The sequence below is a fragment of the Bradyrhizobium sp. Y36 genome, assembly GCF_002531575.1.
Taxonomy (GTDB): domain Bacteria; phylum Pseudomonadota; class Alphaproteobacteria; order Rhizobiales; family Xanthobacteraceae; genus Bradyrhizobium.
Window position 1 is genome coordinate 1 of sequence record NZ_NWTI01000029.1, and the last position, 55,975, is coordinate 55,975.

Below are 55,975 nucleotides of genomic sequence, written 5' to 3' on the forward strand. Positions count from 1 at the left end.
GGCCAAGACGCTGTCGTCCGAAAGCACCCGCCTGCGCGCCGAGCTCGATCGCTTCATGGGCAATATCAGAGCGGCGTGAGGCGCCGCGCCTGACCCCGCTGTCGCCTCATCCTCCGCTGTCGTCCCGGACAAGCGCGCCCTTGAGGCGCGCGTAGATCCGAGACCCATAGCCACAGAATCGGGTTGGCGAAGACTCGGAGTTACCTGCGTCGCTCCACAACCACTCCCTGGGAGTATGGGTCCCGGATCGGCGCTCTACGCCTGACAGCGCTTCGCGCTGCCAGCCGCTACGCTTGTCCGGGACGACAGCGGAGCAGGGGATGCGATCCTCCTCCCTCTCACTCCCTTCCAAACGCCCGCTTCAACTCCACCTTCGCCTTCTCCAGCCGCGTGCGTTGCGTCTTCGGCAGCGTCTTGCCGGCGCGGTTGATGTAGAAGGTCAGCATCGACAGCGCCGAGCGATAGGCGCCGGCCTTGCGGCGTGAGCTGCGCTCGGCCGACCGCTTCAATGACGTCGCGATCTTCTTCGGGCTGTCCAGCTTGAACACACCCTGCTTGAGGTCGAGCGCGTCGCTCTGCCTGGTCACGCGCTGCGACCAGCGCTTCGGCGCGGCGCGCTTCGGGCTCTTGCGCGCAGGCTTACGTCTTGCGCTGGTCGTCTTGCGCGCTGGTTTGTGAGATTGTGTCCTCTTTCTGACATGAGCCATGCGTCAACTCCTTGCGGCACCAACGGAAACGGAGAGCCATAAGCGCCGTTCCCGGGGAACCCGGCCTTGCCGCAGACGTTGTCGCAGGTGGCAGGCGGAATGCCGCACCCCCATGATCGGAACGCCCCGTCCACATCATGTGAACCGGGGCTGCTTCCATTGATCGAACGCAACAGCCCGATGGAATTGCAGCAAAGCCCAGCGCTGAACTACGCATCTGGGGTCGCGGCGGACGCGACCGACCGCATCGTCGAGACCAGTATTCCCGCGCGGCTCGATGCGCTGCCCTGGAGCGGCTTTCACACCCGCGTCGTGCTCGCGCTCGGCATCACCTGGATCCTCGACGGCCTCGAGGTGACGCTGGCAGGCGCGCTCTCCGGCGCCCTGAAGCAGAGCCCGTCGCTGCATTTCTCCAATCTCGATCTCGGCATCGCCAATTCCGCCTATCTCGCCGGCGCCGTGCTCGGCGCGCTCGGCTTCGGCTGGCTCACCGACCGCATCGGCCGCAAGAAGCTGTTCTTCATCACGCTGGCGCTCTACCTCTCGGCGACGGCTGCGACCGCTCTGTCGTGGGATATCGCGAGCTACGCGATGTTCCGCTTCCTCACCGGCGCCGGCATCGGCGGCGAATACACCGCGATCAATTCGACCATCCAGGAACTGGTGCCGGCGCGCTATCGCGGCTGGACCGATCTCGTCATCAACGGCAGCTTCTGGATTGGCGCGGCGATGGGGGCGGTCGCGTCCATCGTGTTGCTGGATCCCGCCGTGATCAGCCCCGATCTCGGCTGGCGCCTCGCTTATTTCATCGGTGCCGCCATCGGTCTTGTCGTGCTCTTCATGCGGATGTGGATTCCGGAGAGTCCGCGCTGGCTGATGATCCATGGCCGTCCCGATCAGGCCCATGCGATCGTCGACGAGATCGAACGCTCCGTGATCGGACATGGTCAGGATACGAGCGAGGCGCGCTTCACCAAGATCCGGCTGAAGATGCGCGATCACACGCCGATTCGCGAGGTCGTCCACACGCTGTTCTCGGCGTACCGCCAGCGCGCGCTGGTCGGTCTCGCGCTGATGAGCGCACAGGCGTTCTTCTACAATGCGATCTTCTTCACCTTCGCGCTGGTGTTGACCGACTTCTACGGCATCAAGGCCGATCACGTCGGCTGGTACCTGCTGCCGTTTGCGGCCGGCAATTTCCTCGGACCTCTCCTGCTCGGCCGGCTGTTCGATACGCTGGGGCGCCGCGCCATGATCATGTTCACCTATGGCATGTCAGGCCTGTTGCTGGCGCTCTCGGGCTATCTGTTTTCCATCGGCGTCCTCACCGCGCAGGGCCAGACCATTGCCTGGATGGTGATCTTCTTCTTTGCCTCGCCGGCCGCGAGCGCAGCCTATCTCACCGTCAGCGAGACGTTTCCGCTCGAGGTTCGCGCGCTGGCGATCGCGGTGTTCTACGCGGTCGGCACCGGCGTCGGCGGCGTGATCGGACCGGCGCTGTTCGGCGTGCTGATCGACACGGGATCACGCACCAGCGTGTTCGCGGGCTATCTGCTGGGAGCATTCCTGATGATCGCGGCCGCGATCGTGGCGTGGCGCTACGCCGTCTCCGCGGAGCGCAAATCGCTCGAACAAATTGCGCGTCCGCTCGCCTTTATGGAGTAGACTGATGAAATCGGAACTTGCGGAAATGGCTTTGGATCAGCAGCTCACCGGACCCGAGGACGAGGCGCCCGACGCGGTGCCGGTGCCGCATGCGCTGGTGCCGCATCTCGACGAGACTGCGATCCTGCTCGACATCGACGGCACGCTGCTCGACCTGATGCCGACGCCGCGTGAGGTATGGGTGCCGCCGGGCCTGTCGGACACGCTCAATCGCCTGACCGAGCGGACCTCCGGCGCGCTGGCGCTGGTCAGCGGCCGCTCGCTCAACGACATCGACCTGATCTTCGCACCCGAGGTGTTTCGCGCCGTCGCCGGCCACGGCGCCGAGATGCGGCTGTCGGTGGACAGTGAAGCCGATGCCGTGCACGCGCCGCCGCTCGACAAGGAGCTGAAGCGGCGGCTTGCGGCCATCGCCAAGCTCAGCCCGGGCATTCTGCTCGAGGACAAGGGCTATTCGCTCGCGCTTCATTACCGCCTGGCGCCGCATGCGGAGAAGGCGATCTACGAAGCCGTCTCGGTGATCCGCGCCGATTTGCCCAATGCGCCGATCGAGGTGCTGCCGGGCAAGTTCGTCTGCGAGATCAAGCATTCCGGATTCACCAAGGCAACCGGTGTGCGGGAACTGATGAAGCGGGAGCCTTTCAAGGGACGGCGTCCGATCTTCATCGGCGACGACGTCACCGATGAAACCGTGTTTGCGATCATGCCCGACATGAACGGGCTCGCTTTCTCGGTCGGCCGCCGCGCCATGGGCGTAAACGGGCATTTCGACGCGCCGAGCGACGTGCGTGCGTTCCTCGCCCGCCTGCTCGATCCAAGGTGAAACGAAGGCAGCGCCACGCCGTCGACATGATGCCTTGGGAACGGCGCCGCCGCGTGCCGCACGGCTTGCTTCGCATCATCAGGACACAAACTGTTTTTGCAGCGAAATCGCCGGGTTCCGTAAGGGAAACCAGTTCCAACGCGCATGCCCGATTTTGGTTTCAATTGGTTGAAACCATGACAGGAACCATATTGATGAACGGCAGTTAAACGGGTGGAATGAAACAGGAGGGGACGACCTGTGAACTTAGTCGTCGTTTCAAATCGTGTCGCCCGCGGCAAACCCAATGAGCCCATGACGGGCGGTCTCGCGGCGGCCTTGCTGCCGGTGGTGGAACATTCTGGCGCGATTTGGGTGGGTTCCTCGGGCCGGGTCCGTGATGGCCAGCAGAAGGAACCGTTCGCGGAGATCGAAGCGCTAGGCTCTGGCGCAATTGCGACGCTGGATCTGCCGGCGGCGCATTACGGTGGCTATTACGAGGGCTTCGCCAATTCGGCGCTGTGGCCGGCGCTGCATTCGCGCAGCGATCTGATCCGCGTCTCCAGCGACGACTATGTCAGCTATCGCGAAGTCAACGCCTTCATGGCGCGCGCCCTGATGCGTTTCCGCAAGCCGAAGACGGCGTTCTGGGTGCAGGATTATCATTTCCTCGCGCTCGGGGCCGAGCTGCGCGATCTCGGCGTCGACGATCCCATCGGCTTCTTCCTGCATACGCCCTGGCCCGTCGCCGCGGTGATGCAGGGCGTGCCCAACCATCGCGAGCTGATCAATGCGATGCTCGCCTACGACCTGCTCGGCTTCCAGACCGAAGACGATCGGCAGAATTTCCTCTCCTATGTCGGCGGAGAGCTCGGCCTCGCCGTCGAGGACGGCGTTGCGCTGTCGCAGCACGGCCGCACCCGCTGTGAAGTCTTCCCGATCGGTATCGACGCGGAGAAGTTCGCGGCCTACGCCGCCAAGTCCGCCTCGCATCCCGACGTATCGCGGCTGCGCCGCAGCCTCAACGGCGAACGTCTCGCGATCGGTGTCGACCGGCTCGACTATTCCAAGGGTCTCGTCAACCGCATCAGCGCCTTCGACCGGCTCTGGACCGAGCAGCCGCAGTTTGCGCGCAGCATCTCTCTGCTTCAGATCGCCAATCCCTCGCGCGGCGCGATCGAGGCCTATGGCAACCTTCAGAACGAGGTCGCGCGCCTCGTCACCGACGTCAACGGCCGGCACGGCGAGGTCGACTGGACCCCGATCCGCTATTTGAACAAGGGCTTTAGCCAGGCCGTGCTCGCAGGGCTCTACCGCACCGCGCAGATCGGTGTGGTGACGCCGCTGCATGACGGCATGAACCTCGTCGCCAAGGAATATGTCGCAGCCCAGAATCCGGCCGATCCCGGCGTGCTGGTACTGTCGAAATTCGCGGGCGCCGCCAACGAGCTCGACGCCGCGCTCCTGGTCAATCCGCACGATATCGATGGCATGGCACGCGCGATCGCGATTGCCGCCGCGATGCCGCTCACCGAGCGCAAGATGCGCTGGGACGCGATGATGAAGAAGCTGCGCGGCCACACGATCCAGCAATGGTCGGCCGATTTCGTCGCGGAGCTCGAGAAGTGCCGGACGGAAAAGGCCGCCGTCGTCCCGCTCGCCACGCAACCGCCGCAGGCGCTGCGCTGGCTGAAGTCGGCGATCTCAGGCGTGCGGCTGATTTGATCAGGCCTGGTGCTCCTCCCTTCCTCTCCACAAGGGGAGAAGGGAGCGCGCACCTCAATAGCAATACGACACGCCTTCCAGGATCGCGCATTGGCGCTTGTTCGGCGCGTTCGGATCGTCCATCGGCACCACGCCCTTGCCCTGGCCGACGAACACGCCGGGCCCGACATGGATCGAACTCTTGTTGCCGATGATGACGCTTGGGTGCGGCGTCGAGCTCGAGCGCGTGCCGTCCGGCCAGAGGATGGCGTCCCCCGACAGCACCCCGCGCCGCCCGTCGTCGCAGCTGACGTCGACGCCCTGTCGGGTGCAGACCTGGGCAGAAGCGGGCGCTGCGGCGGCGGAGACGAGGGCCGGGATCAGGCTCAGTACGGCGATGGTCGTGCGGATGGTCATGGGGTCCCTGCGCGTGTTTGGCGGCTTCCCGTGAATCGTCGCGCCAAACCCGTCACGGGTTCAGCCGGGGTGGCGCGCCGGGGACGGGGCGTAACAGATATTACCCTGTAACTACAACAAGTTGCGGAAAATCGACCGGATTGACCTGCGATTACTTGCAAAATCATCAGCGCCCCTTCAAGAGAGGCGCTCCGGAGAGATGGCCGAGTGGCTTAAGGCGCACGCTTGGAAAGCGTGTGTGCGGGAAACCGTACCGTGGGTTCGAATCCCACTCTCTCCGCCATATCCATCTGAAATCAAATATGAATTTGGCTTTCCGCGGAACCTTTGAGGTTGTCCGCTCGACCGCGTTTGCGCGCCTCCGGGCCGTCGGGAATCGTTGCGGCCGCGCCTCGGTCGGGGCTTCGGCCCGGCCGCGCCAGACCTGCAGCAAGGTCGGGGTGTGACCCGTGAGCAGCAACGGACCGAGCACCACACCCGGCGCTTCGAGAAACACCAGCCCACCGACGACGGCGATGAACGACAGCATGGTGTGATTTCGAAGCTTGTTGCCGAACACCCTCGTGAAGATCGTGTCGATCATCCGGCGTACGGCTTGCGGAGAATTCAGGCTCCGACAGCGATCGCGCAAGAGGTAGAGGCGGTCGAACGTCAGCAGCAGGTTCGCGACTCCGGAAATCCACCCTGTCGTGAAGCCATTGCAGCGTCGGGGCAAGCCAGCGATGCTTGCCGTGAGCTGCGTCCAGTCCTCCGCGTCGAACATGGGCACGGCGCGACGTGCGGCGACGTCTCCCGACGATTGGTCGCATGGGCGGCTCTCGCCAGCGCGGCATGCAGAAACGCACCTATACAGGCCCGATCCGCCTCCGTAACCTCGCGCCGCAACTGAAGGAGTTACCAGGTGGCGAAGAAGGCGGCGGCCAAGAAGATTGCTTCCAAGAAATCGGCAGTGAAAGCATCGCGCAAGACATCTTCAGCCCGGAAGGGCGTTGTCGCGAAGTCGGGTGCGAAGAAGTCAGGTGCGAAGAAGGCCTCCCCGCGCAAGCCGACTGCACCTCCCCGCCCCAAGGGCGCGCCTTGGCAATGGTCGGCGGTGGAGACCGCAGCCGCCATCCGCTCCGGCGCCATCTCCGCGGTCGAGACGGTCGAAGCGCATCTCGAGCGGATGCGCGCGGTCAATCCGAAGCTGAACGCCGTCGTCGTCGATCTCTCGGAGGAGGCGCTTGCCGCCGCCCATGCGGCCGACAAGCAGCGCGCCAAGGGAGGTGCGCTCGGCCTTCTGCACGGGGTGCCGATCACGATCAAGGAAAACGTCGATTACCACGGCCGGCCGAATTTCAACGGCGTGCCAGCCAACAAGGGCCTGATCGCACCGTCGGATGCGCCTGTCGTGCGCAACCTGAAGAAATCCGGTGCGATCGTCATCGGGCTCACCAACACGCCGGAATTCTCCTTTCGCGGCTTCACCGACAATCCCCTGCACGGGCTGACGCTCAATCCATGGGGTCCCGATATCACCTGCGGCGGCTCGTCGGGCGGCGCAGGCTCGGCGGTCGCCGCCGGCATCGGCACCATCGCCCATGGCAACGACATCGGCGGCTCGCTGCGCTGGCCGGCGCATTGCAACGGCGTTGCCACCATCAAGCCGACCCAGGGGCGCATCCCCGCATTCAACGAGAGTGCCACGGCCGAGCGGCCGATGCTGGCGCACCTGATGTCGGCGCAGGGGCCGCTGGCGCGCCATGTCGCCGACGTTCGCCTTGGGCTGGAGGTGATGAGCCAGCGCGATCCGCGCGATCCCTGGTGGGCGCCGGCGCCGCTGGTCGGCGAGAAGCCGAAGGGGCCGATCAAGGTGGCGCTGGCCAAGATCCCCGAGGATATGGACGTCGATCCGTCAGTCACGGCGGCGCTACGCCAGGCCGCGGACCATCTCGAACGTTCCGGCTACCGCGTCAGCGAGGTCGAGGTGCCCGACATCAACGGCGTCTGGCAGACCTGGTGCGACATCATCACCAACGAGACGGTGGTGATGCAGGAGGCCGGCATGCTGAAGGTCACCTCCGAAGACTTCCACAAGGCGTGGAACGGCATGAAGACCAAGGCCAGTGTGCTCGATCTCAAGGCCTGGATGCAGGCGACCGCCGCGCGCAACGGCCACATTCGCGCCTGGCAATTGTTCTTCGAGGACTATCCGGTCGTGCTGGCGCCGACCACCGTGAAGCCGACGCCGGGCCCGCGCGACGACACCGTCAGCGCCGAGCGGGTGAAGGAGATCTTCTGGGGCGAGATCCGCTTCATCTCGGCGATCAACGTGCTCGGCCTGCCCGGCGCCGTGGTGCCGGTGGTGCTCCACGACGGCAAGCCGATCGGCGTGCAGCTCATTGCGGGGCGCTATCGCGAGGATCTCGCGCTCGATGCGGCGGCCGCAATCGAGAAGCGGGCCGGGGTGCTCGCCCACCGCCTCTGGGAGAGTATGGGCTGAGGCTGCGAGCTATCGCAGCGTTGACGGTGGCACCCTCGCCCCGTGTGAGAGAGGGTGGCTCGCCCGCAGCGGCGAGACGGGTGAGGGGTCTCTGTCCAAGAACGCAGGTTCAACCGCATGGGATGGAGACCCCTCATCCGGCGCTCCGCGCCACCTTCCACCACAACGGGAAGGATGGCGACCGTCACTGTCGCGGCACAGCGCGCAAATACATTAATCCGCTTTAACCCGAATCCCGGCCAATTCGCCAACAACGGTTAGGGTTACTTCCTCGATCTCTAAGCGAATTATTGTCCGCTTTACCACCCGCCTCTAACACGGGCGAGGCGGACAACGCACATGCCTCATTCCAGGCCAATAAGTGCGGCCCGCCCACGCGGAGGTGGCACGATGCGCAACGAGACGATCGCTATTCACGCCGGTTACGAACCCGAAGCCACCACGCACGCGGTTGCCGTGCCGATCTACCAGACCGCGGCTTACGCGTTCGACAGCGCCGATCACGGCGCCGCGCTCTTCAACCTCGAGGCCGAAGGCTTTCGCTATAGCCGCATTGCCAATCCGACCAGCGCGGTGCTGGAGAAGCGCATCGGCCAGCTCGAAGGCGGCGTCGGCGCGCTCGCGGTCGCGACCGGCCAGGCGGCGCTGCATTTCGCCTTCGTCAACGTCGCCGATCACGGCGGCAACATCGTTTCCGTGCCGCAGCTCTATGGCACCACGCACACGCTGCTTTCGCACATCCTGCCGCGGCAGGGCATCACCGGCCGCTTCGCCGAGAGCGACGGACCGGATGCGGTTGCGAAGCTGATCGACGAGAACACCCGCGCGGTGTTCGCCGAGACCATCGGCAATCCCGCCGGCAATGTCTGCGACATCGAGGCGCTGGCCAAGGTCGCGCATGCGCATGGCGTGCCGCTGATCGTCGACAACACGGTCGCAACCCCGATCCTGCTCAAGCCGTTCGACTACGGCGCCGACATCGCCGTGCATTCGCTGACCAAGTTCCTGGGCGGTCACGGCACCACGCTTGGCGGTGCCATCGTCGATTCCGGAAATTTCCCGTGGGCGAAGCATGCCGAGCGTTTCCCGGCCTACAACAAGCCGGATGCCTCCTATCACGGCCTCGTCTATGCCGAGCGCTTCGGCCGGACCGCCTATATCGAGCGCGCGCGCAGCGTCTATCAGCGCACCATGGGATCGGTGCTGTCGCCGTTCAACGCCTTCCTGCTGCTGCAGGGCATCGAGACCGTGGCGCTGCGCATGGAGCGTCACGTCGAGAACGCCCGCAAGGTCGCCGAATTTTTGCGCGCCGATCCCCGCGTCGCCTGGGTCAACTACACCGGTTTCCCCGACAGCCCGTATTACCCGCTGGTCCAGAAATATCTGGACGGCAATGCCTCCTCGCTGTTCACCTTCGGCATCAAGGGCGGCATGGAAGCCGGCAAGACCTTCTATGATGCGCTGAAGCTGATCACGCGTCTCGTCAATATCGGCGATGCCAAGTCGCTGGCCTGCCATCCGGCCTCGACCACCCACCGCCAGATGTCGGCCGAGCAGCAGCGCGTTGCGGGCGTGCTGCCGGAGACCATCCGCCTCTCGATCGGCATCGAGCATATCTCCGACATCATCGAGGACATCGACCAGGCGCTGGACAAGGCCTGCCGGTCGACGCGCCTCGAGGCCGCGGAGTAGGCGGCCTCGCCAATGACGATCTTGATCGACAGGGATCAAGTCATAACGAGCCCGGCGCTGGTGCCGACCGAGCGCGATCTCGCGCGGGATCACGGCACCGAGCTCACGATCGGGCTCGTCAACAACATGCCCGATCCGGCGCTGAAGGCGACCGAGCGGCAGTTCATGAAGCTGCTCCAGGCCGCAGCAGGCCCGTGCCGCATTCGCTTCCACTGCTTCTCGCTTCCCAGCGTGAAGCGTTCGCCGGAAGCGCGGTGGCATGTCGAGAGCGAATATTCCGATCTGTCCGATCTGAAGAATCAGAAATTCGACGGGCTGATCGTGACGGGTGCGGAGCCCGTCGCGCCCGAACTCGACCAGGAGCCGTACTGGCGTGACCTAACCGAGCTCATCGACTGGGCCAAGGCCAACACGCGCTCGACGATCTGGTCGTGTCTCGCCGCGCATGCGTCGGTGCTGCATCTCGACGGCATCGCGCGGCGGCGGCTGCCGGCCAAATGCCATGGCGTCTTCGATTGCGACGCCGTGACGAGCGATTCCCTGACGCGCGCAGCGCCCGCGCCGCTCAAGGTCTCGCATTCGCGCCTGAACGAGATCGCGGAGAGTGACCTGGTGCAGGCCGGCTATCAGGTGCTGACCCGCTCGGAGCAGGCCGGCGTCGACGTTTTCGTCCGGCAATATGCCAGCCGCTTCGTGTTCTTCCAGGGCCACCCGGAATACGACGCGTTGTCGCTCCAGCGCGAATATCTGCGCGACATCGGCCGCTATCTCGCGCGGGAGCGGGAGAATTATCCGCACCTGCCCGTGAGCTATTTTGACGCAGCGACCGAAGACAAACTGGCCCGCTTCGAGAGGAAGGCTGCGCATCAGCGCCACCCGGCGCTCACCAACGAGCTGCCTGGGCTGAATTTGCGCGCTGATATCGGCGCCGGCAGCGCGGCGGCGGTGCTTTTCCGCAACTGGCTGCAATATCTCACCGGGGAAGCCGAGGCGTCGGCTCCTGCGCGTCAATCCAAAGATGTTGGTTCCGCGTTAGGATTACCCAGGCGTTAAGCTTGCCTCGACCGGCATGTGAATGTTTCAGTACGGAAATACGTAATCACGGGAACGCGATCGTGTGGTCGGCACTCCAGGGACGCGTGAGCAATCGGCTGGCCCGGCATTTCCGCGCCGCGCCGCACCGGCTGCCTGCGCATGCGCCGATCGTGAGCTTCACCTTCGACGATGCCCCCGACAGCGCCGCGGGCGAGGGCGCCGCGCTTCTGGAAGAGCATGGTGGCCGGGGCACGTTCTATCTCGCCGGGAGCCTGATCGGTCAGCCGTCGGACCATTGGCACGGCCTGTCGGACGACGCGATCGTCCGGCTCCACCGCTCAGGTCACGAGATTGCCTGCCACACTTTCTCGCATCAGAGCTCGGCCAATCTCGACGAGGCGGCGATGGCGCGCGAGATCGACCAGAACCGCTCCTATTTCCGTGCGATCGATTCCTCGATCAATCTGGAGAACTTCGCCTATCCCTACGGCATCGCCTCGGTCTGGCGGAAGCCGCAGCTCGCCAAGGCTTTCCGTTCGGCGCGCGGCATTCTCCCCGGCGTCAACAGCGACGTCATCGATCTGCAGTTCCTGCGCGCTTCGCCTTTGGTCGATTGCGAGATCGACAAGGCGGGCGTCGATCGCTATTTCGACGAGGCCGTCGCGAGCGGTGGATGGCTCATCTTCTACGGCCATGACGTCGCCAACGCGCCGAGCCCCTATGGCTGCACGCCGGACCTGATGCGCCATGCGCTGGAATCGGCTGGACGGCGCAACATGCCGATCGTGACGGTTGCGGAAGCGCTGCGGAGGATCGGAGCGTAGCTGCGTCTTCACTGAGCGTGCTCTTGTCACCTCGCCCTGCTTGCGGGGGGAGCAATCGCATTCGAGCATTCCGAAGAGGTCGTCATGCCCGGGCTTGTCCCGGGCATCCACGTTCTTGGCGCTGCGTGGACAGGCGTGGATGGCCGGGACAAGCCCGGCCATGACGCTGTGGGGGCTGTCGGTGCCCCAGCTCCACCCTTATGCGTTTCCCCCACAGCAAGCAGGGAGAGGCAGAAGATGGCCTTGCCACGTCGACGCGAGCATGCGACTGGCCTTGTGACGAATCTCTTGGCCTTGTTCCCCGAACGCCCATGTCCGCTCCCTCCACCGCCCCGCTGCCTGCGCCGGCCAATGGCCGCGACGCGCTGTCGGTGCTGCATTCGGTGTTCGGCCTGCCGGGCTTTCGCGGCGCGCAGGGTGAGATCGTCCGGCACGTCACCGAGGGCGGCAATTGCCTGGTCTTGATGCCGACCGGCGGCGGCAAGTCGCTGTGCTATCAACTTCCCTCCCTGCTGCGCGAAGGTTGCGGCATCGTGGTCTCGCCGTTGATCGCACTGATGCGCGACCAGGTCGCGGGCCTGCTTGAGGCCGGCGTCAACGCCGCAGCGCTGAACTCGTCGCTGACGTTTCAGGAAGCCTCCGAGATCGAGCGGCGCCTGCTCGCGGGCGATCTCGATCTGCTCTATGTCGCTCCGGAACGCCTGGTCACGCCGCGCTGTCTGTCGCTGCTGGCGCAGGCGAAGGTGGCGCTGTTCGCGATCGACGAGGCGCATTGCGTCTCGCAATGGGGGCATGATTTCCGGCCCGAATATGTCGGACTCTCCATCATCGCGGAGCGCTTTCCCGACGTGCCGCGGATCGCGCTGACCGCAACCGCGGACGAGCTGACGCGCAAGGAGATCGTCGAGCGGTTGCAACTTGCAGATTCGCCGCAATTCGTCTCGAGCTTCGATCGGCCCAACATCCGGTACGAGATCGTCGACAAGCGCAGCGCCGTGTCGCAGCTCAAGGAATTCATCCGCGATCGTCACATGGGCGATGCCGGCGTGGTCTATTGCCTGTCGCGCAACCGGGTGGAGGAGGTCGCCGCCGCGCTTGCCGAGGCCGGTATTGCGGCGCTGCCCTATCATGCGGGGCTCGACAGTGGTGTGCGCTCGCGCAACCAGGACCGCTTCCTCAACGAGGACGGTATCGTCATCGTCGCGACCATCGCCTTCGGCATGGGCATCGACAAGCCCGATGTGCGCTTCGTCGCCCATCTCGATTTACCCAAGAGCATCGAGGCCTATTACCAGGAGACGGGCCGCGCCGGCCGCGACGGCAAGCCGTCGGCGGCGTGGATGGCCTATGGTCTCTCGGACATCGTTCAGCAGCGCCGCATGATCGACGAGTCCAGCGCCTCCGACGAATTCAAGCGGGTCTCGATCGGCAAGCTCGATGCGCTGGTCGGCCTGGCCGAAACGCCGCACTGCCGGCGCCGGCGGCTGCTCGCCTATTTCGGCGAGATCGTGATGGCCGAAAGCTGCGGCAATTGCGACAACTGCCTGACGCCGCCGAAGATGCGCGACGGAAAGGTGCTGGCGCAGAAGCTATTGTCCTGCATCTACCGCACCGGGCAACGTTTCGGTGCGATGCATCTGATCGACGTGCTGGTCGGGCGCCTGACCGAGAAGGTGACGCAGTTCGGCCACGACAAATTGTCCGTGTTCGGCATCGGCCGCGAGCTCAACGAGAAGCAGTGGCGCACCGTGCTGAGGCAATTGGTGGCGATGGGCCATTTGCAGAGCGACAGCGAAGCTTATGGCGCGCTGAAGCTGACCGACACCGCGCGCGGCGTGCTGCGCGGCGAAACGGAAGTCTGGCTGCGCGAGGAGGCGCCGCAGACCCGCGTTCGCGCCAGCCGCGCCAAGTCCCGGCGCGGAGATCTCGCGCCCGCGGCGGGTACGCCCCAAGGCGATGTCGATCCCGAACTGCGCGCGCGGCTGCGGTCCTGGCGGTCGGACATCGCGCGCGAGCGTGGCGTGCCGGCCTATGTCGTGCTGCACGACGCCACCATCGACGGTATCGTCCGGGCCTGGCCGACCACGTTGGACGAGCTTCGCAACGTCCCCGGCATCGGCGACAAGAAGCTCGAGCATTACGGCGACGAGTTGCTGCAGATCGTCAGGACGAGGTAGGGGTGCAGCTTCTTCACTCCGCCGTCATCCCGGACAAGCGCAGCGAAGCGGAGCGCAGATTCGGGATCCATAGCCACGGAACGAAGTTGCTGTGACGCGTTGGCAACTGCGAGTCTTCGCAAGACTATTGCTGCGGCGTATGGGTCCCGGGTCTGCGCTTACGCTTGCCCGGGACGACGGCGGTGTGTGAGGCGTGAGCGCTATGCCTCTCTCACCCGTTCCGGAACGCGTAGGCATAGCCGTTCAAGGCCGGCGCGCCGCCGAGATGGGCGTACAGGATCTTCGCGCCCTTCTCGAAATGGTTCTTCTGCACGAGGTCGATCAGGCCCTGCATCGACTTGCCCTCGTAGACGGGGTCGGTGATCATGCCTTCGAGACGCGCGGTGAGGCGGATCGCCTCCTTGGTCTCTTCCGACGGCACGCCATAGGCGGGATAGGCGTAGTCCTCGATCAGCACGACGTCATCGGAGACGAGCTCCTTGCCGAGCTCGACGAGTTCAGCGGTGTTCTTCGCGATTTCGAGCACCTGTGCTTTGGTCTGATCAGGCGTGAAAGACGCATCGATGCCGATCACTTTTCGCGCGCGGCCGTCGGCGGCGAAGCCGACCAGCATGCCGGCATGAGTGGACCCGGTGACGGTGCAGACGATGATGTAGTCGAACTTGAAGCCGAGCTCCTTCTCCTGCTTGCGCACTTCCTCGGCGAAGCCGACATAGCCGAGGCCGCCGAACTTGTGCACGGAGGCGCCGGCGGGAATCGCGTAGGGCTTGCCGCCGGCCGCCTTCACTTCATCGATCGCCTGCTCCCAGCTCTTGCGGATGCCGATGTCGAAGCCGTCGTCGACGAGGCGCACGTCGGCACCCATGATGCGCGAGAGCATGATGTTGCCGACGCGGTCATAGACCGCGTCCTCGTGCGGCACCCAGGCTTCCTGCACCAGGCGGCACTTCATGCCGATCTTGGCGGCGACGGCGGCGATCATGCGGGTGTGGTTGGACTGAACGCCGCCGATCGACACCAGCGTGTCGGCGTTGGAGGCGATCGCGTCGGGAATGATGTATTCGAGCTTGCGCAGCTTGTTGCCGCCATAGGCGAGGCCCGAATTGCAGTCCTCGCGCTTGGCATAGATCTCGACATTGCCGCCGAGGTGCTTCGACAGCCGCTCCAGCTTCTCGATGGGGGTCGGGCCGAAGGTCAGCGGATAGCGGGGAAATTTGTCGAGCTTCATGGGTCATCCCGATTGGCGGTGGTGTTGGCCGCTGCCTAGCATCGCCCCGGCAAAATGTGCTCTCGAATATTGCGCCTATATTGCGCATCTTCTTGCGTGCTAGGCGGCCTGTGCTAACAATTCTTCCAAATTATTGCGAACCTATGGAAGCTTCTTTCATGGCTGCCAGGCTTGACCGAACAGACCTTAAGATCTTGAGATTGCTGCAGAATAACGGTCGGCTGAGCAATGCCGAGCTGGCCGCATCGGTCGCCATCAGTCCCGCCACCTGCCATCGCCGCACCCAGCGCCTGTTCGAGGACGGATTCATCGCCGCTGTCCGCGCCATGGTCGCGCCGAAGAAGGTGGCCAAGGGCACGCTGGTGATGGTCGGGGTCGTGCTCGACCGCTCGACGCCGGAGAGCTTCGCGATCTTCGAGCAGGCGATCGCAAAGCTGAAATTCGTGCTCGACTGCCACCTCGTCGCCGGCGACTTCGACTATTTCCTCAAGATCCGGGTCGGCGACATGGAGGATTTCAACCGCATCCATGGCGAGCAGCTCATCGCGCTGCCGGGCGTGCGCCAGACCCGCACCTTCTTCGTGATGAAGGAGGTCGTCGACAACGCGCCGCTGGAGTTTTGAACCACCCTTGATGCGCGATGCGCATCATGAAAGATTCATCCGATGCAGACATTCCCTTTCCGCCACCCCAATCCAGCCGGGCCGACCTACCGGCGCGGCTGGGTGGACGAAGCCGTGGCCGCGATCGAAGCCGACCAGTGCCGCACCGCCGACACGCATCTGATCCGGCTGATCGTGCCGGCGCTGTCAGGCATCGACATCTATCTGAAGGATGAGTCGACCCATCCGACCGGCAGCCTGAAGCATCGCCTGGCGCGCTCGCTGTTCCTCTACGCGCTCTGCAACGGACATATCCGCGAGGGCACGCCCGTGGTCGAGGCCTCCTCGGGATCGACCGCGGTGTCGGAGGCCTATTTCGCCGAGATGATCGGGGTGCCTTTCTATGCCGTGATGCCGCGCACGACCTCGGCGGAGAAGATCGCCGCGATCGAGCATTATGGCGGCAATTGCCACCTGATCGACGACGGCCGTGCGCTGTATGCCGAAGCGGCCGCGCTCGCCACCCGGCTGAACGGCCATTACATGGACCAGTTCACCTTCGCCGAGCGCGCCACCGACTGGCGCGGCAACAACAACATCGCCGAATCGATCTTCAGCCAATTGCAGGGCGAGCCGCGTCCGCTGCCGGACTGGATCGTGATGGGCGCCGGTACCGGCGGCACGTCGGCCACCATCGGCCGCTATTTGCGCTATCGCCAGTATCCGACGCGGCTTTGCGTCGCCGATGTCGAGCATTCCGCCTTCTTCGATTGCTTCCGGACACAGGACCGCTTCCATGTGTGCGAGCGCCCATCGCTGATCGAGGGCGTCGGCCGTCCACGCTGCGAGCCGTCCTTCGTGCCGGGCGTGGTCGACCGCATGATGAAGATCCCGGATGCGGCGACGATCGCGGCAATGAACGTGCTGTCGCGCCGGCTGCGTCGGGCGGTCGGCGGCTCCACCGGCACCAATTTCCTGGCGCTGTGCCGGCTCGCCTCCGAGATGCGCCAGGCGAACGTAACAGGGTCGTTGGTGACGCTGATCTGTGATTCCGGCGAGCGCTACCGGCAGACCTATTATGAGCCGCAGTGGCTGACAGCGCGTGGTCTCGATCCGGCGCCGTTCGAGGCGGACTTGTCGTCATTCCTCGACAGCGGGCAGCCGCTGGCGCTCGATGTTGACGACGTCGTCAACCCGCAGGGCGTGTGCAGCCCACAGGACCCATAGGACTCCTGGCCGACGTCTCCGTGCGATTTCCAAATCGGCGCGGGTCGTCACGGCAACTTCACTTGCCTTGCACGCACGTGCGAGTGACGGTTGTGTCCTCTCAACGAGGAGATCTACGCCGTGCGCCTTCCCATTCTCGATCCCAAGGACCTGACTGCCGAACAGAAGCCGCTCTATGACGACATGCGAGCGGGCATCAAGGACCATTTCAAGGGCTTCGTGAACATGCGCGACGACGGCGCGCTGCTCGGGCCCTGGAATCCCTGGATCCGCGAGCCGCGCTTCGGCAAGCCGGTGTGGGAGCTGGTCAAGGCGATCGCGTCGAACCCGCTGCTGCCGGCGCCGGTGCGCGAGGTCGCGATCCTCGTCACCGGCTCGCATTTCCGCTCCGGCTACGAGCTCTATGCCCATGTGCTGGTCGCCGAGCAGCGCGGCCTGTCCGACGAGAAGCTCGCGACCATCGTCGCCGGACAGCGGCCGGTCGACCTCACCAGGCAGGAGGCCGTCGCCTACGACGTCGCCTCCGCGCTGGTCGGCGGCGGCGTGCTGCCGGAATTGACCTGGCGCGCCGCGGTGAAGGAGTTCGGCGAGCATGGCGCCGCCGAGCTGTCCTATCTCGTCGGCGTCTACTGCATGGTCTCGGTCACGCTCAACACGTTCGACGTGCCGGTGCCCGATTAGAAGCCGCTCTGCGCGGTCACTCCGCTGCTTTGCTTGCAGGCGGCGGGGGCGCGAAGCCGATGCAGCGATTGCGGCCCTCGGCCTTGGCCTGGTAGAGCGCATGATCGGCCGCGCTCATCAGCGCGTCGGTGCCGGACATGCTGACCGCGCCCTCCGCGAGGCCGATGCTCACCGTGACGCCGAACTGAACGTGGCCGGCGGCGATCTGCGCGCTCATCACGCGCTTGCGGATGCGATCGGCCACAGTCCTTGCACGCGACAGGCTGGTCTCGGGCAGCAGAACCGCAAACTCCTCGCCGCCGAGGCGGCCGACGATGTCCGACTTGCGCTTGCCGTCGAGGCACGCCGACGCAACCGCCCTGATCGCAGCGTCGCCCACGGCATGGCCGTAGCGATCGTTGACCGACTTGAAGTGGTCGATGTCGAGCATCAGCACCGAGACGGAGCGATAATAGCGCTGAAACCGGCTCCATTCGGCATCCAGGCACTCGAGAAAATGGCGGCGGTTGTAGAGGCCGGTAAGCGGGTCGGTGGTCGCGAGCGTCTCCAGCATCGCGGCCTTTTCCGTGAGGTCGGTGATGTCGACATAGGTCAGCATGCGGCCGCCATTCGACATCGTGGTGCAATGGGCCCTGATGCGCCGTCCGTCCGGCGTCTGCAGGTCGCGCACGTGATCGCCGGCCTTGACCTCCTGGACGCGGCGCGCCGGGAATCTCGCAAGCTCGGTCGCCGGAAGATTGGGCGCGCTGGCGCGATGCAGCCGCCGCACGAGCGACGAATAGGCGGGCCGACTCGTGGCCTCGGCATCGCTGACCTCCCAGAACCGCCGCATCCGCCGGTTCATGAAGGTGGCCTGCATGTCGGCATCGAGCAGGAGGACGCCGTCCTGAACGTTCTCCAGCGCATCCCGCAGCAGCTTCAGCTCGTCGGAGGCGCGAACGATGTCGGTGACGGGTGCATAGGTCAGCATGCGTCCGCCATCGGGCAACGGCGTGATCTGCACGCGGATGACGTCGCCATTGGTCCGGCGCAGATCCATCGGCGTCGGGTCGCCCGCCTCGATCATGCGGACGCGTTTCTCCACCAGGGCATCGAGCTCGGGATCGGGCACTTCATAGGAGCCGGTGTCGCGACCGTGATGGAGCAAGGTGATGATGGACGGATTGCTGTCGGCGACTTCGTCGGGCAGGCGCCACATCTGGCGGAACGACCGGTTGATCAGCCGCGCCCTGAGGCTGGAGTCGAGCAGCACGATGCCCGTCGGCACATGATCGAGCGCGGCGCGCAGCGCCAGCATCTGGCTGCGCATCAGCGCATCGGACGAGCGCCCGCGCTCCTCGCGGGCCGGTCGTTCGAGGCCCGGCTGCTCGAAGGCGACGCCGACCTGTCGATCCGACCGCCAGATCACGCGGCAGGTCAGAACGTCACGTCCTGCCAGCCTGAGCTGGAAGCGCTCGGGCACGCCGAGGCCGCTTTCCATCTCCAGCGTCGCGGCTTCCTCGGTCAGCCGGCGCACGACGCAATCGATCGTCGACTGGCCGAAATTGAAGAAGATCTTGCCAGCAAGCAACGTCCGTTCCGGAACCAGATGGGACATTCGCGGGCCTCCCAAGCGAATACGATGCGAAAGGTCGGCCCAGTTTCGCTCAAGCTTTCTTGCCGCGGCGTAACTCCATCGAGGTTTTGGGATGAGGATTAACAATCGGTTGACGAGACGCCGGGACGCGGCTGATGGAACACGTGCCTTCCGCCGCGAAGGCTCAGTTCCGCGTTGCCCGGAATCGAAGTCCGGCCCCGCATGCCGTCAGTTGCGCACGGCGTAGAGCGGAGTTCGCAAGGTCAGCTGGTAGGACGGCTTCGGCATCCACGCGATCTGCGCAGTGATACCGAACAGGCGGTTGTCGTTGTCATCCATGCGATCGAGATCGAGCCGCAGGATCGGCTGCGTGAAGGACTCCGCCAGCGTCCGGCCGGCGAGTTGCGCGCCGCCGAACGACTGCACGCCGAGGCGTCCGGTGAACTTCCAGTTGCTCGGCCATTGGTAATAGCCGCCGGCATAGAGGATCGTGTTTGGCCGGATGCTGGCGAACGGGCTGGCGATGGTGGTGTAGGTATGTTGCACGCCGGCCAGCCAGCCCCGCGTCTCGTCCTCGTCGAGCGCGTAGTCGAATTCCAGGATGTTGTTGAACGAGTTCGTCATGCCCTGTTCGTTCGGCACCGACTGCGTCAGGGTCGATTGCAGCGTGATGGTCGGGAACGAGCCGCCATCCTGCCGGTAAAGGTCGGCCTGCACGCCAATGTTCCAGCTCGTGATGTCGAACGTCGACCAGCCGCCGCCGATGTCGGTCGCCGAGCCGGACGCGCCGCCGTAAAGCGAGACGCGGTCGTTGACATCGACGGTCAGCGGCAGATCGACGGCAATCGACTTCGCGGCAGGCACGCCGTTTGACGGTGTCACGCCCCTGCGCACCGCCAGGGCTTCGAGCGCGGTCGACAGCGACGTCGTGCCGAAGCCGAGCCCGAGCGTCCCGGCCGGAATCGACGCGTAGGTCGTGCGCAGATCGACGTAGATGTTCGGGACCGCAGGTTTCGCCGGTGCGTCCTCCTCATCCTCGGCGGCGAAGGCCGCGCCGGCCGAAATCGTCAGGCACGCCAGTCCCATCGCGACTGTGCGCAAGGCTGGACGATGCGGTGGGCGGTGAGGGGACACGTGACAATCCGACGCGTGGGCCGTGCTGGCGAAATCGCGAGCTAGATGGAACGTGATCAATCCCGCGGTCAAGCGCTATCCGCACACCATGGACGGCATCGATGGGCGCGGCTACCTTGCCATGATCGCACTGACTCGCTCGCCGGCCGAGAGCGGCCGGACAATGGAGGACGACTGCCATGACCACGTCACGCCGCATCCTGCTCGCTGGAATGGCGGGACTCGCCGTCGCTCCAACCGCCGTGGCGGCTGCGCCCGCGCCGGTGCCCGACGACGCGACGGTTGCCGAGGAACGCTTCGCGCGCATGATTGCCGCCGCGCATGCGCCCGATGTCGGCTGCGCCCGCCAGGCGGAGCGCTATGCGGACATGCATTGGCCTGACTACGTCACCGCCGCTCGGGCCGTGCTCGACGCGCGCGCGTAATCCGCGCTATTTCTCCACCGCTCGCCGCACCTGCTCGCCGATCTGCGACAGCACCAGCTGCGCTTGCGGCAGGATCGCGCCCATGGCGTGGAAATTGTGAACCATGCCGTCGTGGCAGACATGCTCGACGGCGACGCCTGCGGCGAGCAGCTTGCGGGCATAGGCATTGCCTTCATCGCGCATCGGGTCGTACTCGGCGGTGTGGATGATCGCGGTCGGCAGGCCGGCCACCCGTGTTGCGCGCAGCGGAGACACGCGAGGATCGGCCGTGTCGATGCCCTCAGGCAGATAGTCGGCGAGATCGGCCTCGATCGTGACGCGGTCGATCAGATGGCCCTCGGCAAAAGCTTCGCGTGAGGGCGAGGTTTCCTCGAAATCCAGCACCGGGCAGATCAGACATTGCGCGGCGACGGCAAGGCCTGCGGTCTGTGCCGCTTCCTGGCAGACGATCGCCGCGAGCGTTGCACCGGCGGAATCGCCGCCGACCACCAGACGGTCGGCGTCGATGCCGAGCGATGCGGCCTCGCGCGCGACCCATTCGGTGGCCGTGACCGCGTCTTCGACGGCGGCCGGAAAGGGGTGCTCCGGCGCGAGCCGGTAGTCCACGGAGACGAGGCGGCAGCCGGTGGCATGCGCCAGCGCCGCCGCGATGCGGTCATGCGTGGCAATGCTGCCGGCAACCAGGCCGCCGCCGTGGAAGAACACGAAGCCCGGTGCAACCTCCTCGGCATGTGCAGGCGAGTAGAGGCGGTAGGGCACCTCGCCGGCGCGGCCAGGCAGCATGCCGTCGCGCGTCGTCACGTCAGGCGCATCAGTGCGCGCGAACTGCATCAGCTTCGCCAGCGATTGCCGCCGCGCCTCAACGCTCGGCCGGCCGCGGGCCGGCGGACCAGCCGCGGCCATCATGGTCAACAGGCGCTTTGCGAGCGGATCGAGCGACATGCTGCTTCCTTTTTCCCCTGGCAGGAGAGGGTAACCCACCACGCCCGCGCAGGGAATCCTTTAGATGTTGTGTCCAATAGTGGCGCTATAATACGGCATCACGCCAAGGGAGGCCTGATATGGCCGAGATCAGGAAGCCGATCGAATACTCACCGAGCTGGACCTTCTTCGAGGGCAAATGGCACGACGGCAACGTGCCGATCATGGGCCCGCGCACGCATGCGGCCTGGCTCGGCTCGGTGGTGTTCGACGGGGCGCGCGCCTTCGAGGGTGTCGCGCCCGATCTCGACCGTCACGTCGCGCGCGCCAATCAATCCGCGATCAATTTCGGCCTGAAGCCGGTGGTCGATACCGGCACCTGGCTCGCGCTCGCAACCGAAGGCATCGCGCGCTTTGGGGCGAATGCCGAGCTCTACGTCCGCCCGATGTACTGGGCGCAGAACGGAAGTGGCGGCGGCGTGCTGTTCGATCCCGAAACCACCAATTGGTGTCTGTGCATCTACGAGGCGCCGATGCCCAAACCCGTCGGCAACGCGATCACCCTGTCCCCGTTCCGCCGGCCCACCGCCGAATGCGCGCCGGTCGAGGCGAAGGCGGCCTGCCTCTATCCGAACAATTCGCGCGCGCTCGCGGAAGCCGCCTCCCGCGGCTTCCAGAACGCCTTGATGCTCGACATGCTCGGCAACGTCGCCGAGTTCGGCAATTCCAACGTGTTCATGGCCAAGGACGGCGTGGTCTACACGCCGGTGCCCAACGGCACCTTCCTCAACGGCATCACGCGCCAGCGCGTCATCGGCCTGCTGCGCGGCGACGGCGTCAATGTGGTCGAGAAGACGCTGCGCTACGCCGACTTCCTGGCGGCCGACGAGATCTTCTCCACCGGCAATTTCGCCAAGGTCGCGCCCGTGATCCGCATCGACGAGCGCGAGCTGAAGCCGGGCCCGTTCTACACCAAGGCGCGAAAGCTCTATTGGGACTTTGCGCATGCGGTGAAGCTGGCGGCGTAGGCGCATACGCGCCCGGGAGCCCACTATCATCGTCCGCCTAGTGCGGAATTGCGCACAGGGGCGGACGATCCAGTATTCCAGAGGCCGCAGTGATTGACCCGATGGGCCGCGGCGTACTGGATGCCCCGCCCGCGCGGGGCATGACACCTGTTTCTAACGGCAGCGCTTGAACCGGCTGAACTGAAACGCCTGCGCCGAATCCCACGGCGTGCGGTGCGTTTCGCTACGCGTCTCGATCAGCTCGAACTCCGGCCCGAGCTCCGCTGCGAGGCTGGCGCTGTCATGGCGCTGCACTGGCAGGCCGCTGCACTTCTCCGGACCGTCGGGTGCGAACGTCGCAATGATGACGTGGCCGCCGGGGGCAACCGCAGACCGCAGGCGTTCGACGTAAGCCGCCCTGTCGCGGGGATCGGTCAGGAAGTGAAAGGCGGCGCGATCGTGCCAGACCTCGTAGGTCTTGGCGGGCTGCCATGTCGTGGCGTCGGCGACGATCCAGCTGGTCGTTGACGCGGCGTGGCCAAGGCGCTTCCTGGCAGCATCAAGCGCGTTCGCGGAGAGATCGAGCACGGAGACGTCGCGATATCCGTCCTGCAACAATGCATCGACCAGACGGGACGCGCCGCCGCCGATATCGATGATGGCCGCGTCATGATCTGGACCGGTCGCCCGGATCATTGCGAGCGAGGTCGAGGGGCTATTCTGAAACCAGCTGACCTCGGCCTCGCCCTTGGTGGCGTAGACTTCGTCCCAATGGGAACTTCGGTCGGACATCGCGCATCCTCCGGCTCATTGGGTGCGGAGGTAAAGAGAGACCTATTCGTCCTTCTTCGACATCCGCTCCAGGCGGTCCTGCATTTCCTTCATTTGCTGGCGCAAATCGTCGATGTTGCTGTCCTTCGGCGTTTCCGCATTCGTATCAGGCTCCGACTCGGCGCTCGCCGGGCGTGGCGGGGCGAACGGCTTGAACATCGAGAAGGTCTGCTGGAACAGCTCCATGTTGCGGCGGACCTGTTCTTCCAGGGGAGCAAAAGGAGTGCCGGACAGGGTGTTGGCGATCTGCTTGCGGAACTTCTCTTGCTCCTGGGTCAGGGTCGCGATCGACTGCTCCAGATATTTCGGCACCACCATCTGCATGCTGTCGCCGTAGAAGCGGATGAGCTGGCGCAGGAAAGTGGTTGGCAGCAGGTTCTGGCCGGCCTTGTTCTCCTGCTCGAAGATGATCTGGGCGAGCACGGAGCGGGTGATGTCGTCGCCGGTCTTGGCGTCATAGACCAGGAAATCTTCGCCATCCTTGACCATCGCGGCGAGGTCTTCCAGCGTCACGTAGGTGCTCGTCCCGGTGTTATAGAGCCGGCGGTTCGCGTATTTCTTGATGGTCGTGGGTTGGTCTGATTTCGCCATGGGCTCTCACTTGCAAGCGCGGAGAACGGGAACCGAGCGGGCTATGCCGCAGGGCGGGAAGAGTACGCAACGCAACAAAATAAGCATTTTCAAAGGGCTTACGCTACCGTTTTGTGCGGCACGGTTAATCGCGGAGCAAAATCTTGCTTGCGAAAGCGCCAAGAACGCTATTTTGAATGCGCTGCGGCATGAATTCGGTCGCCGGCCGATTGACATGCCTCAACGACGTTAACAGGATGGCTCACGACACTGGCGAGCCGTTTCTCTAGCTCCGCCTGCCCTTTCAAAGAACCTCAAGCCTCAGGAGATGCCTATGTCAGACGATGTCGTCATCGTCAGCGCCGCCCGCACCCCGGTCGGAAGCTTCAACGGAGCGTTCGCGACCCTTCCCGCCCATGATCTCGGCGCGATCGCCATCAAGGCCGCGCTGGAGCGCGGTGGCATCGAGCCCGGCCGGGTCTCGGAAGTCATCATGGGCCAGATCCTGACCGCTGCCCAGGGCCAGAACCCGGCCCGCCAGGCCTCGATCGGCGCCGGCATCCCGGTGGAGAGCCCGGCCTGGGGCGTCAACCAGCTTTGCGGCTCGGGCCTGCGCACGGTGGCGCTCGGTTATCAGGCGCTGCTCAACGGCGATTCCGAGATCGTGGTTGCCGGCGGCCAGGAATCCATGAGCATGGCCCCGCACGCCCAGTATCTGCGCGGCGGCGTCAAGATGGGTCCCGTCGAGTTCGTCGACACCATGATCAAGGACGGCCTGTGGGATGCCTTCAACGGCTACCACATGGGCAACACCGCCGAGAACGTCGCGCGGCAGTGGCAGATCACCCGTGCCCAGCAGGACGAGTTTGCGGTTGCCTCGCAGCAGAAGGCCGAGGCGGCGCAGAAGGCCGGCAAGTTCAACGACGAGATCGTCCCCGTCACCATCAAGACCCGCAAGGGCGACGTCGTCGTCAGCGCCGACGAATATCCGCGCCATGGCGCAACGCTCGACGCGATGGCCAAGCTCCGTCCCGCTTTCGAGAAGGACGGCACGGTTACCGCGGGCTCGGCCTCCGGCATCAATGACGGCGCTGCCGCCGTGGTGCTGATGACCGCCAAGCAGGCGGCCAAGGAAGGCAAGAAGCCGCTCGCGCGCATCGTGTCCTGGGCGCAGGCCGGCGTCGATCCGAAGATCATGGGCTCGGGTCCGATCCCGGCCTCACGCGCCGCGCTGAAGAAGGCCGGCTGGAACGTCGGCGACCTCGATCTGATCGAGGCCAACGAAGCCTTCGCGGCGCAGGCCTGTGCCGTCAACAAGGACCTCGGCTGGGATACCTCCAGGGTCAACGTCAACGGCGGCGCGATCGCGATCGGTCATCCCGTCGGTGCCTCCGGCGCACGCGTGCTGGTGACCTTGCTGCACGAGATGCAGAAGCGCGATTCGAAGAAGGGCCTTGCCACGCTGTGCATCGGCGGCGGCATGGGTATCGCGATGTGTCTGGCGCGCGACTGAAGGTGACTGACGCGTAGCTGACATGTGGTGTCTCGCGTGCGCTGCACACGTCAGTGAGTGCGTTGCACGCGATTAAAAAGGCAGCGGTTGCAAATCAAATATTCTTCGCAACCCCGCAGGCCTCGACTAAATACAAACGCCCGGCTCAACGCCGGGCGTTTTGTTCTTGATGTCCGTCAAACCAACCGCATAATCCAACGTTAAAAACAATCACTCCAGAAACGTCCGAAGAGTCCAAGGAAGAGTCCAAGGGAAGGAATACGACATGGCACGTGTTGCATTGGTCACGGGTGGTACGCGGGGCATCGGTGCTGCGATCAGCAAGGCGCTGAAGGCGGCTGGATACAAGGTTGCGGCGAGCTATGCCGGCAACGACGCGGCCGCGGAGAAGTTCAAGGCCGAGACCGGCATTGCCGTCTACAAATGGGACGTCAGCAGTTTCGACGCCTGCGCCGAAGGCGTGAAGAAGGTCGAGGCCGATCTCGGGCCGATCGAGGTGCTCGTCAACAATGCCGGCATCACCCGCGACACCGCCTTCCACAAGATGACGCTCGAGCAGTGGAACGCCGTCATCAACACCAATCTCGGCTCGCTCTTCAACATGACCCGCCAGGTCATCGAGGGCATGCGTGCGCGCAAGTTCGGCCGCATCATCTCGATCTCGTCGATCAACGGACAGAAGGGGCAGTTCGGCCAGGTCAACTATTCCGCAGCGAAGGCCGGCGACATCGGCTTCACCAAGGCGCTGGCGCTGGAGAATGCCAAGGGTGGCATCACCGTGAACGCGATCTGCCCCGGCTACATCAACACCGAGATGGTGCAGGCGGTGCCGAAGGACGTTTTGGAGAAGAACGTAATCCCGCAGATCCCGGCCAACCGGCTCGGCGAGCCCGAGGAGATTGCCCGCGCGGTCGTGTTCCTTGCGGCCGACGAGTCCGGTTTCATCACCGGCTCGACGCTGACGGTCAACGGCGGCCAGTACATGGTGTGATGCGATCGCATCACGCCGGCTGATATTTTTCACAGCGTCGTGCCCGGGCTTGTCTCGGGCATTCCCACATGCACTGTCATTCCGGGGCGTCGCGACAGCGGCGAACCCGGAATCTCGAGATTCCGGGTCTGGCGCTATGCGCCATCCCGGAATGACGAGGCCTTCCACAATGACTCCCCGTACCGCCACGCTGATCGGCTTGACCGCGATCCTGATGTGGTCGCTGCTCTCGGTGATGACGGTGGCGACCGGAAAGATCCCGGCGTTTCAGCTTGCTGCGATGACGTTTGCGATCGGCGGTCTGGTCGGCCTGCTCACCTGGATCGGCCGCGGCGATGCGGCGAAGAGCCTCCGTCAGCCGCTCGTCGTCTGGGTCGTCGGCGTCGGCGGCCTGTTCGGCTATCATGCGCTGTATTTTCTCGCGCTCCGCTTCGCGCCGCCGGCCGAAGCCGGCCTTCTGAACTACATGTGGCCGCTGCTGATCGTGCTGTTCTCGTCCTTTCTGCCCGGCGAGCGGCTCGCGCTGCATCACATCGTCGGCGCGGTGCTCGGCCTCGTCGGCACCGTGCTGCTGTTCGCCGGCAACACCAGCGGGTTTGCGCCGGGGGCGGTGCCGGGGTTGATCGCAGCCTTCATCGCCGCGTTCGTCTGGGCGGCCTATTCGGTGCTGTCACGCCGGTTGAAGGCGGTGCCGACCGACGCCGTCGCGGGCTTCTGTCTGGCCACCTCGGGTCTTGCCGCACTGATGCATGGCCTGCTCGAGACCACGGTCTGGCCGGAGACGACGCTGCAATGGCTCGCGGTGATCGCGCTCGGCATCGGCCCCGTCGGCGCCGCGTTCTACGCCTGGGACATCGGCATGAAGCGCGGCGACATCCGCGTGCTCGGCGCCGCCTCCTACGCGACGCCGCTGCTCTCGACCGGCTTTCTCATCGCCGCGGGTTTCGCCAAGGCCAGTGCCAACATCGCGCTCGCGGCGATCCTGATCGCCGGCGGCGGCCTGATCGCGGCCAAGGACATGGTGCTGCGGAAGCGATGATCCGTCCGTTCGCCATCTCGCTGCTGTTGATGGCTGACCTCGCCTGCTCGGGCGCCGTGGCACAGGTCGCAGCGAAGCCCGAGACATTCACCGGCATCAACCGGAAGGAAAGCGTGCGCGGCCGTCCCGAGACCGCCACGGTCTCTGACGGAAAATCCTTCGTTCAGCTGACTGAGCGGGACTATCGGGCAGGCGGCTTTCGGCCGCCTTACGAGACGCTTCCCACGATCGTCGTGCGACGATTGCCCGTGCGGAGCCGCGCTCCGGCCAGTCACGACTGATCTGCAGCTAAGGCGCCGGCTGCCAGCCCGGCGGCCGGTACATCGCTTCGGGAATCTGTCCGAGCTCGGAGCGCTGCAGGCGCTGCGGCGTCAGGCCGTAGAATTCCTGGAAGCTGAGGATCAGCGGGCGCCATTTGTCGGGATCGATGCGGTTGGGCGCGCCCTCCATCATGATCTCGGGGTGGGCATGCACGCGCGTGATGCGGAGCTCGATCGCAGCCAGATTGCCGCGCCAGACCGCATCGTCCTGCGCCATCTCGTGCACGTGAGCGACCTTCGCTTCCATCTGCACCGGGCACTCGGCAGCGCGCGGAGCGCTGACCGTTTCGCCGAGTTGCGCCCTCAGGCCACTGAGGCCGAACTTGTCCTTCTCGTGCCGGTAACCGCGATGGCGCTTTCCGGGCGGCACGGGATCCGAGCCCGTGGTGCGGGCGAGGCGGTCAACCGCGGCGACGAGATCGGCCGACGGCAGATTGAGTACGCATTCGCCGGTGCGAATCATGTTCTCGGTGGTTTTGGAATTGCGGGCGAGCCCGAGCATGCAGCGCCATCCGACCCACCAAGCCGAGGACATCGGCGCGAGATTGTACGAGCCATCCTCATTGGTCGTCCCGATCAGGACGACGGGCGTTCCGAAATACAAAATGGCGGGGTCGATCTGGACGGCCGAAGGACCGAGTGTTCCGTGCATCATGCGCTCCTCTTGGTTGGATGCGCTGTGCTAGAGCGGGAAGCGGACCGAACCCACCCGATTCCGGATTGCGACCCTAAAGCGAGATGAGATCTGGATGAATCGTCATCGCGCTTTAGGTTGTTGTTTGCGCATGATCTTTCCGGAAAACCGCTTCGCACTTTTCCGGATCATGCTTTAGGGCTCCCAGCCCTTCGGTGCGAGCTCGAAGCCTGCGAACTCGAACGCAGGTGCCACGGTGCAGCCGACCAGCGTCCACTCGCCGGTGGTTTCCGCCATCTGCCAGGCCTGTGCCGGCACGATCGCCTGCGGCCGTTCGCCATTGGCGAGGTCGGTGCCCAGCCGCACCTCGTGCTGCGAGCAGCCGTCATGGGCGATGCGCAGCATCAAGGGGCTGCCGGCGTAATAGTGCCACGTCTCGACCGCATCGACGCGATGCCAGTGCGAACGCTCGCCGCGCGCGAGCAGGAAGTAGATCAAGGTCGAGCGCGAACGCCCGTTGGCGTCCGTGGCCTGATCGCGAAACGTCTCGCGGTAGTGACCGCCCTCGGGATGGGGCCGCAATTCGAGGCGCACGATGATCTCGGCTGCAGTCGGCATTGATCCCGTCGAGGCCTTGTTTTCAGGACTTGTTCTTGCGCTCGCGCAGCTCGCCGAACACCGCGGCGGCGTCCGCGCCCTTCATGTGCAGCTTGGCTGCGACCTGCGGTTCGTCGGCACGCAGGAACACGTTGGCCCGCTTCTCGTCGCCGAGCAGCGTGGGAATGGTCGGCTTGTTTTCGGCCCGCAGCTTCGCCACCTCGGCCGCGCGCGTCTGCAGCGCCGCATTGTCGGGCTCGACGGTGAGGGCGAACTTGACGTTGGACGCCGTGTATTCGTGGCCGCAATAGAGCTTGAAGTCGTCGGGCAGGGCACGCAGCTTCAGAAGCGAATCCCACATCATCGGGTAGGTACCCTCGAACACGCGTCCGCAGCCGATCGAGAACAGCGTGTCGGCAGCGAACACCGTTTTCTCGTTGTCGAACACGTAGGAGACGTGGTCGAGCGTATGGCCGGGCGTCTCCAGCACGCGCGCCAGCAGATTGCCGATCTTGACCACGTCGGCATTGGCGACGCGCAAATCGACGTTCGAAATCGCGGTGGTCTTGTCGTGCGGCGCGACGACGCGGCAATTGTATTTTTGCTTGAGCTCGGCAACCCCGCCGACATGATCGCCGTGGTGATGGGTGATCAGGATGTCGGTGAGCTGCCAGCCCTCGCGCTCCAGCGCCTGCAGGATCGGGCCGGCCTCCGGCGCGTCGATCGACGCCGTCGCCTTGGTTTCCACATCGTGGATCAGATAGCCGAAATTGTCGCTTAAACAGGTGAAAGTACGAATTTCGGCGGCCATGTCATCTCCATCGCGCTCAGCCCCGCCAGACAAATATGGCGTTAACGTTGCGCAGGCAATGCAATATTCCGCGCGCGGGCGCTGCCCGGCGCATGTTAGGTTGGGGGCATGACAATCGACGTCGTCGACCTCCGCGAGTTCTATTCCCGCCGCCTCGGGATCGTGGCGCGGCAAATGATCAACCGCGGCATCAGGGAGCGCTGGCCGGGCGCGCAAGGCCAGCGCGTGCTCGGCATCGGCTATCCCACGCCCTATCTGGGGTTGTTCCGGGAGGATGCCGAGCGCTGCATCGCGTTCATGCCGGCGGCCCAGGGCGTCCTGAAATGGCCGACGGGGCGGCCGGCGCTGGCCTCGCTGGTCGACGAATTCTCGCTGCCGCTTCCCGACGCCGCGGTCGACCGCATCCTGCTGATCCATGCGCTGGAGATGTCGGACGATCCGGCCGCGCTGTTGCGCGAGGTCTGGCGCGTGCTGTCGCCCTCGGGCCGCGTGATCGCGGTGATCCCGAATCGGCGCGGGGTGTGGACCCGCACCGACAGCACGCCATTCGGTCACGGCCGGCCGTATTCACGCTCGCAGATCACCGACCTCTTGCGCCAGACATGGTTCACGCCGACCGCGTGGGGCGAGGCGCTGTTCATGCCGCCCTATGCCGGCGGCTGGGTGCTGAAATCGGCGCAGATGTGGGAGCGTGCCGGCGCGGCGCTGTCGCTGCCCTTTGCCGGCGTGCACATCGTCGAGGCCACCAAGCAGGTCTATCGCGCAATTCCCGCCAAGCGCGAACGGGCGCGGCTGATTCCGTCGCTGGCAAAGCCGGTGCTGGTGCCGTCCTCGACGGTGACACGCAGCTGAAAACAAAACGTCCCGGCGCGAGGCCGGGACGGTTGCAGTCCACATCATCGGAACGAGCTTACTCGCCAGGTGCGAGATCGTCGCTCGAGGCGGCCGGAGCTGCCTCGCGCTCGGGGCGCGGGCCATGCGGCCGGCGCCGCCGTCGCGGATAGCGCTCGCCAGCGCCAGCACCACCCTCGAATCCGGGCTGATTGCCATTGGCCCCGTTGTTCGCTTGAGGCTGCGCGCCGGTGATGAAGGACGGCAGGCGATCGACGCTGCCGGCGTCGCCGATGACGGGCTGCGGCTGGTTCGCAGGCTGCGGCTGATATTGCGGTTGGGGCTGAAATTGCGGCTGCGGGCGATGGTCGCGTTCGCGATGCTCGCGCGGCTGCTGGTTGTCGCGCTGCTGATGGTCACGCTGGTGATGCTCGCGCTGGCCGTCGCGGTCGCGCATGAAGGGCGGCTGCTGCTGCGGCTGCGGGACGAAGCCCGGCTCCTGGCCGAAATTCGAGAAATTCTCGCCGTCGTCTTCGCCGTCGTCGCTATGGCTGCTGACGGGTTCGTCACCGCGCGGCTGCTGGTTCTGGCGGAACTGCTCCTGGGCGGCCGCGATCAGGCGGAAATAATGCTCGGCATGCTGGTAGTAGTTCTCGGCCGCAACGGGGTCGCCGGAGGAGCGCGCGTCGCGTGCGAGCTGCAGATATTTTTCAGCGATGTGCGAGGCGGTGCCGCGGATCTTGATGTCGGGTCCGTTGGACTCGTAGACCCGGGTCATCGGGTTCTGGCTGCGCCGGTTGTTGTTGTTATTGTTGTTGTTGCGGTTGCGCATCCGCTGCTTGTTCTGACCGTTTCTCATGTCCTGCCTTTAATTCCAGCCCTAAAGGTTGCACGCATTACTGATAGCTAGGAGTGACCTGGCGACAGCGGTTCACATCGCTCGCGCGCACCGCGCGCAAGAGCGGATTGATCCCTGCCGATGTTCGTCGACCGTCGCGCTCAACAAAGACGCGTTCCCCACCCGCCAGCACTGATCGCCAGCGAACCCATTCATTTTGCCTGCCGAAACAGGCCCAGCGTTGTTGCGTAAGTCTTCAAGCGCAATATCAGGCTTTCGTTCGCTTTGCGGTCGGAGAGCAGCGCAGCTCCAATGGCCATCGCGCTCAACAGGACCTGCGGCTTGGAACCATTAATCAGTAAAGCTCTCGCCCGAGAGCCCGGCTTTCGCCCGTAGGTCTACGGGGCCGGCACCGATCTGTTGATCGGAACGTAGTCGTTCCCAAGGGATATTCCAAGAGCTTTTTGCAGGCCAATCCGGCTTTTATGGGGGCATTTTTCGGGCCGAAACGGCCCGCGGAATGCCCGCCAGGTCGGCCTTGGGTGGCCTGTCCAGCGTCAACGCGCCCGCAATCATCAAGGTTTCAATATTTCGGGCCTGGCCCTGGCCGGCCTCGACGATCAGTGCACCGCCGCTGGCGAGACGTTCGCTCGCCTGCGGAATCAGGGCACGGTAGGCGTCATAGCCGTCATTGCCCCCGTCGAGCGCCAGATGCGGATCGTGCTCGCGCACCTCGATGCTCAATGTCGGGATTTCGGCCGAGGGAATATAGGGCGGGTTCGACACGATGAGATCGAACGGGCCGCGCAGCGCCGACGCATAGGAGCAGGCGACGAAAGCGGCGCGGCCGGCAAGGCCGAGAGCGGCAGCATTGTCTCGCGCCGTGCCGAGGGCGGTGAGGCTGAGATCGGTGCCGACGCCGAAAGCATCGGGAATTTCGTGCAACAGCGCGAGCAGGATTGCGCCGGAGCCGGTGCCGATATCGGCGATTCGCGGTGACCGTCCCGATATCGCGAGCCCGCGGAAAATCTCGAGCGCCAGCTCGACGACGGTCTCGGTGTCGGGGCGCGGGACCAGAGTTGCGTCCGACAGACGAAACGGCAGGCCCCAGAATTCCTTCGTCCCGAGAATCCGCGCCACCGGTTCGCCGGCGATCCGGCGCTGCGCGTATTGCGCAAGCCGCAACGCCTCGGCGTCGGTGAGCGGCCGGGTGGCCTGTGTGATCAGGCCGGTCAGGTCGAGGCCGAGGGCCGCACCGAGCAGGATACGCGCATCGTGCTCGGCGTCATCGAGCCGTGCCGATCTCAGTTGCGCAGCGAGCGCGCGCCGTGCCCGCTCGATGGATTGTCCGGCGAAGGGATTGCCCACGCGTCAGGCCGCCGCGCCCTGTGCGGCGAGCTGGGCGGCCTGGTGCTCGGTGGTCAGCGCGTCGGTCAATTCGCCCAGTGCTTCGCCGGCGATCACCTGCGGCAGCTTGTAGAGCGTCAGGTTGATGCGATGGTCGGTGACGCGCCCTTGCGGGAAATTGTAAGTGCGGATGCGCTCGCTGCGGTCGCCGGAGCCGACCTTCTCCTTGCGCTCGGCCGAGCGCGCGGCGTCGACGCGCTGGCGCTCGGCGTCGTAGATGCGCGAGCGCAAAATGTTCATGGCGGAGGCGCGGTTCTTGTGCTGCGAGCGGCTGTCCTGCATCATCACCACGATGCCGGTCGGGATGTGGGTGATGCGGATCGCCGATTCCGTCTTGTTGACGTGCTGGCCGCCGGCGCCTTGCGCGCGCATGGTCTCAATGCGCAGATCGTCGTTCTTGATCTCGACGTCGACATCCTCGACCTCGGGCAGCACGGCGACCGTCGCGGCGGAGGTGTGGATGCGGCCTTGCGTCTCGGTGTCGGGCACGCGCTGCACGCGGTGCACGCCGGATTCGAATTTCAGCTTGGAGAAGGCGCCGCGGCCCTGCACCTCCGCGATGATTTCCTTGTAGCCGCCGACGGTGCCTTCGCTGGCCGAGATCACCTCGACCTTCCAGCCCTGCAGGGCAGCGAAGCGCTCGTACATCCGGAACAGATCACCGGCGAACAGCGAGGCCTCGTCGCCGCCGGTGCCGGCGCGGATTTCCAGCACCACGTTGCGATCGTCCATGGCGTCCTTGGGCAGCAGCGCAACGCGAATCTTCTGCACCAGCTCTTCGATTTTCGGCGTCAGCTCGCCACGCTCGGCCTCCGCCATGCCGCGCATTTCCGCATCGGTTGCGGGATCGGCGATCAGCGCCTCGGTGTCGGCGAGCTCCTTGACGGCGGAACGGTAGGTCTTCACCGCTTCGATCAGCGGCGTGAGCTCGGCGAGCTCGCGCGTGATCTGGACGTAGCGTTCGGAGGCGAGCTGCCCCAGCGATTCGGCCTCGAGCGAGGCATGATGGGCGAGCAAAACGTCCAGCTTGGCTTCGGGGAGTGACGACATTGGTTCAGTCTCAAAGGGGGGCGGACGAAGGCGAGGGCAGCGGAGAAGGGGCGGATGGCCCGCTACAACGCCAATCCTTCGGCCTCGGCAAATTCCGTCAGCTTCTGCCGGATCGAGACGCTGCCCGCCGGCGCGTCCAGCAGCGGGCCGAGCATGGCTTCGGCCTTCTTGGCATCGAGATCGATGACCATGGCCTTGACCGGGCCGAGTGCGGTCGCCGAAAGCGATAGCGAGCGGTAGCCCAGCGCGATCAGCGCCAGCGCACCGATCGGCTTCGACGCCATCTCGCCGCAGAGCGAGAGCGACTTCTTGGCCTCCTGGCACTTGCGCGAGATCTCGCGCAGCGCGCGCAGGATCGGCGCCGACATGGTGTCGAAGCGCTCGGAGACCTTGGCATTGCCGCGGTCGACCGCGAACAGGAACTGAAACAGATCGTTGGAACCGACCGAGATGAAGTCGACCTTCCGCAGCAGCTCGTCGAGCTGATAGAGCAGCGCGGGGACCTCGACCATGGTGCCGATGTCGATTCTTTCAGGCAGCGTGTGGCCGTGCTGGCGCAGATAAGTGAGCTCGCGCTCCACCAGTGCCTTGGCCGAATCGAATTCGGCAACCTCCGAGATCATCGGGAACATGATGCGCAGCGCGCGGCCGCCGCCGGCGCGCAGCAGCGCGCGGATCTGGCCGCGCAACAGGCCGGGACGGTCCAGCCCGAGCCGGATCGCGCGCCAGCCGAGCGCGGGATTTTCCTCGATCACGGCTTCCATATAGGGCAGCGCCTTGTCGCCGCCGATGTCGAGTGTGCGGAAGGTGACGGGCTTGGTGCCGGCGGCGTCGAGCACGGTGCGATAGAGCGCCAGCTGGTCGCTGGTGCGCGGCAGGCTCTGGCCCACCATGAATTGCAGCTCGGTGCGGAACAGGCCGATGCCGGCGCTGCCGGTGTCCTCGATATGCGGCAGGTCGATGGCAAGACCTGCGTTGATCATCAGCTCGACCTTCTGGCCGTCCCTGGTGACGCAGGGCCGGTCGCGCAGCGCCAGATATTGCGCCTGGCGGCGGGCGCGGAAGCGCACGCGTTCGGCGAAGGCCGCCTCGACTTCCTGCGAGGGGCGCACATAGATCGAGCCGGATGTGCCGTCGACGATGATGGCATCGCCGGGATCGGCGATACCGGGCGCGTTCGGGACTTCGCCGACCGCCGGGATGCCGAGCGCGCGCGCCACGATCGAGACGTGGGAATTGGCGGTACCCTCTTCCAGCACGATGCCGCGCAGGCGCTTGCGGTCGTAGTCGAGCAGCGCCGCCGGGCCCATCGCGCGCGCGATGACGATGGCGTTGTCGGGCAGTTGCTCACGTGACGGCGCGTGGTCCTGGCCGACCAGCTGCCGCATCAGGCGGTAGCCGAGATCCTCCAGATCGTGCAGCCGGTCGCGCAAATAAGGATCGGTCGAGCGCAGCATGCGCGCGCGGGTGTCGGACTGCACGCGCTCGACGGCGGCTTCCGCGGTGAGGCCGGTGGCGACAGCCTCGTGCAGCTTGTGCGACCAGCCCTGGTCGTTGGCGAACATGCGGTAGGCTTCCAGCACCTCGCGATGCTCGCCGCCCTCGGCGACGTCGCCACGCTCCAGCATGCGATCGAGATCGGCGCGCAGCTTGGCGAGCGCGGTGTCGAGCCGCTTGATTTCCTTCGGCAGGTCCTCGGCGATGTAGTCCTTGATGACGACGCGCGGCTCGTGCAGCACGACATGGCCGAGCGCGATGCCCTCCGACAGGATGGCGCCGACCTTCTGCGCGGAATGGCGCGCGGCCGGCTCCTGGCCCGGCTGGGCCAGCGCGGACAGCTCGCCGGAGGCGATCAGCTCGGCCAGCACCATCGCGGTGGTCTGCAGCGCCTCGAGCTCCTCCTCGACATAATTGCGCTTGGCGCGGTTCTGCACCACCAGCACGCCGAGCGTGTTGCCGGCCCGCAGGATCGGCACGCCGAGGAAGGAATGGTAGATTTCTTCGCCGGTCTCGGGGCGGAACGAGAAGGCGGGGTGGCTCTGCGCGTCGCTCAGATTGAGCGGCGTCGCCTCGCTGGCGACGAGGCCGACCAGGCCCTCATGGGCGCTCAGCACGGTGTGGTGCACCGCCTCGCGGTTGAGGCCTTCGGTGGCATAGAGCTCGAGCGTGTTGTCGATGCGCAGCACATAGACCGAGCACACCTCGGCCACCATGTTGGCGGCGATCAGCACCACGATCTTGTCCAGCCGCTCCTGGGCCGAGACCTGCTCCGCCATGGTCTCGCGGAGCCGTCTCAACAAGACGCGGGGACCTCCCGACGTGCTCCGCATGAACCGTCAATCTCCTCCGTCTGCCGGGCCCGGCGGTATCAGCCGGCGGCTGGCCCAAAATTCCAGAAAAACAATCAAATTGTTCGTCCGACGCAGGCGCAAACCCAAATCTTCTTGAAAATTTAGTGCTTGCACCGAATCAGCGGCCTGAACTGGGACACAGTCTGCGGCAGCCCACCCTGTTCGCCGTATAGCGAATTGAGGCTTGTTTTGCCAAGCAAAACGCCTGCCAAACGCGAATGTGTGGAGACCTCAGCGTTTGCTGCGACCGCTAAGAGAAAATCCGTCTAGGCTTGGTCGAGACCGTAGAGCGTGTGCAGCGTGCGCACCGCAAGCTCGGTATAGGCCGCGTCGATCAAAACCGAGAATTTGATCTCGGAGGTTGTAATGGCCCGGATGTTGATATTCCGCCCCGCGAGGGCCGAGAACGCCTGGGCGGCGACGCCGGCGTGGCTGCGCATGCCGCTGCCGATCACCGAGATTTTTGCGACGTCGGTGGCGGTATCCAGCCGTGCATAACCGATCTTGCCCTTGGCGGCGGTAATCGTGTCCTTGGCGCGGGTGTAGTCGGCGGCCGGCACCGTGAAGGTGAGGTCGGTGGTCTTGCCGTCTTCAGAAACGTTCTGAACGATCATGTCGACGTTGATGTTGGCATCCGCCAGCGGGCCGAAGATCGAGGCGGCCACGCCCGGCTTGTCCTCGATCTGGCGCACAGAGATCTGGGCCTCGTCCTTGGAGAAGGCGATACCGGTGACGACGTGGTTTTCCATGATCTCCTCCTCGCCGCAGATCAGCGTGCCGGGCGGCTGGTTGGCATGCGGGTCGATATCCTCGGGCTTGTCGAAGCTCGAGCGGACGAAGATCGGCATGTTGTGGACCATGCCGAGTTCCACCGAGCGGACCTGGAGCACCTTGGCGCCCTGGGAAGCCAGTTCCAGCATGTCCTCGAACGCGATCTTGTCGAGCCTCTTGGCCTTCGGCACGATCCGCGGGTCGGTGGTGTAGACGCCGTCGACGTCGGTGTAGATGTCGCAGCGGTCGGCCTTGACGGCGGCGGCGATCGCCACGGCCGAGGTGTCGGAACCGCCGCGGCCGAGCGTGGTGATGCGGTTGGTCCTGGGATCGATGCCCTGGAAGCCGGCGATGACCGCCACCTCCTTGCGCTCCTTGAAACGGCTGATGATCTCGCTGCCGTCGATGTCCTCGATCCGGGCCGAGGCATGGGCGTCGCTGGTCTTGATCGGGATCTGCCAGCCCTGCCAGGAGCGGGCCTGGATGCCCATGCCCTGCAGCACGATGGCCAGCAGGCCCGAGGTCACCTGCTCGCCCGAGGCGACGACGGCGTCGTATTCGCGCGCGTCGTGCATCGGCGAGGCCTCGGTGCACCAGGCCACCAGCTCGTTGGTCTTGCCCGACATCGCCGAGACGACCACGGCCACCTCGTGGCCGGCGTCGACCTCACGCTTCACATGGCGTGCGACGTTGCGGATACGTTCGATGTTGGCGACGGATGTGCCGCCGAATTTCATCACGAGGCGGCTCATGACGACGCGTGCATTCCTTCATAAGGATCAGTATGGTGGCCCGCGCTGGACGGGCCTCGCGGACACCGACCGCGCGTATACATAGCGGCGGGGCCGGGGGCAAGCGGGTTCCTGCGGGGCCGGTTGCGGGGGTAATGGGTTAACTAGGTCATGGCGCGTTACATCGACGAGATCCTGCAACCGGGCGAGCGGGTGCTGTATTCGACCAACGCGCACTGGATCTTCTATTTTCCGGCGATCCTGGCCTGGATCGTGGCTTTGGCCCTGTTCGTCTTGTCCCGCCAAACGATCGTCGAAGGGCTCGTGCTGCTCTGCCTCGTAGGCTCCGGCCTCGCGGCCCTGGCGGCCCTCTTCTGGACCGTAAAGGCCTGGTTCCATCGCTGGACCATCGAGACAGACGTCACCAACCTCCGGGTCGTGCACAAGACCGGCTTCATCAAGCGCCGCACCTTCGAAATGGCGCTGGACAAGGTCGAGAGCGTCGACGTCGATCAGACCATCCTTGGACGTATTCTCAACTACGGCGACGTGACGATTCGCGGCGTCGGCGAGGGGATCGAGACGATCAAGACCATCGCCTCGCCGCTCGCCTTCCGTAGTTCGATCACCACGCGGTAGGACCGCGCGTAACCATGAGCATGCAGCAAAATACTTCCGAAACCGCAAGCCCGCAGCAGGGATCGACCGTCGACGCTGCCGAGATCGCGAAATTCTCAAAGCTCTCGGCGGAGTGGTGGGACCCCAACGGCAAGATGGCGCCGCTGCACCGGATCAACCCGCTGCGGCTCGGCTACATTCGCGATGCCGCCTGCCGCAAATTCGAGCGCAACGTGCGCAGCCTCAACTGCCTCGGTGGCTTGCGCGTGCTCGACATCGGCTGCGGCGCCGGCCTCTTGTGCGAGCCACTGTCGCGCCTCGGCGCGCAGGTCATCGGGGTCGATCCGTCCCAGAGCAACATCGCCGCCGCGAAGCTGCACGCCGACAAGGGCCATCTTGCGATCGACTACCGCTGCACCACGGTGGAAGAGATCGACCCGCGCGAGCGCTTCGACATCGTGCTGGCGATGGAGGTGGTCGAGCACGTCGTCGACGTCGGCGTCTTCCTCAAGCGCTGCGCCGCGATGCTGAAGCCGAACGGCCTCATGGTGGTCTCGACGCTGAACCGCAACTGGAAGAGCTTTGCGCTCGCCATCGTCGGCGCCGAATACGTCCTGCGCTGGCTGCCGCGCGGCACCCACGAATGGAACAAGTTCGTCACCCCCGACGAGCTGACCAAATACCTGCTCGACAACCGCCTCGTCATCACCGAGCAGACCGGCGTGGTCTACTCTCCCTTCGCCGACAAATGGTCGCTCTCGTCGGACATGGACGTGAACTACATGGTGGTGGCGGAAACGATGGTGTGAGGGCTTTCGTGAGTGAGGCACGAATTCGTGTCCCTTGGAGGGTGTCGTCCCTGCGAACGCAGGGGCCCATAGCCACAGGCCCCTGTGGCTAGCAAAGACAGGCGCTCCGAGCATGTACTACGTCTACATCCTCGCCAGCCGCCATCACGGAACGCTCTACATCGGCGTTACCGATTCACTGCAAGCGCGACTGCAGCAGCACCGCGCCGGTAAGGGTTCCGAGTTCGTGAAACGCTACGGCGTGTATCGGTTGGTCTACACCGAGGCCTACGAACGAGCGGACGAGGCAATCACCCGCGAAAAGCAGCTCAAGCGCTGGAAGTGCGACTGGAAGATCGAGCTGATCGAGCGTGACAATCCCGAGTGGCGTGATCTCAGCGATTTGCTGGTTTGACGGCGTGATGCCGCCCAGCAAACGCTGTCGTCCCTGCGAACGCAGGGACCCATACCGCGTGATCTCTCGGTGGGGTTTGGTGTAAGACGCGCAGGTTGGCAGTCTTCGCAAAACTGCTCTCCGGGGTTATGGGTCCCTGCGTTCGCAGGGACGACAGTGTGCTTGTTGCAAGAGCATCGCACCCATGACGCCCCTGTGGTTGACCGGTGAGTCTGTTCCCGTCAGGCTGATCAACCTCTCTTCCTAGCCCCTTAGCTCCCCATGCTCACCATCGCCAGCCTCTGGATTCCCTTCACCATCATTGCCGCGCTCGGGCAGGTGGCGCGCAATGCGATGCAGCGGTCGCTGACCAAGCCGCTGGGGACCTGGGGCGCGACCAATATCCGCTTCCTGTTCGGCTTCCCGTTCTCGCTGCTGTTTCTCGGCGTGGTGCTGGTTGCGACCGGCGATCATCTCGGCATGCCGCCGACGGTGTTCTGGCCGTGGCTGCTGCTCGGCGCCCTCAGCCAGATCGTCGCCACCGGGTTGATGCTGCTCGCGATGAACGACCGCTCCTTCGTGGTGACCACGGCCTATCTGAAGACCGAGGCGATCCAGACCGCGATTTTCGGCTTCGTCTTCCTGGGCGATCACCTGACCTGGCTGAAGGTGCTTGCGATCGTGGTCGCCACGATCGGTGTCGTCATCACGGCGTTGCGGCCCGGCGGCGAGAAGAGCTTTGCCGAGTTGAAGCCGACCCTCACCGGCCTGATTGCTGCGGCGTGTTTCGCGCTCTCCGCGGTCGGCTTCCGAGGCGCGATCATCAATGTCCCCGGCGTCTCGTTCGTGACGGCGGCATCGCTCACGCTCGTGCTCGGCCTGTTCGTGCAGACGCTGGTGTTGACCATCTATCTGCTCTGGCGCGCACCGAAGGTGCTGCAGGCGATCCTCGGCCTGTGGAAGCCGTCGATGCTGGCGGGCTTCATGGGCGCCTTCGCCTCGCAGTTCTGGTTCCTGGCCTTCGCGCTCACGGCGGCCGCCAATGTCCGCACGCTCGCGCTGATCGAGGTGCTGTTCGCGCAAGCCGTGGCCTATTACTCGTTCAAGCAGCCGATCGCGCCGCGCGAGATCTTTGGCATCGCGCTGATCGTGGTCGGCGTGGCGGTGCTGGTGGGGGCCTAGGAAGAACTAGCGAAGGCCGGCGAGAATGCCGGGCGCCAAGACGCGCAACTCGCCGCTCAACAGCGGGTTTGCCAGATCGTGTATCGCTGCGTGGATCACGTCCTCATATCCCAATTCGAATCCAATATCCTCACGGCATTCGACCAGATTGGCCCAATCCTCGACCGTAAGGGCATCGATCTCCCCGGTCGAAAACCGTTCAAGGACGGCAACGATATCGCGCCGTGCCAGTGTAACCACTGGATCGCTATCCCAAGTCAAGGAGCCGACTCCGGCTCTCAGCTTTGGGATGGGCGCATCGAAACGAATGAGCGACGACAGGATCGCTTCGCGGCTCATGCGAGAGCTCACGTCAATTCCGGTCTTCCGGCAGCGTCGGCAGCGGCGACACGTCGATGCCTTCGTCGATCAGCGACTTCGCCTCCTCCGGCGAGGCTTCGCCATAGATCGGACGATGCTCCTTGTCGCCGTAATGCATGGCGCGGGCTTCGTTGGCGAAGCGCTCGCCGACATTGTCGGCGTTCTTGACGATGTGATCGCGCAGCTCTTTCAGCTTGGTGCGCAGCTCTTTCTCCTGCGCCATCAGCAGCGAGGTCGGCCCTGATGGTGCGGCCTCGGGCGCGGCGGTCGTCACCGGCTCGGGCGGCGGCGTCGCGCGTCCGCGGCCCTTCTTGCCGACGATGCGGGGGGCCATGATCGCCTTGTCGACCTTGGCGGAGCCGCAGATCGGGCACGTCACCAGCTTGCGCTTGACCTGTGAATCATAGGCCGAAGAGCTCTGAAACCAGCTTTCGAAATCGTGGTTCCGGTCGCAGCGGAGCGCGTAGCGGATCATGCCGATCCCCGCACCAGATGCAGATGATCCGGTCCGGCCTTGGGGTCGGACACGCCGAAGCGGCGGCCGTGCTGGAGCGAGGGGATCGCGCGGCGCGCGGTCTCGACCTTCGCCGGATCGATCTTCGCCATGATGATGCCGGGCTCGACGTCGCCCTCGGCGAGGATCTCGCCCCAGGGATCGATGATCAGCGAATGGCCGTAGGTCTCGCGCTTGTTCTCGTGGGTGCCGGCCTGCGCCGCTGCAAAGATGAAGCAGCCGGTCTCGATCGCACGCGCGCGCAGCAGCACATGCCAATGCGCCTCGCCGGTCTTGCGGGTGAAGGCCGAAGGCACGGTGATGAAGTAGGCGCCGCTCTCGGCCAGCGCACGGTACAGCGCGGGGAAGCGCACGTCGTAGCAGATGGTCAAGCCGACGCGGCCCCAGGGCAGGTCGGAGATCACGGCGGTCTCGCCCGGCTGGTAATTGGCGGATTCGCGATAGCTCTCGCCGTCGGGCAGCTCGATGTCGAACATGTGGATCTTGTCGTAGCTCGCGAGCACATTGCCCTCGGGCCCGATCAGGAAGGAGCGGTTGACCGCCTTCTCCGGCGAGAAGCGCAGCGCCAGTGAGCCGACATGGAGGTGGATCTTCAGCTCCGCCGCGAGCGCCCGATACGCCTTCAGCGAAGTGTCGTCCTCCTCGCTCTGCAGATGCTCGAACAATGCCTTGCGGTTCAGCTGCATCATGTTGCTGACTTCGGGCGTCTGCACGTAGTCGGCGCCATTGGCTGCCGCCTGCCGGATCAGCTTCGTGGCCTGCTCGAGGCTCGGCCCCGGCAGGAGGCCGGTGCGCATCTGAACCATGGCGGCGGTGAACGTGCGGTTCTCGCTCATGAGGTGGCCTTCACGCCTTCGAGCATGCCGTCGAGCTTGCCCTCGCGATCGAGCGCGTAGAGATCGTCGCAGCCGCCGATATGGGTTCCGCCGATCCAGATCTGCGGGAAGGTCGAGCCCTCGCCGGCGCGATCATACATCTCCTGGCGCCACGATGGATCCTTGGCGACGTCGAATTCCGTGAAGGCAACCTTCTTGCGGGTCAGCAGCGATTTGGCGGCGGAGCAATAGCCGCAGCCTGGCCTGGTGTAGATCTCGACAGCGGCGGTCATCTCGTCTGGCGCTCTCATGTCATGAATTCATTGAATTATATGGGACTTTACCTGATCTCCACAACCCGGGCGAAGACCAGCACGTCGACCTGGGCGGCCTTGGCGCGCAACAGGGCCCGTGCACAGGCATCCAGCGTGGCGCCCGAGGTCAGGACGTCGTCGATCAGGATGATGCGGCGTCCCTGGACCTCGGCCTGGCGGTCCGGAGATACCTGGAATGCGCCCTGCACATTGGTGGCGCGCTGGGCCCGCGACAAGCCGATCTGCTGCTCGGTGGCGCGTACCCGGCGCAGCACCTCGCCGCGAACCCTGACGCCGCTCTGCCGCTCGATCACGCGCGCCAGCGCCCCGGACTGGTTGTAGCGGCGCCGCCAGGCCCGCCGCCAATGCAGCGGAACAGGCACCAGCATATCGGCCCCATTCAGTAGCTCGCCGCCCGCCCGCGCCATCCAGCGTCCCATCGCCGGCGCCAGGTCTGTGCGGTCCTGGTATTTCAGCGCGTGCACCAGCGTGCGCGCGACGTCGTCGTAGCGCACCGCCGCGCGGGCACGCTGGTAGGCCGGCGGGCTCGCGATCGCCTCCATCGACAGCATGTCGGGGCCGGGGTCGTAGACGAAGGGAATGCCGAGCCGCGGGCAATAGGGCCGCTCGATGAACGACAGCCGCGCCCAGCACGAAGCGCAAACGCCCTCGCCATCGACCGGCTCGCGGCATGACACGCACTGTGTCGGCAGCGCGATGTCGAGCGCCAGCCGCGCCGTCCGCGACAGCACATGGCGGCCAGCCGTCCACGCGGCTCGCAGCGGCGCGGCGATGGAGCGGGTGGGGGCGGCGTCGGCGTCCATGGGGAGAGGCTAGCGTTCCGCGCTCGTTGGCTCAAGCCACGCTCTCGTGCCCCGGACCCAGCGCAGCGCGCAGCGGTGCGCTGCTGAGCCGGGGTCCAGAAGTTTGTGCACGCCGAGGCATGGGTCCCGGTTCTGCGGAGCGTCACTGCGTTCCGCACCGCGCCCGGGACACGAGAGCGATTGCCAGAACGACTTGGATCGGCGTAACCAGCGGCATGGCTCAGCCCCCGCAAACCCCGCCCGCTCTGTTCGATCGCGCCTTGCTGTATGCGCGGCAGCGGCGCGCGCGGGCGCAGGGCGGGGTGACGTTCCTGCTCGACCGCGTTGCCGAGGACATGACCGACCGGCTGGCGGCGGTGATGCGGGAGTTTCACGCCGCGGCCGATCTCTGGACGCCCGGTGAAGATCTTGCGGTTCTGCGCGCGCGGCTCCCCTCCATCGAACGGATCGCGCTCGAGGCGGCCGGCGCGGAAAAGCTGCCCTTCGCACCCGAAAGTCTGGACCTCGTCGTCTCGGCGCTGGCGCTGCAATTCGTCAACGACCTGCCTGGCGTGCTGGCGCAGGTTCGCCGCGCGCTGAAGCCGGACGGGCTCCTGCTCGCCGCGATGATCGGCGGCGACAGCTTGACCGAGCTGCGCCAGGCCTTTGCCGCGGCCGAGGCCGAATGCGAGGGCGGCGTGTCGCCGCGCGTTGCACCGTTCGCCGATCTCAGGGACATCGGCGCGCTGCTGCAGCGGGCCGGCTTTGCGCTGCCGGTGACCGACGTCGACCGCGTCGTGGTGCGCTATGGCAATGCCTTCGCCTTGATGCAGGATCTGCGCCGCATGGGCGCGGCCAATGTGTTGATCGAGCGCCGCCGCACGCCGAGCCGGCGCGCGACGCTGCTGCGCATGGCCGAGATCTACGCCGAGCGTTTTGCCGATGCCGACGGCCGCATCCGTGCCACGTTCGACATCATCTGGCTCTCCGGCTGGGCCCCGCACGCGAGCCAGCAGCAGCCGCTGAAGCCGGGGTCGGCGAAAGCGAGTCTCGCGGAGGCGGTGAAGAAGGCGGGGAAGTGACGCGTGTCCCGGACGCGCTGCAGCGTGAAACGCTGCTGCGCAGAGCCGGGACCCAGTTTGCGGCATTCTTGGGCCCCGACTCTGCAGCGCACCGCTGAAGAAGCGCTGCGCTGCGTCCGGGGCACAGTGCAATCACATCAACAAATCAATCAGATGCGGGATCAGCGGAATGTCCGCGGGCGGCATCGGGTAGTCGCGCAGCTTGTTGGCGCGAACCCAGGCCAGGGTCTGGCCTTCGCGCGGCGCGACCTGCCCTTCCCAGCGCCGGCAGATGTAGAGCGGCATCAGCAGATGGAAGGTCTCGTAGGCATGGCTCGCGAAGGTCAACGGCGCCAGACACGGTTCGGCGACGGTGATGCCGAGCTCCTCATTGAGCTCGCGGATCAGGCTCTGCTCTGGCCGCTCGCCGGGCTCACACTTGCCGCCGGGAAATTCCCAGAGGCCGGCCAGCGTCTTGCCCTCGGGGCGCTGCGCGATCAGGACGCGTTTGTCGGCATCGACGAGCGCGCAGGCCACCACCAGTGTCAGTTTGAGATCGGCCATACGCCTCTGTTATCAGCTCAAGATCGTTCGCAATGGCTTGTTAACCCCGTTGCGGCTCCGCGTTTTTGCGGTTTGCATAAGTCATATTTAATCAACGGTTCCTAGAGTGGAAACATATTTAAACCATTCCAGGCCAATCCATGCTCGCCGTGCTTCGCACCACCATCCGCCGGTTTGCCCGCGACCGACGCGGCAATATCGCGGTGATTTTCGCGCTCGCCTGCGTTCCCCTGATCACGGTGATTGGCTGCGCCGTCGATTACTCCCGCGCGACGCAGATTCGGGCCAAGCTTCAGGCCGCGGCCGACGCGGCCAGCGTCGGCGCAGTCGCCAAGGCCTCGCCGGGATTCGCCGCGGCAGGCACGATGACCTCGGACGGCGGGATCCCGGTCGGCGTCACCGATGCCAAGAACATCTTCAATGCCAACGTCGCCAACCTGACCGGCTACACGCTCAACAGCGTCACGCCGACGGTGGTCAAGAGCGGCTCGACGGTCACCTCGACCGTGGCGTTCAGCGCCAGCGTCAAGACCATGTTCCTCGGTGTGATCGGCAAGACCGCGCTGGCGATGAGCGGCACGTCGACGGCGACGGCCAGCATGCCGCTCTATGTCGACTTCTACCTCCTGCTGGACAATTCGCCGTCGATGGGCGTAGCGGCGACGCCGGCCGACGTGACCAAGATGGTCAACAACACGTCGGACAAATGCGCCTTCGCATGCCACGACTACAACGACTCGAACAACTACTACAATCTCGCCAAGACGCTCGGCGTCACGACGCGAATCGACGTATTGCGCAGCGCGACCCAGTCGCTGATGGATACCGCCGCGGCCAGCGAGACCTATTCGAACCAGTTCCGCATGGCGATCTACGATTTCGGCGCATCTTCAAAAACCATCGGTCTGCGCGCGCTGTTCTCGCTGTCGGCGAGCCTGTCGAGTGCCAAGACGGCGGCGGGCGGCATCGACCTGATGGGCGTCTACGGCAACAACGATTCCTACACCGCCGACAAGGACACCCAGTTCAGCACGGTTTTTCCGGCAATCAACTCCGCGATCACCGCGCCGGGTGCCGGCACATCGTCTGCGCCGCTGAAATATCTGTTCTTCGTCTCGGACGGTGTTGCCGACGAGTACAATACCGGTTGCTCCAAGCCGCTCGTGAGCGGCGGGCGCTGCCAGTCGCCGATCGACGTCTCGCTCTGCACCACCATCAAGAATCGCGGCATCAAGATCGCGGTGCTCTACACCACCTATCTGCAGCTGCCGACCAACTCCTGGTACATGACCTACATCGACCCCTTCAACAAGGGCCCGTTCGGTCCCTCGCCGAACAGCGAGATCGCCGACAACATGCAGAGCTGCGCCTCGCCGGGGCTGTATTTCGAGGTCAGCCCGACCCAGGGCATCTCGGATGCGATGAATGCGCTGTTCCGGAAAGCGGTCGCGGACGCCCGGATTTCGGGGTGATCCGAAGCAAGGCGCGATCTCCGTCGCTCTGAGCTGGCCGCTTCGTCAGCGGCCCTCGAGGGCGACGGAGCGGCTCTCTCCGCGCAGTTACAGCGGGGCCGGCATCCTTCGAGGCTCGCTTCGCGAGCGCCTCAGGACGGCCGGAGGGGTGTGGTGGGCCTGACTTACGACCTGTAGTCCCCGTTGATCGCCACATATTCCTTGGTGAGGTCGCAGGTCAGCACGCGGTCGCGGCCCTTGCCGAGGCCGAGCGAGACCAGAATCGCGATCTCGGGGGCCTTCATCGCTTCCGATACCTGCACCTCGTCATAGGACGGATCGCGCGCGCCGTTCCTGGCGACGCGGATGCCGTTGAAGGAGATCGAGAGCTTGTCGCGATCGGCCGGCTCACCGGCCTTGCCGACCGCCATCACGACGCGGCCCCAATTCGCGTCCTCGCCGGCGATCGCGGTCTTCACCAGCGGCGAGTTGGCGATCGACATCGCGATTCTGCGCGCCGAGGCCTTGGTCTTGGCCCCCTCGACGGTGATCTCGACCAGCTTGCGGGCGCCTTCGCCGTCGCGCGCCACCTGCTCGGACAGGTTCGCCAGAACCTGGTTGAACGCCTTCACGAAGGCCTTCAGGCGCGGGTCGCTGGCGCGGCTGATCTTTGGCGCGCCGTGCTCGGCGGCCGCGCCGGTGGCGAAGGCCAGCAACGTGTCCGAGGTCGAGGTGTCGCCGTCGATCGTGACCGCGTTGAACGTGTCCTCGACGCCGGCCTTGAGCAGCGCCTGCAGCGCCGCGGGCGCGATCGGTGCGTCGGTGAAGATGAAGGACAGCATCGTCGCCATGTCGGGCGCGATCATGCCGGCGCCCTTGGCCATGCCGTTGATGGTGACCTTGGCCTTGCCGAGCTTGACGGTCGCGGTCGCGACCTTCGGGAAGGTGTCGGTGGTCATGATCGCCTTGGCCGCGGCGAGATAGTCGCCGGGCTCGGCGGTCTCGGCGAGGCGGCCCAGCACGCCGTCGAACTTGGTCGCATCCAGCGGTTCGCCGATCACGCCGGTCGAGGCCAGGAAGATCTCGCTTTCGCTGCATCCGACCGCCTTGGCCGCGATCTTCGCGGTCAACGCGGTCGAGGCGCGGCCGGTCTTGCCGGTGAAGGCATTGGCGTTGCCGGAATTGACGACGAGCGCGCGCGCCAATCCTTTTTTAGAAGATACGCCGCCCTTCAGCTTGGCGCGGCACCATTCGACCGGTGCGGAGGGGCATTTGGACTTGGTGAAGACGCCGGCGACCGTGGTGCCCTTGTCCATCACCGCCAGCAGCACGTCGGTGCGGTTCTTGTAGCGGATGCCGGCCTCGGCCGTCGCAAGGCGGATTCCCGCGATCACGGGCATGTCGGGGACGTTCTTGGGGGCGAGGGGGGAGACGGAGGAGGACATCGCGGGGCGCCTTGGTGAGGTCTGGATATGCAGATGGCCGGGCATGCGCCCGGCCATTGCGACGTTAAATACTATTGGCGTCCGCGAAGTGACAGCGAATTCTTACTTCTTCGCGGGCGGCGCCATCTTGCTGTCGGACGGCTTGGCTGCGTCGGCCGGCTTCGCATCCTTCGATGCGTCCGCCGCCGGCTGGTCCAGCCGCTCGACCTTGGCCTCGGCGCGCAGCTTGGCGACGTACTCGGCCTGGGCCTTGCGGGTGACGTAGCTTTCGATCTGGGTCTTGACCTGCTCGAAATCCGGCGCCTTGCGGTTGCGCTTTTCCTCGACCTTGATGATGTGCCAGCCGAACTGCGACTTCACGGGGTCGGAGATCTTGCCCGGCTCCAGCGAGAAGGCCACCGCGGAGAATTCCGGCACCATCTGCTCCTTGGTGAAGAAGCCGAGATCGCCGCCGTCGGCCGAGCCGGGATCCTTGGACTTCTTCTTGGCGAGCTCGGCGAAATCGCCGCCCTTGTCGAGCTCGGCCTTGACCGCCTTGGCCTCGTCCTCGGTCTCGACCAGGATGTGGCGGGCGCGCACCTCCTGCTCGCCGGTGATCTGCTTGGAGGCCTCCTCATAGACCTTCTTCATGGCGTCCGGGGTGGTGGCGGCCTTGCCCTCGCCCGCGAGCAAGCTGTCCATCAGAAGCCGGTTGCGGGCGAATGCCAGGCGCTTCTTGAACTCCTCGCCGTCGGCGACCTTCTTGTCCTCGGCAGCCTTGCTGACGATTTTCATGTCGATCAGGAACGACAGGACGTTCTCGTCCTTGGTCGCCGGGTCCATCTGGGCGAGGCTCGGTCCGAGCTCCTCCTCGGCCATGGCGACGTCGCTCTTCTTGATTTCCGTGCCGTTGACCTTCGCCAGGACCGGATCGTCAGCGGCCCGGCCGGGACCCGCGATCAGCGCCAGCGCAAGGCAGCCCACGAGGGCGGTGGCGAGGCCGAAGCGCAGGCCGGTTTTGGTTACCGGGAACGAGGTGGTCATGGAAAATCCTTTTGTTGAAGCAGGGGGCTGCTCGAGCGGGGCGGACACTCGCCCAATTCAGGGGGCCTTGGCAACGCGAAAAGTCTGTCAAAATGATGAATTAGCCGCAATGCGCCCGCCGTTGACAAGGCCCTGACCGGGCCATATCTCTGCCCGGTCGCGACCATGGCGATGGCGTTTATTTTGCTGCGTTTTTGGCCGTTGAACCCAGACTTGCCCAATTCCCACCCATATGGCGGACGACCCCCGCAGTCCGGGCTGTAGGCGCCATCAGGCGTCACGGTGAGTTGATAGGCAGGCGGGTGACAACTTCTTGGCTGCAACGCGGTTAATTCGCGAACACAGGAACTAGGCATGATCGGCGCGCTCGCCCGCAAGTTTTTCGGCTCCGCCAACGACCGGCGGGTGAAGGGATACCAGTCCCGCGTCAACGCGATCAACGCGCTGGAGCCCGAGGTTTCCAAGCTCTCGGACGAGGCGCTCAAGGCCCGCACCGCCGAGTTCAAGAAGCAGCTCGCCGAGGGCAAGACGCTCGACGACCTGCTGGTGCCCGCCTTCGCCACCGTGCGCGAGGCGGCCAAGCGCACCCTCGGCCAGCGCCATTTCGACGTCCAGCTGATCGGCGGCATGGTCCTGCACGAGGGCGACATCGCCGAAATGAAGACCGGCGAAGGCAAGACGCTGGTCGCGACGCTCGCGGTCTACCTCAACGCGCTCGCCGGCAAGGGCGTCCACGTCGTTACCGTCAACGATTACCTCGCCCGCCGCGACTCCGGCTGGATGGGCCAGATCTACGGCTTCCTCGGCCTGACCACCGGCGTGATCGTGCACGGCCTCGACGACGCCGAGCGCAAGGCCGCCTATGCCTGCGACATCACTTACGGCACCAACAACGAATACGGCTTCGACTATCTGCGCGACAACATGAAGTACCGGCTCGAGGACATGGTCCAGCGGCCGCACTTCTACGCCATCGTCGACGAAGTCGACTCCATCCTGATCGACGAAGCGCGTACGCCGCTGATCATCTCCGGTCCGCTCGACGACCGCTCCGATTTCTACAACACCATCGATTCGTTCCTGCCCAAGCTCGACAAGGCCGATTACGATGTCGACGAGAAGCAGCGCACGGTGACGCTCACCGAAGCCGGCATGGAGAAGATCGAAGGGCTGTTGCGCGATGCCGGCCAGCTCAAGGGCGAGTCGCTCTACGACGTCGAGAACGTCTCCGTCGTGCACCACATCAACCAGGCGCTGCGCGCTCACACCCTGTTCACCCGCGACAAGGACTACATCGTCCGCGACGACGAGGTCGTCATCATCGACGAGTTCACCGGACGCATGATGCAGGGCCGCCGCTACTCCGAGGGCCTGCACCAGGCGCTGGAGGCCAAGGAGCACGTGACGGTCCAGCCCGAGAACCAGACGCTGGCCTCGATCACCTTCCAGAACTACTTCCGCATGTACGAGAAGCTCGCCGGCATGACCGGCACGGCGCTGACGGAAGCCGACGAGCTGTTCGACATCTACAAGCTCGAGGTCGTGGAGATCCCGACCAATCTGGCAGTCGCTCGTCTCGACGAGGACGACGAGGTCTATCGCACCCAGAACGAGAAATACGCGGCAATCCTGGCCGAGATCGAACGCGCCAATGCGCGGCTGCAGCCGGTCCTGGTCGGCACCGCCTCGATCGAGAAGTCGGAAGTGATCGCCGAATACCTCAAGAAGCACGGCTACCGGCAGATCGATTTCGGCAACGAGAACTCGATGCAGAAGCTGTACGCCGCAGCGCGCGCCAACAAGCCGGCAAAGCTGTTCGCGGTGCTGAACGCGCGCTTCCACGAGCAGGAAGCCTATATCGTCGCCGAGGCCGGCGTTCCCGGCGCGATCACGATCGCCACCAACATGGCCGGCCGCGGTACCGACATCAAGCTCGGCGGCTCGCTCGAAATGCGGATCCAGCAGGAGACCGCCGGCATCGAGGACGAAGCCGAGAAGGCGAAGAAGATCGAGCAGATCAAGGCCGACATCGAGCATTTCCGCGACATCGTGCTGAAGGCCGAGGAGACCGTCGAGCTCGAGCCGGCGAAGGGGAGCAAGCCCGCCAAGACCGTGAAGAAGCCCGGCGGCCTCTACATCATCGGCTCCGAGCGTCACGAATCCCGCCGCATCGACAACCAGCTGCGCGGCCGTTCCGGCCGTCAGGGCGACCCCGGCCGCTCCAAGTTCTTCCTGTCGCTGGAAGACGATCTGATGCGCATCTTCGGTTCGGACCGTCTCGACAGCATGCTGCAGCGTCTCGGCCTGCAAGAGGGCGAGGCCATCATCCATCCCTGGATCAACAAGGCGCTCGAGAAGGCGCAGCAGAAGGTCGAGGCCCGCAACTTCGACATCCGCAAGAACCTGCTCAAGTTCGACAACGTCCAGAACGACCAGCGCAAGGTGATCTTCGACCAGCGCGTCGACCTCATGAAGGACGAGAGCGTTGCCGAGACCGTGACCGACATGCGTCACGCTTTCATCGACGACCTCGTTGCCAAGCACGTGCCCGAGCATGCCTATGCCGAGCAGTGGGACGTGGCGGGCCTGAAGGACGAATTGAAGCGCGTGCTCGACCTCGACCTGCCCGTCGACGAATGGGCCAAGGAAGAGGGCATCGCCGACGAGGAGCTGCTCACCCGCATCGAGACCAAGGCCGACGAGCATATGGCGGCCAAGGTCGCGCAATGGGGTCCCGACGTGATGCGTTACGTCGAGAAGACCATTCTGTTGCAGACGCTCGACCATCTCTGGCGCGAGCATCTGATCATGCTCGACCATCTGCGCCAGGTCATCGGCCTGCGCGGCTACGGCCAGCGCGATCCCTTGCAGGAGTACAAGACGGAAGCCTTCAACCTCTTCCAGGAGATGAGCGCTCACTTGCGCGAGGCCGTCACGGCGCAGTTGATGCGCGTCGAGATCGTTCCGCCGGAGCAGGAAGCTCCTGCTCTGCCGCAAATGGAAGCTCACAAGTTCGATCCGAACACCGGCGAGGACGAAATGGCCATCGCCAACGTCTCGCTCGGGGCGCAGGCCTCCGACGCGGCGCTGCGCGATCCGAAGAATCCGGCGAGCTGGGGCAAGGTCGGCCGCAACGAGGATTGCCCTTGCGGCTCGGGCAAGAAGTACAAGCACTGCCACGGGCGGTACGCCTGATCGATGATCTCAATACCCGGCGAACGCGCGGTGCCGTATTGGCCTACGAGTTCGCCCGGGGTTGGAATGCTTCCGATCCATGTGGCGCCTGCTGATCTTCAGGTGCATCACGAATGGTAGGCGCACGCCAGTGAGGATGGCTGCCTCACGTTTGTGAGGGCCCGGCTTCCGTCACGCGCGGCTGAGCACGCTTTGGCCATTTGGCAGCCGGCCCCGATGTTGAGCGAACTGGTCCTCGGCCCGTTCATCACCTTCGCGAGACGATTGCCCCGTTGTACGCGCGTGGCCTGCAGCGCCTGCTCCTTTGATCAGTTCCGTGGGCTGCTGCTGCAGATTGTCCGCGGCCACGCGCTCGTCCGGCTGCGCAGCCGCAGCCCGGAAGCCGATGGCGCGAGGCGCGGCATCATGTCTCGGACAATGCCTGCGGGTAGATCATTCAATCTTTTGCTACTGCTCATGTGATCTGGATCACCTCTGCAGAGCCCAATCCATGTTTGATTGAATCGCACGGGGCCGAGAATTGGGAGCCAGACAATGTCCAGACGCGCGCTGCCCACCACCTTGTGTGTTCTTGCCCTGAGTTTCTTAGCCTGCGGTTCCGCGCCTGCGAGCCAAGTGGGCGGATGGTGGGGCGGAACATGGTCGTGCAACATCGACGGCCGGCCCGCCCGGATGAAATGGGCCGCCGTTGATGACAGTCAAACAAGCTGCGACGGCGACACCTGCACCACCAGTTCGGGAGCACGCTGGGCAGGCAGCTTCTCGGACAATGGCTCGCGATGGGTGAAGTTGACAAATCCGCGCACCGGGACGCAGGGCGGCGTCTACTTCAACCATGCCGACGGCAATAAATGGTATTTGGCCAAACCGGTCAGCAACAAGGCCGCGGGCTGGACGACATGGAACGGCCAACGCTATCGCCTCTCGTGCTGGCGATGATGCCATCATGCGGCGCCTGCTTATCCTCCGCCTGGACTCGAAGGCGAGCCTAGAGGACTGAACAAGGCCCGGATGCGCGCTGTGAGCGCCAACGCCAGCCGGCGTGACCAGCGCGCGTGCTTTCGTGGAGAGACTCTCTCCCTGCATTGAATGGCAGATGAGCGTGTCGGCTTCGCAAGGCCCCCACGCTCGCATTAATTCGAGCTGTCGATCAAGCTCTCCAGCAGCCGCTTCAATTCGCTCGTCGGCTTGTCGCCGTAGCTTTCCAGGATGTGCTCCTCCTGGTCGACCGCGAGCGAGTTGAGCTTCTTGCACAGCACCTTGCCGCGGTCGGAGATGAACATCAGCACCTTGCGGCGGTCGTTCGGGTCCTGCACGCGATAGACCAGCGTGTCCGAGACCATGCGGTCGATCATCTTGGTCAGCGTCGGATGGTTGAGCAGCACGGCCTCCGCGAGCTCGCCCATCGAATGGCCGTTGCCATCCGACAGCACCTTCAGGATGCGCCATTGCTCGACCGGAACGCCTTCCTTGCTCAACCGCAGTTCGAGCTGCCGGTTGATCTCCCGGTTGGCTTGCGCGAGCAGATAGGCGAGGTGTTCGGTGATCGGGGTGTTTGTTTTGGTCGGTTTTGCCACGGCTAAGACTTCGTCTTGACCCAAATGAGTGAATGTCTTGCAATCAATGCTGCATCTATATGCACTTCAATTGTTGAATATTCAATATTTTCAAAATAGGATCATTGCCCAACAAAAGGGCGGATGCCGCGGCCGCCCGCAGAATGTGCTTTCAGGTCTGCTGCCAGACAGGAGTTGGCGTGCGCGCGACGGTAAACTTCCCGGCTCACGGCGGTCCGGCGTTGCCGCCGTCCATGCTGCTCAGGAATCTGTCGTCATCGGCGGCTGACGGCGCGCTGTCGCCGCACGATCACGCTCTCCTCAGGCGGCGCGGCAGCAACAGGCTCCGCATCGGCGGCTTCATCTGCTGCTCCGGCTCGCCCGGCGTCTGGGGCCCCTGCGCCACCAACAGCGCGCAACTCGCCGTCGCCGAGATCAACAGGCGGGGTGGCATCCTCGGCCGCGAGATCGAGCTGTCCATCTACGACGCCGGCGGGCCGCTGGATGAGGTCCTGGACCGTGCCGAACAGGCGATCGCGTTCGACGAGGTCGATCTGATCGTCGGCCTGCACACCAGCGCGGTCCGCGTGGCCTTGCGCGACGTCACCACGCGCCATCGCATCCCCTACATCTACACGCCGGTCTACGAGGGCGGCGAGCGCACGCCTGGCGTGATGGCGATCGGCGAGACCCCGCGCTGGCAGAGCCGGCCGTCGATCCACTGGCTTGCCGACGTCAAGAAGGCCCGGCGCTGGTACCTGATCGGCAGCGATTACGTCTGGCCCTGGCAATCGCACCGCGCGGTGAAGAACTACATCAGGGAAACCGGAGGCCACGTCGTCGGCGAAGAGTTCGTTCCTCTCGGCGAGGACAACCACGAGCCGCATCTGGCGCGTATCCGCGCCGCGAAGCCCGACGTGGTGCTGATCTCGCTGATCGGCACCGACAGCGTCACCTTCAACCGTGCCTTCGGCGAATGCGGGCTCGGCGCCACGACGCTGCGGCTCGCGGGCGCGATGGACGAGACCGTGCTGCTCGGCATCGGCGCCGACAACAGCGAGAACATGTTTTGCGCCTCCGGCTATTTCACCGGCACGGGCGCGCGCGCCAATGACGAATTCCAGAGCCGATACCACGCGATGTTCGGGCCGACCGCGCCGCCGATCGGCTCGGTCGGGCAGTCCAGTTACGAGGGGCTGCGCTTTCTCGAAGCCGTCGCGAACAAGGCCGGTTCGCTGTCGATGGGCCCGATGCTCGCGGCCGGCCGCAACATCGTCTACAGCGGCGCCCGCGGCCCGGTCACCATCCGCGACGGGCGCGCGCGGATGCCGATGCATCTGGCTGAAGCCGACGGTCTCGATTTCAAGCTGATCAAGCCGATCTGACCTCGCCGCGGCAATTCCCGTGGGCCGGCTTGCAAAATAATACTTGAAAAGGAAAATATTTCCGTTTTGAATGTTTCCGCCGGGCCGGTGCGCTCGTCGCGCCAAACGCGACCGCACGCCCAAGGACTGATCCAGAAAACTTCAGGAGAGCGCCGTGACAGTTGCCCTTCCCACGCCAGCCCAGCTTCGCAGTGTCGCCGAGCAATGCGGCCTTTCGCTCACCGACGAGGACGTCACTTCGTTCCGCGGCCTGATGCAGGGCTCGATCGAGGCCTACAATCTCGTTGCCGCGATGCCGGACGAGCTGCCCGAGGTGAAATATCCGCGCACGCCCGGCTACCGGCCCGCGGCGGAGGAGAACCCGCGCAACGCCTGGTATCGCAAATCGACCGTGAAGGGCGCCGCCAGCGGCAAGCTCAAGGGCAAGACCGTCGCCCTGAAAGACAACATCATGCTGGCCGGCGTTCCCATGACCAATGGCTCGTCGACGCTGGAAGGCTACGTGCCTGATTTCGATGCCACCATCGTCACGCGCATGCTGGATGCCGGCGCCGAGATCAAGGGCAAGGTGCATTGCGAGCATTTCTGCCTGTCCGGCGGCAGCCACACCGGCTCCTACGGGCCGGTGCACAATCCGCACAAGATGGGTTACTCGGCCGGCGGCTCGTCCTCGGGCTCGGGCGTCGTGGTCGCGCTCGGCGAGGTCGACATGGCGATCGGCGGCGATCAGGGCGGCTCGATCCGCATGCCGTCCTCGTTCTGCGGCACCTACGGCATGAAGCCGACCTGGGGCCTCGTGCCCTATACGGGCATCATGCCGATCGAGATCTATGTCGACCACACCGGCCCGATGACGGCAACGGTCGCCGACAACGCGCTGCTGCTCGAAGTGCTCGCCGGCGACGACGGCTACGAT

Annotated in this window: 53 protein-coding genes and 1 tRNA gene (1 of these 54 cut by a window edge); 29 read left to right on the forward strand and 25 right to left on the reverse strand. The window is 65.1% G+C overall.

The features are described from left to right. Nucleotides 1-338: 338 nt before the first annotated feature. Nucleotides 339-707, reverse strand: coding sequence for a DUF3175 domain-containing protein (locus CO669_RS32230; protein ID WP_097666252.1), 369 nt, complete (start codon nucleotides 705-707; stop codon nucleotides 339-341). A gap of 180 nt (nucleotides 708-887) precedes the next feature. Here CO669_RS32230 and CO669_RS32235 point away from each other — a divergent pair, with 180 nt between their 5' ends. The 3 genes from CO669_RS32235 to CO669_RS32245 all read left to right on the forward strand — a co-directional run bounded on the left by CO669_RS32235 (nucleotide 888) and on the right by CO669_RS32245 (nucleotide 4,899). Next, nucleotides 888-2,372 carry an MFS transporter gene (locus tag CO669_RS32235; protein WP_097666406.1) on the forward strand — a complete coding sequence of 495 codons (1,485 nt, stop codon included), beginning with the start codon at nucleotides 888-890 and terminating at the stop codon, nucleotides 2,370-2,372. Nucleotides 2,373-2,376: 4 nt separating this feature from the next. Next, nucleotides 2,377-3,195, forward strand: a complete 819-nt coding sequence (gene otsB / locus CO669_RS32240; RefSeq protein ID WP_097666254.1) for a trehalose-phosphatase — start codon at nucleotides 2,377-2,379, stop codon at nucleotides 3,193-3,195. Between the two features lie 240 nt (nucleotides 3,196-3,435). Next, nucleotides 3,436-4,899 (forward strand): trehalose-6-phosphate synthase, encoded by a 1,464-nt coding sequence (locus CO669_RS32245; RefSeq protein WP_097666256.1) that lies wholly within the window; start codon nucleotides 3,436-3,438, stop codon nucleotides 4,897-4,899. Between the two features lie 54 nt (nucleotides 4,900-4,953). On the opposite strand, the gene CO669_RS32250 is transcribed toward CO669_RS32245, so the two are convergent. Then, entirely contained in the window at nucleotides 4,954-5,295 is a 342-nt protein-coding gene (locus tag CO669_RS32250) for a hypothetical protein (protein WP_097666258.1), read from the reverse strand. A 193-nt stretch (nucleotides 5,296-5,488) separates the two neighbouring features. Between CO669_RS32250 and CO669_RS32255 the strand changes: the two genes are divergently transcribed. From CO669_RS32255 to recQ, 6 genes are all read left to right on the forward strand, one after another. Next, a tRNA-Ser gene (locus tag CO669_RS32255) sits at nucleotides 5,489-5,578 on the forward strand. 618 nt (nucleotides 5,579-6,196) lie between these two features. Further along, complete coding sequence (locus CO669_RS32260) at nucleotides 6,197-7,777, forward strand: amidase family protein (RefSeq protein ID WP_097666260.1); 1,581 nt, start codon at nucleotides 6,197-6,199, stop codon at nucleotides 7,775-7,777. A 390-nt stretch (nucleotides 7,778-8,167) separates the two neighbouring features. Continuing rightward, a complete protein-coding gene (locus tag CO669_RS32265) occupies nucleotides 8,168-9,469 on the forward strand; it encodes an O-acetylhomoserine aminocarboxypropyltransferase/cysteine synthase family protein (RefSeq protein ID WP_097666262.1) in 1,302 nt (433 codons plus the stop codon). A gap of 12 nt (nucleotides 9,470-9,481) precedes the next feature. Further along, nucleotides 9,482-10,522 carry a homoserine O-succinyltransferase MetA gene (gene metA, locus CO669_RS32270; RefSeq protein WP_097666264.1) on the forward strand — a complete coding sequence of 347 codons (1,041 nt, stop codon included), beginning with the start codon at nucleotides 9,482-9,484 and terminating at the stop codon, nucleotides 10,520-10,522. Nucleotides 10,523-10,584: 62 nt separating this feature from the next. Further along, on the forward strand, nucleotides 10,585-11,328 hold the full coding sequence (locus CO669_RS32275) for a polysaccharide deacetylase family protein (protein ID WP_097666266.1): 744 nt from the start codon (nucleotides 10,585-10,587) through the stop codon (nucleotides 11,326-11,328). A 311-nt stretch (nucleotides 11,329-11,639) separates the two neighbouring features. Next, a complete protein-coding gene (recQ, locus tag CO669_RS32280) occupies nucleotides 11,640-13,505 on the forward strand; it encodes a DNA helicase RecQ (protein WP_097666268.1) in 1,866 nt (621 codons plus the stop codon). Between the two features lie 211 nt (nucleotides 13,506-13,716). On the opposite strand, the gene CO669_RS32285 is transcribed toward recQ, so the two are convergent. Next, complete coding sequence (locus CO669_RS32285) at nucleotides 13,717-14,733, reverse strand: 1-aminocyclopropane-1-carboxylate deaminase (protein WP_097666270.1); 1,017 nt, start codon at nucleotides 14,731-14,733, stop codon at nucleotides 13,717-13,719. 158 nt (nucleotides 14,734-14,891) lie between these two features. Here CO669_RS32285 and CO669_RS32290 point away from each other — a divergent pair, with 158 nt between their 5' ends. The 3 genes from CO669_RS32290 (at nucleotide 14,892) to CO669_RS32300 (ending at nucleotide 17,243) form a co-directional block, all read left to right on the forward strand. Further along, the gene (locus CO669_RS32290) at nucleotides 14,892-15,356 is read left to right on the forward strand and encodes an Lrp/AsnC family transcriptional regulator (protein ID WP_097666408.1); all 465 of its coding nucleotides are present in this window, start codon (nucleotides 14,892-14,894) and stop codon (nucleotides 15,354-15,356) included. A 42-nt stretch (nucleotides 15,357-15,398) separates the two neighbouring features. After that, nucleotides 15,399-16,562, forward strand: a complete 1,164-nt coding sequence (locus tag CO669_RS32295) for a PLP-dependent cysteine synthase family protein (RefSeq protein ID WP_097666272.1) — start codon at nucleotides 15,399-15,401, stop codon at nucleotides 16,560-16,562. Nucleotides 16,563-16,682: 120 nt separating this feature from the next. Then, a complete protein-coding gene (locus CO669_RS32300; protein WP_097666410.1) occupies nucleotides 16,683-17,243 on the forward strand; it encodes a carboxymuconolactone decarboxylase family protein in 561 nt (186 codons plus the stop codon). A 16-nt stretch (nucleotides 17,244-17,259) separates the two neighbouring features. On the opposite strand, the gene CO669_RS32305 is transcribed toward CO669_RS32300, so the two are convergent. Together CO669_RS32305 and CO669_RS32310 are read right to left on the reverse strand one after the other, a co-directional pair. Beyond that, nucleotides 17,260-18,840: a sensor domain-containing diguanylate cyclase gene (locus CO669_RS32305; protein WP_097666274.1), complete on the reverse strand. Its 1,581-nt coding sequence runs from the start codon at nucleotides 18,838-18,840 to the stop codon at nucleotides 17,260-17,262. Nucleotides 18,841-19,047: 207 nt separating this feature from the next. After that, nucleotides 19,048-19,920, reverse strand: coding sequence for a hypothetical protein (locus CO669_RS32310; protein WP_097666276.1), 873 nt, complete (start codon nucleotides 19,918-19,920; stop codon nucleotides 19,048-19,050). Nucleotides 19,921-20,132: 212 nt separating this feature from the next. On the opposite strand from CO669_RS32310, the gene CO669_RS32315 reads away from it, so the two are divergent. Beyond that, on the forward strand, nucleotides 20,133-20,378 hold the full coding sequence (locus CO669_RS32315; protein WP_097666278.1) for a hypothetical protein: 246 nt from the start codon (nucleotides 20,133-20,135) through the stop codon (nucleotides 20,376-20,378). A gap of 6 nt (nucleotides 20,379-20,384) precedes the next feature. Here the strand turns inward: CO669_RS32315 and CO669_RS32320 are convergent, their stop codons facing one another. Further along, a complete protein-coding gene (locus CO669_RS32320; protein ID WP_097666280.1) occupies nucleotides 20,385-21,320 on the reverse strand; it encodes an alpha/beta hydrolase in 936 nt (311 codons plus the stop codon). Nucleotides 21,321-21,439: 119 nt separating this feature from the next. Between CO669_RS32320 and CO669_RS32325 the strand changes: the two genes are divergently transcribed. Beyond that, complete coding sequence (locus CO669_RS32325; protein WP_097666282.1) at nucleotides 21,440-22,327, forward strand: branched-chain amino acid aminotransferase; 888 nt, start codon at nucleotides 21,440-21,442, stop codon at nucleotides 22,325-22,327. Nucleotides 22,328-22,480: 153 nt separating this feature from the next. Here the strand turns inward: CO669_RS32325 and CO669_RS32330 are convergent, their stop codons facing one another. After that, on the reverse strand, nucleotides 22,481-23,098 hold the full coding sequence (locus tag CO669_RS32330; RefSeq protein WP_097666284.1) for a class I SAM-dependent methyltransferase: 618 nt from the start codon (nucleotides 23,096-23,098) through the stop codon (nucleotides 22,481-22,483). A gap of 42 nt (nucleotides 23,099-23,140) precedes the next feature. Then, on the reverse strand, nucleotides 23,141-23,728 hold the full coding sequence (gene phaR / locus CO669_RS32335) for a polyhydroxyalkanoate synthesis repressor PhaR (RefSeq protein ID WP_097666286.1): 588 nt from the start codon (nucleotides 23,726-23,728) through the stop codon (nucleotides 23,141-23,143). Between the two features lie 313 nt (nucleotides 23,729-24,041). Between phaR and CO669_RS32340 the strand changes: the two genes are divergently transcribed. The 4 genes from CO669_RS32340 (at nucleotide 24,042) to CO669_RS32355 (ending at nucleotide 27,531) form a co-directional block, all read left to right on the forward strand. Beyond that, nucleotides 24,042-25,220 (forward strand): acetyl-CoA C-acetyltransferase, encoded by a 1,179-nt coding sequence (locus CO669_RS32340; protein WP_097666288.1) that lies wholly within the window; start codon nucleotides 24,042-24,044, stop codon nucleotides 25,218-25,220. A 265-nt stretch (nucleotides 25,221-25,485) separates the two neighbouring features. Next, a complete protein-coding gene (gene phbB / locus CO669_RS32345) occupies nucleotides 25,486-26,211 on the forward strand; it encodes an acetoacetyl-CoA reductase (protein WP_097666290.1) in 726 nt (241 codons plus the stop codon). A gap of 169 nt (nucleotides 26,212-26,380) precedes the next feature. Continuing rightward, nucleotides 26,381-27,250, forward strand: a complete 870-nt coding sequence (gene yddG / locus CO669_RS32350) for an aromatic amino acid exporter YddG (protein WP_097666292.1) — start codon at nucleotides 26,381-26,383, stop codon at nucleotides 27,248-27,250. Continuing rightward, on the forward strand, nucleotides 27,247-27,531 hold the full coding sequence (locus CO669_RS32355) for a hypothetical protein (RefSeq protein WP_097666294.1): 285 nt from the start codon (nucleotides 27,247-27,249) through the stop codon (nucleotides 27,529-27,531). Before yddG ends, CO669_RS32355 begins: the two co-directional genes overlap by 4 nt. A gap of 7 nt (nucleotides 27,532-27,538) precedes the next feature. On the opposite strand, the gene CO669_RS32360 is transcribed toward CO669_RS32355, so the two are convergent. The 3 genes from CO669_RS32360 to gloB form a co-directional block, all read right to left on the reverse strand. Then, nucleotides 27,539-28,222: a flavin reductase family protein gene (locus CO669_RS32360; RefSeq protein WP_097666412.1), complete on the reverse strand. Its 684-nt coding sequence runs from the start codon at nucleotides 28,220-28,222 to the stop codon at nucleotides 27,539-27,541. Between the two features lie 177 nt (nucleotides 28,223-28,399). Continuing rightward, on the reverse strand, nucleotides 28,400-28,822 hold the full coding sequence (locus tag CO669_RS32365) for a cupin domain-containing protein (protein WP_097666295.1): 423 nt from the start codon (nucleotides 28,820-28,822) through the stop codon (nucleotides 28,400-28,402). A 22-nt stretch (nucleotides 28,823-28,844) separates the two neighbouring features. Next, complete coding sequence (gloB, locus tag CO669_RS32370; protein WP_097666297.1) at nucleotides 28,845-29,612, reverse strand: hydroxyacylglutathione hydrolase; 768 nt, start codon at nucleotides 29,610-29,612, stop codon at nucleotides 28,845-28,847. 108 nt (nucleotides 29,613-29,720) lie between these two features. Between gloB and CO669_RS32375 the strand changes: the two genes are divergently transcribed. Continuing rightward, complete coding sequence (locus CO669_RS32375; RefSeq protein WP_097666299.1) at nucleotides 29,721-30,464, forward strand: methyltransferase domain-containing protein; 744 nt, start codon at nucleotides 29,721-29,723, stop codon at nucleotides 30,462-30,464. 58 nt (nucleotides 30,465-30,522) lie between these two features. On the opposite strand, the gene CO669_RS32380 is transcribed toward CO669_RS32375, so the two are convergent. From CO669_RS32380 to CO669_RS32400, 5 genes are all read right to left on the reverse strand, one after another. After that, nucleotides 30,523-31,302 (reverse strand): DUF4167 domain-containing protein, encoded by a 780-nt coding sequence (locus CO669_RS32380; RefSeq protein WP_097666301.1) that lies wholly within the window; start codon nucleotides 31,300-31,302, stop codon nucleotides 30,523-30,525. Nucleotides 31,303-31,764: 462 nt separating this feature from the next. Beyond that, nucleotides 31,765-32,649, reverse strand: a complete 885-nt coding sequence (gene prmC / locus CO669_RS32385; protein WP_097666303.1) for a peptide chain release factor N(5)-glutamine methyltransferase — start codon at nucleotides 32,647-32,649, stop codon at nucleotides 31,765-31,767. A gap of 3 nt (nucleotides 32,650-32,652) precedes the next feature. Beyond that, complete coding sequence (gene prfA / locus CO669_RS32390) at nucleotides 32,653-33,738, reverse strand: peptide chain release factor 1 (protein ID WP_097666305.1); 1,086 nt, start codon at nucleotides 33,736-33,738, stop codon at nucleotides 32,653-32,655. Between the two features lie 62 nt (nucleotides 33,739-33,800). Next, on the reverse strand, nucleotides 33,801-36,068 hold the full coding sequence (ptsP, locus tag CO669_RS32395; RefSeq protein ID WP_097666307.1) for a phosphoenolpyruvate--protein phosphotransferase: 2,268 nt from the start codon (nucleotides 36,066-36,068) through the stop codon (nucleotides 33,801-33,803). Nucleotides 36,069-36,355: 287 nt separating this feature from the next. Next, the gene (locus tag CO669_RS32400; RefSeq protein ID WP_097666309.1) at nucleotides 36,356-37,612 is read right to left on the reverse strand and encodes an aspartate kinase; all 1,257 of its coding nucleotides are present in this window, start codon (nucleotides 37,610-37,612) and stop codon (nucleotides 36,356-36,358) included. A 150-nt stretch (nucleotides 37,613-37,762) separates the two neighbouring features. Here CO669_RS32400 and CO669_RS32405 point away from each other — a divergent pair, with 150 nt between their 5' ends. From CO669_RS32405 to CO669_RS32420, 4 genes are all read left to right on the forward strand, one after another. Next, the gene (locus CO669_RS32405; RefSeq protein WP_097666311.1) at nucleotides 37,763-38,230 is read left to right on the forward strand and encodes a PH domain-containing protein; all 468 of its coding nucleotides are present in this window, start codon (nucleotides 37,763-37,765) and stop codon (nucleotides 38,228-38,230) included. A gap of 14 nt (nucleotides 38,231-38,244) precedes the next feature. Next, complete coding sequence (gene ubiG / locus CO669_RS32410) at nucleotides 38,245-39,018, forward strand: bifunctional 2-polyprenyl-6-hydroxyphenol methylase/3-demethylubiquinol 3-O-methyltransferase UbiG (RefSeq protein WP_198964373.1); 774 nt, start codon at nucleotides 38,245-38,247, stop codon at nucleotides 39,016-39,018. Between the two features lie 112 nt (nucleotides 39,019-39,130). After that, nucleotides 39,131-39,412, forward strand: a complete 282-nt coding sequence (locus CO669_RS32415; protein ID WP_097666313.1) for a GIY-YIG nuclease family protein — start codon at nucleotides 39,131-39,133, stop codon at nucleotides 39,410-39,412. Nucleotides 39,413-39,673: 261 nt separating this feature from the next. Next, on the forward strand, nucleotides 39,674-40,573 hold the full coding sequence (locus CO669_RS32420) for an EamA family transporter (protein WP_097666315.1): 900 nt from the start codon (nucleotides 39,674-39,676) through the stop codon (nucleotides 40,571-40,573). 6 nt (nucleotides 40,574-40,579) lie between these two features. On the opposite strand, the gene CO669_RS32425 is transcribed toward CO669_RS32420, so the two are convergent. From CO669_RS32425 to CO669_RS32445, 5 genes are read right to left on the reverse strand one after another with little or no spacing between them, the layout of a single operon-like run. Beyond that, nucleotides 40,580-40,912: a hypothetical protein gene (locus tag CO669_RS32425; RefSeq protein ID WP_097666317.1), complete on the reverse strand. Its 333-nt coding sequence runs from the start codon at nucleotides 40,910-40,912 to the stop codon at nucleotides 40,580-40,582. 13 nt (nucleotides 40,913-40,925) lie between these two features. Next, nucleotides 40,926-41,408, reverse strand: coding sequence for a DUF1178 family protein (locus CO669_RS32430; protein ID WP_097666319.1), 483 nt, complete (start codon nucleotides 41,406-41,408; stop codon nucleotides 40,926-40,928). Then, the gene (locus CO669_RS32435; RefSeq protein ID WP_097666321.1) at nucleotides 41,405-42,283 is read right to left on the reverse strand and encodes a carbon-nitrogen hydrolase family protein; all 879 of its coding nucleotides are present in this window, start codon (nucleotides 42,281-42,283) and stop codon (nucleotides 41,405-41,407) included. The genes CO669_RS32430 and CO669_RS32435 overlap by 4 nt, the downstream gene beginning before the upstream one ends. Beyond that, nucleotides 42,280-42,555, reverse strand: a complete 276-nt coding sequence (gene grxC, locus CO669_RS32440; protein WP_097666323.1) for a glutaredoxin 3 — start codon at nucleotides 42,553-42,555, stop codon at nucleotides 42,280-42,282. The genes CO669_RS32435 and grxC overlap by 4 nt, the downstream gene beginning before the upstream one ends. A gap of 47 nt (nucleotides 42,556-42,602) precedes the next feature. Beyond that, nucleotides 42,603-43,400 (reverse strand): ComF family protein, encoded by a 798-nt coding sequence (locus tag CO669_RS32445; protein ID WP_097666325.1) that lies wholly within the window; start codon nucleotides 43,398-43,400, stop codon nucleotides 42,603-42,605. Nucleotides 43,401-43,615: 215 nt separating this feature from the next. Here CO669_RS32445 and CO669_RS32450 point away from each other — a divergent pair, with 215 nt between their 5' ends. After that, entirely contained in the window at nucleotides 43,616-44,461 is an 846-nt protein-coding gene (locus CO669_RS32450; protein ID WP_198964374.1) for a methyltransferase domain-containing protein, read from the forward strand. A gap of 132 nt (nucleotides 44,462-44,593) precedes the next feature. Here the strand turns inward: CO669_RS32450 and CO669_RS32455 are convergent, their stop codons facing one another. Next, the gene (locus CO669_RS32455) at nucleotides 44,594-45,004 is read right to left on the reverse strand and encodes a (deoxy)nucleoside triphosphate pyrophosphohydrolase (RefSeq protein ID WP_097666329.1); all 411 of its coding nucleotides are present in this window, start codon (nucleotides 45,002-45,004) and stop codon (nucleotides 44,594-44,596) included. Nucleotides 45,005-45,144: 140 nt separating this feature from the next. Between CO669_RS32455 and CO669_RS32460 the strand changes: the two genes are divergently transcribed. After that, on the forward strand, nucleotides 45,145-46,476 hold the full coding sequence (locus CO669_RS32460; protein WP_097666331.1) for a TadE/TadG family type IV pilus assembly protein: 1,332 nt from the start codon (nucleotides 45,145-45,147) through the stop codon (nucleotides 46,474-46,476). A 164-nt stretch (nucleotides 46,477-46,640) separates the two neighbouring features. On the opposite strand, the gene argJ is transcribed toward CO669_RS32460, so the two are convergent. Next, nucleotides 46,641-47,900, reverse strand: coding sequence for a bifunctional glutamate N-acetyltransferase/amino-acid acetyltransferase ArgJ (gene argJ / locus CO669_RS32465; RefSeq protein WP_097666333.1), 1,260 nt, complete (start codon nucleotides 47,898-47,900; stop codon nucleotides 46,641-46,643). Between the two features lie 102 nt (nucleotides 47,901-48,002). After that, a complete protein-coding gene (locus CO669_RS32470; protein WP_198964375.1) occupies nucleotides 48,003-48,923 on the reverse strand; it encodes a peptidylprolyl isomerase in 921 nt (306 codons plus the stop codon). A 354-nt stretch (nucleotides 48,924-49,277) separates the two neighbouring features. On the opposite strand from CO669_RS32470, the gene secA reads away from it, so the two are divergent. Next, a complete protein-coding gene (secA, locus tag CO669_RS32475) occupies nucleotides 49,278-52,118 on the forward strand; it encodes a preprotein translocase subunit SecA (protein ID WP_097666337.1) in 2,841 nt (946 codons plus the stop codon). 534 nt (nucleotides 52,119-52,652) lie between these two features. Beyond that, a complete protein-coding gene (locus CO669_RS32485; RefSeq protein ID WP_143278775.1) occupies nucleotides 52,653-53,057 on the forward strand; it encodes a DUF6006 family protein in 405 nt (134 codons plus the stop codon). 194 nt (nucleotides 53,058-53,251) lie between these two features. Here the strand turns inward: CO669_RS32485 and CO669_RS32490 are convergent, their stop codons facing one another. Beyond that, on the reverse strand, nucleotides 53,252-53,695 hold the full coding sequence (locus CO669_RS32490) for a MarR family winged helix-turn-helix transcriptional regulator (protein WP_097666343.1): 444 nt from the start codon (nucleotides 53,693-53,695) through the stop codon (nucleotides 53,252-53,254). Nucleotides 53,696-53,874: 179 nt separating this feature from the next. Here CO669_RS32490 and CO669_RS32495 point away from each other — a divergent pair, with 179 nt between their 5' ends. Further along, nucleotides 53,875-55,059: a substrate-binding domain-containing protein gene (locus CO669_RS32495; protein WP_198964376.1), complete on the forward strand. Its 1,185-nt coding sequence runs from the start codon at nucleotides 53,875-53,877 to the stop codon at nucleotides 55,057-55,059. Between the two features lie 154 nt (nucleotides 55,060-55,213). Next, nucleotides 55,214-55,975, forward strand: the 5' portion of a protein-coding gene (locus CO669_RS32500) for an amidase (protein ID WP_097666347.1). It continues 753 nt past the right edge of the window; the window shows 762 of its 1,515 coding nt (coding positions 1-762); its start codon is at nucleotides 55,214-55,216; its stop codon lies off the right edge, out of view.

Bases quoted from the DNA above. Each gene is read 5' to 3' on its own strand.
- CO669_RS32250 (WP_097666258.1), bottom strand. From the start codon at position 5,295: ATGACCATCCGCACGACCATCGCCGTACTGAGCCTGATCCCGGCCCTC.
- yddG (WP_097666292.1), top strand. From the start codon at position 26,381: ATGACTCCCCGTACCGCCACGCTGATCGGCTTGACCGCGATCCTGATG.
- CO669_RS32235 (WP_097666406.1), top strand. From the start codon at position 888: ATGGAATTGCAGCAAAGCCCAGCGCTGAACTACGCATCTGGGGTCGCG.
- CO669_RS32315 (WP_097666278.1), top strand. From the start codon at position 20,133: ATGACCACGTCACGCCGCATCCTGCTCGCTGGAATGGCGGGACTCGCC.
- CO669_RS32470 (WP_198964375.1), bottom strand. From the start codon at position 48,923: ATGACCACCTCGTTCCCGGTAACCAAAACCGGCCTGCGCTTCGGCCTC.
- CO669_RS32305 (WP_097666274.1), bottom strand. From the start codon at position 18,840: ATGTCCCATCTGGTTCCGGAACGGACGTTGCTTGCTGGCAAGATCTTC.
- CO669_RS32230 (WP_097666252.1), bottom strand. From the start codon at position 707: ATGGCTCATGTCAGAAAGAGGACACAATCTCACAAACCAGCGCGCAAG.
- gloB (WP_097666297.1), bottom strand. From the start codon at position 29,612: ATGGCCGCCGAAATTCGTACTTTCACCTGTTTAAGCGACAATTTCGGC.
- CO669_RS32450 (WP_198964374.1), top strand. From the start codon at position 43,616: ATGGCTCAGCCCCCGCAAACCCCGCCCGCTCTGTTCGATCGCGCCTTG.
- CO669_RS32400 (WP_097666309.1), bottom strand. From the start codon at position 37,612: ATGAGCCGCCTCGTGATGAAATTCGGCGGCACATCCGTCGCCAACATC.
- CO669_RS32425 (WP_097666317.1), bottom strand. From the start codon at position 40,912: ATGAGCCGCGAAGCGATCCTGTCGTCGCTCATTCGTTTCGATGCGCCC.
- prfA (WP_097666305.1), bottom strand. From the start codon at position 33,738: ATGTCGTCACTCCCCGAAGCCAAGCTGGACGTTTTGCTCGCCCATCAT.
- CO669_RS32295 (WP_097666272.1), top strand. From the start codon at position 15,399: ATGCAGACATTCCCTTTCCGCCACCCCAATCCAGCCGGGCCGACCTAC.
- CO669_RS32265 (WP_097666262.1), top strand. From the start codon at position 8,168: ATGCGCAACGAGACGATCGCTATTCACGCCGGTTACGAACCCGAAGCC.
- CO669_RS32380 (WP_097666301.1), bottom strand. From the start codon at position 31,302: ATGAGAAACGGTCAGAACAAGCAGCGGATGCGCAACCGCAACAACAAC.
- CO669_RS32485 (WP_143278775.1), top strand. From the start codon at position 52,653: ATGTCCAGACGCGCGCTGCCCACCACCTTGTGTGTTCTTGCCCTGAGT.
- CO669_RS32460 (WP_097666331.1), top strand. From the start codon at position 45,145: ATGCTCGCCGTGCTTCGCACCACCATCCGCCGGTTTGCCCGCGACCGA.
- argJ (WP_097666333.1), bottom strand. From the start codon at position 47,900: ATGTCCTCCTCCGTCTCCCCCCTCGCCCCCAAGAACGTCCCCGACATG.
- CO669_RS32365 (WP_097666295.1), bottom strand. From the start codon at position 28,822: ATGCCGACTGCAGCCGAGATCATCGTGCGCCTCGAATTGCGGCCCCAT.
- grxC (WP_097666323.1), bottom strand. From the start codon at position 42,555: ATGACCGCCGCTGTCGAGATCTACACCAGGCCAGGCTGCGGCTATTGC.
- CO669_RS32405 (WP_097666311.1), top strand. From the start codon at position 37,763: ATGGCGCGTTACATCGACGAGATCCTGCAACCGGGCGAGCGGGTGCTG.
- CO669_RS32455 (WP_097666329.1), bottom strand. From the start codon at position 45,004: ATGGCCGATCTCAAACTGACACTGGTGGTGGCCTGCGCGCTCGTCGAT.
- CO669_RS32320 (WP_097666280.1), bottom strand. From the start codon at position 21,320: ATGTCGCTCGATCCGCTCGCAAAGCGCCTGTTGACCATGATGGCCGCG.
- CO669_RS32360 (WP_097666412.1), bottom strand. From the start codon at position 28,222: ATGCACGGAACACTCGGTCCTTCGGCCGTCCAGATCGACCCCGCCATT.
- CO669_RS32325 (WP_097666282.1), top strand. From the start codon at position 21,440: ATGGCCGAGATCAGGAAGCCGATCGAATACTCACCGAGCTGGACCTTC.
- CO669_RS32375 (WP_097666299.1), top strand. From the start codon at position 29,721: ATGACAATCGACGTCGTCGACCTCCGCGAGTTCTATTCCCGCCGCCTC.
- ubiG (WP_198964373.1), top strand. From the start codon at position 38,245: ATGAGCATGCAGCAAAATACTTCCGAAACCGCAAGCCCGCAGCAGGGA.
- metA (WP_097666264.1), top strand. From the start codon at position 9,482: ATGACGATCTTGATCGACAGGGATCAAGTCATAACGAGCCCGGCGCTG.
- secA (WP_097666337.1), top strand. From the start codon at position 49,278: ATGATCGGCGCGCTCGCCCGCAAGTTTTTCGGCTCCGCCAACGACCGG.
- phbB (WP_097666290.1), top strand. From the start codon at position 25,486: ATGGCACGTGTTGCATTGGTCACGGGTGGTACGCGGGGCATCGGTGCT.
- CO669_RS32430 (WP_097666319.1), bottom strand. From the start codon at position 41,408: ATGATCCGCTACGCGCTCCGCTGCGACCGGAACCACGATTTCGAAAGC.
- phaR (WP_097666286.1), bottom strand. From the start codon at position 23,728: ATGGCGAAATCAGACCAACCCACGACCATCAAGAAATACGCGAACCGC.
- CO669_RS32415 (WP_097666313.1), top strand. From the start codon at position 39,131: ATGTACTACGTCTACATCCTCGCCAGCCGCCATCACGGAACGCTCTAC.
- CO669_RS32420 (WP_097666315.1), top strand. From the start codon at position 39,674: ATGCTCACCATCGCCAGCCTCTGGATTCCCTTCACCATCATTGCCGCG.
- CO669_RS32290 (WP_097666408.1), top strand. From the start codon at position 14,892: ATGGCTGCCAGGCTTGACCGAACAGACCTTAAGATCTTGAGATTGCTG.
- CO669_RS32445 (WP_097666325.1), bottom strand. From the start codon at position 43,400: ATGGACGCCGACGCCGCCCCCACCCGCTCCATCGCCGCGCCGCTGCGA.
- ptsP (WP_097666307.1), bottom strand. From the start codon at position 36,068: ATGCGGAGCACGTCGGGAGGTCCCCGCGTCTTGTTGAGACGGCTCCGC.
- CO669_RS32435 (WP_097666321.1), bottom strand. From the start codon at position 42,283: ATGAGCGAGAACCGCACGTTCACCGCCGCCATGGTTCAGATGCGCACC.
- CO669_RS32355 (WP_097666294.1), top strand. From the start codon at position 27,247: ATGATCCGTCCGTTCGCCATCTCGCTGCTGTTGATGGCTGACCTCGCC.
- CO669_RS32285 (WP_097666270.1), bottom strand. From the start codon at position 14,733: ATGAAGCTCGACAAATTTCCCCGCTATCCGCTGACCTTCGGCCCGACC.
- CO669_RS32330 (WP_097666284.1), bottom strand. From the start codon at position 23,098: ATGTCCGACCGAAGTTCCCATTGGGACGAAGTCTACGCCACCAAGGGC.
- CO669_RS32340 (WP_097666288.1), top strand. From the start codon at position 24,042: ATGTCAGACGATGTCGTCATCGTCAGCGCCGCCCGCACCCCGGTCGGA.
- recQ (WP_097666268.1), top strand. From the start codon at position 11,640: ATGTCCGCTCCCTCCACCGCCCCGCTGCCTGCGCCGGCCAATGGCCGC.
- otsB (WP_097666254.1), top strand. From the start codon at position 2,377: ATGAAATCGGAACTTGCGGAAATGGCTTTGGATCAGCAGCTCACCGGA.